Here is a 56,388-nt window from a genome sequence, read left to right as displayed (position 1 = left end):
GCTTCTCCATGCATCACCATAATCAGTATTCTTCTTGATAAGAAGGTCCTTGACCCTTGACATCTGCGCTTGATAAGCGTTATAGATAATACTTTCATCTATTTCATCAAGCAACTTTAAATTCTCAGTGACATCATCGAGCGAAGGTATTCCGACTGATGTCTCTAGTTTTATCAAGAACATAATACAATAATTTATTATGCCGACATACTCAATATCTCTACCTTCGGGTATGCATGCACGATCATCGTGTTCTTCTAATGTTCGAATCCGTTTAGCTTTTCTCCAGATTTCATCATTTAATGACTGAAATCTATACAATAGCCACGTGGGGCCATAATCAGAATTCTTACTTTTAAATAAGCGAAAGCAATAATTTAGTATTTTGTCAAAGGTATTCAACAGTTGCGGTTCCATATAGTTCCTCACAATCACATTATATCTTTTCTAGTCCAAACTGCCTTGCAGCAGTGAGAGTTTTCTTTATGTTGTCAATATAGGGATACTCTTTCCAGTCTCCGGTTCCCTTTATGCTGCAAATATCACACACTTTTTTTCTGAAGTATTGTGACGGTATATTTTCTGATATAGCCAAATAGTAACTATCATCAATATCCTTTAATAACAAATAAGGAGCTGTATCATTTTTCAAATAATATTCCTGAGCTGCCCATAGGCTTTCAAACTTCAAAAAGTCAAATTCGGAAAGTAAAGAAATAACTTGTACTGAACATGGGACAAAATGTAAATGTGCATGCACAACACTCATGCCACCAACATTTTTGATATTCGATGTTCCGTGCTCAAATATAAGAAAATTCTGATGATAATAGTTACTGTAAAAGTTTGAGAGAATGCGAGATATTGATAAAATCTCGTTGAGATGGGTTTCTGGCATAGTAAGTGCAGATAAATAGTGTTTCTTTGGGATAACTAAAATATAGCCTTCAACAAAGGAGCCGATCGATGGCACACACGAGAAATTATCTGTTTCTAAAATACATCGTTCTTCAATATCGTATTTTGCGCCAAACATTATTTCAAAATACGACAGTTCCTTCCGACCATTGAATTCGTTGCAAAAAGGGCATCCGTTATCATTTACGAGCATAACAACCTAACTTTTTAATTCCCAAAAATCATCTGGCGAAATTGCTGATACAGATATAAAAATTTGCTTTTATCAAAGTTGTACTTTTCTGCAAGATAAGAAACTACTTTAACATATTCTTCATATGGGCGAAGATCAATATCTTCTCGAATATATAATTCGTAAATAAGACTGATAATGCTTTCCGTCTCATTTGTATCTCCTAATGCAAATTGGGTAAACCAATGCAAAATCTGATTTACTGTCACTTCATCTAAATAATTTGTATACGAAGTGTAAGTTCCAGTTTTAATATCCTCTAACATGCTTATCATCTGGTGATTCATTAAAAACACTCCTTTAGATTAACTTTTCAATTTTGAAAGAAACAATATCTCCGATATCACATTTGAGCGCTAAACAAATCCTGAAAAGACTTTCTATAGAAACAAATTCATTGCGAGAAAGCTTAGCAAGAACATTATAGCTAATTCCAGAGACTTTTTTCAATTGAGTCTTATTCATTCTGCAATCAATTAGCAATTTCCATAGTTTGCTGTAATCAACATACATTATACAACCCTCCATAGTGTACCCATATATTATAGATCGTTGTTAATAAAACGTCAAGTTAATCTCACGAAATTATGAGTAAGGCATTCGGGCTTGTCCAATTTTTCATAGACTAATTGTAACACCGCCCAATTGGGCAACGGGCGGCTTTTCCATATATCTCAAACCGAAAGGAGGTTTCTAACTGCTGGCCAGTCTGCTGACTGGTCTTTTTTATGCCATGTCGAAGGAAGTTAATAGTAGCAGGCGATATAAAGAATATCACCCCCGAGATCAAGAAACCAAAGCAGCTTGAGACAAAATGTCCCAAAGGATTTTTTGTGAATTCGTATGTAAGCTACAAAGGAGTTTTACTCCGGTAATATCTCTTTGTGCGCTAAAATAAAGTCCTGCCTTATTGCTTCCATCATCTTGGGAGAAGGATAAATTGTTCTGTCCGGAAAATCCATTGTTGCATACTCTTTGGCGTAGTATTTTGGCATTCGATTATACCAGTCCAACATAAGGTAGAGTTTTTGTTTCTGTTCTTCTGTTTCAGGATTGGCGGCGTTCATAATGTGCATTACATTTCTATTAATGACTTGCAAAAGTGCTATTCCATGTTTCTTGGCGTATTCATACGCCCCACTTTGAAAGCCACAGGTGGAGATCATAATTCCTTTATGTGCACCAAGGCTTTTTACTTTATCGGCTAACACAGAAACTTTCTCACGAGAAACGGGAGAAGAGTATCTCTTGCACTCTGCTATGACTTTAAACTCAACACCCATGGCAATAAACCTTGCATAGACATCTATTTGGTATGTACCATCATCAGCCGGAATAGATACATTATGCTGGATTGAGAAGTCTGATAAATGCTCAGCTTCTGCATAGCCCTTCAGTATTTCCAAACAAAGTTCTTCAAATTCCGTTGGGGATATACTCGCAACGAATTCTCGATAAGGATTGATTGTCCCCATTATAACTCCTCCATGGATGCTCTTTTATCTTTTTCTCTATCAAAATTTACTGCAAGGCAAAGGTATATTATCAACTCCCTTGCCAACTTTAAGAGACGGAATGTATTATTTTCAATTTTTCCCTCGGTAGTATATTTTGTAAAAGATGTATTATACGATTGCGTTCCAGTGCGTAGACAATTATGCTCTATGTCGTTTCTCATCTGGAAAATTCGTTCTGCATGAGGGGTAGTAACATTAATTTCTTTTCTTTCGTAGAAATCTTTTTGGAGCCAATACATTGCTTTAACCAGAGGGTTATCCGAATAGGTACTCATAATAGGCTTCGGAATTGTAAAATACACTTGTCCATTTCCATCAATCAATTTTTCTTTCCATATATTCTTGAAGCTTACTTTTGTATCTGTAAGCCCCACTGCAAAATACTGGTTGATAAAATAACCGATCCTATCAAATAGAGAGTACGCTGCCTTAAAGGCAGTTCTTAGCATACTTTCCCTTAAAGAATGATCTGAAGAATCCCCTGTTTCAACTAAATCCAATTCCCGATCCGAATAATGCTCGTTTGTATCCTCCGTTGATGTCTTATACCATAAATATCTGGCCCAATTATATTCTTGCTTAATTTGGTTGAACAGGCCAATGAATTCTTTTTCCCTGTCACTATATGGCGCTTCAAAGGGAAGATTGATGCTATCAACTGCAAAGCAGGGATCGGATAATATTTCCAAACACGGGTCTAAGAAAAGCCGGAATAAAAGCAAATAGTTTCGATAATCGGCTTCATCTTGGTTGTCTACTAGAAATAATGGAAGTTCTAGTGGTTTGTCCAAATAGTTGTCAACATATGTAGAATCGAACAAAGAAATATTAGATTTCAAACCTTCCAAATAATCTTGATCTTCTAAGTTTATTTTGCCGCGTTCTGTTTGCTTATAATGGTAATAGCAGGCATGATGAAAATAGCTCTGCTCATAGCGTTTGATTTGCAACGGTGCATATCTAAACAGCAAAAATGATAGATTAAGACTTGCCATCGCAAAATCATCGCTAATCAACAAAGCGTCTTGAAAACAGTCTATTGCCACAATATAGCGACCTAATGCTCGATAAGCGTTTCCGAGATTTGTATATGAACGCATGGCAATATACTGAGCTACTTTTACTTTGGCACTGTTACTGTCTGCATCATAATAATTGGTTTCATACATATCTAAGGTGCAGCGCAGATGGTATAATTCTTTTTCAAGATAACGCTCGCTATAAACTCCTTCAATCATGCGGAGATCGTGATATGCATTCGCAATGTCATAATGAATCTGCATTTTGGTTGGTATATTATGCTCACCAGACAGCAAGGCTTCCGCTAACTTGATAGTGGGCGGAATTCCCTTGGCATTCTTGTCGAAGTATAAATTGTCAAAGGTTATAGACAAGTCTCTAACGGATTTATCTATGACACTAGAAAAATTGTTCTCAAATTCAGCTATTTTCTCTTTGTAGTTTGGCATACCGACAGTCCTCTATTTCTTCCGAAAACTAATCATAGAACACATTAATTATAACATCAAATTCTGGTATTTTCTACAATAATACCGTTCAACAGGACAACGGGCGGTAATTTAATATACACCTTTCTGAAAGGAGGTTTCCCGCTGCTGGCCAGTCTGCTGACTGGTCTTTTTTTATGCCATGACGAAGGAGGTTAAAGATGGCAGACGATACAAAGAACATCGGTCCGGAGGCCAAAAAGCCCGGTGAGGCTCCCCAAGAGAAAAAGGCGGAACCTGTCAAGGACACGCCCCCTACGCCGGAGCAGCCGGCTCCCGGTGCGCCGCAGGCCCCCGTGGTGGAAGCTGCACCGAAAGCGCAGCCCGCTCCCACAGTAGAAAACCAGCCCGATGAAAAGGTGGCTCCCGCTCCGAAGGTGCTGGATTTCAGCGCCACAAAGAATAAGGCTCCGGCAAAGGAGGAAACAGCCCCGTAGAAAAAGCCCGTCAAGGAACAGGCTGCGGAAAAAGCCAAGCGTGGCCGTCCGGCCAAAGCGGACAAGGCCGCTCCCGCAGAAAAGCCCAAGCAGCCCCGAGACAAAATGTCCCAAAGTAAGAAAGCTCCCGGCAAGGAGGCTCCCATTCCCCCAAAGCCGGAGGCAGCGCCCAAAGATGCCAAGGCTCCCGAACAGGAGCAGCCCGCCGCTCCCCGTGACGCTACCCGCTCTGCCGAACCGGAGCAGATCGTCTATATCAATCTGTCCGAGCTGCATCCGTTCAAAAACCATCCTTTCGGTGTCCGTGACGATTCGGAAATGAAAGGGCTGGTGGAGTCGGTCAAGGCCAGCGGTGTCAATCAGCCTGCCCTTGTCCGTCCCCGTGAGGACGGCGGCTATGAGATCATTGCGGGACACCGCCGCCAGAAAGCAAGTGAGCTGGCCGGATTTGCCAATATGCCCTGTATTGTCCGCAACATGACGGATGATGAGGCTATCCTTGCCATGACGGATGATAACCTGCGGCACAGAGAAAAAATCCTGCCTACTGAAAAGGCCAATTCTCTGAAAATGCAGGTGGAGGCTATCAAGCATCAAGGCGGCCCCGGTCTGGGAGAGGACGCTGGTAAACGCTCTACCGAGATCGTCGGTGAGCGCAACGGCATGAACTACAAACAGGTGCAACGCTATATCCGCTTGACCGAGCTTGTACCAGAATTGCAGAAAATGCTGGATGAAAAGGGGCTGGCGTTCACCCCTGCCGTGGAGATCTCGTTCATCCGGCCCAAGCATCAGCAGTATATCGCAATTTCCATTGAGGGCCAGCAGTCCACTCCCTCACTGTCACAAGCCCAACAGCTCCGCAAGCTGGATAAGGAGGGCAAGCTCAACCCGGATGTGATCGACGGTAACGATAAAAACCAAGCCGACATCCCCATGCAGCGCCGGAAGTGTCACCAGTTCGCAGATCAAATGGGCTGGGTGATCGTCCATGAGGAACAGGAGGACGGCGTGTCCGGCCACAAGGTACGGGCCGAAAACCGGGACAAGATTCAGACCATCAAGGAGCTTGCCAAGCAGGGCAAGTTTGATATTCTGTTGGTGTTCATGTTTGACCGTATCGGGCGAATCGCTGACGAAACGCCCTTTGTAGTGGAGTGGTTCGTTAAGAGCGGCATCCGGGTATGGAGTACACAAGAGGGTGAGCAGCGGTTTGACAATCATACCGATAAGCTCACCAACTATATCCGGTTCTGGCAAGCGGACGGCGAAAGTGAAAAGACTTCCATCCGTACTAAAACCGCTCTGGGCCAGCTCGTCGAGGACGGCGGCTTCAAAGGCGACCTTGCCCCTTATGGTTATGACCTTGTTAGAAGCGGGCGATACAACAAGCGCAAGCACGAGGTTTACGAGCTGGTTGTCAACGAGGCCGAGGCCGCTGTTGTGCGGATCATTTTTGATAAGTATGTGCATGAGGGCTTCGGTGCCCAGCGGATTGCCACCTATCTGAACAAGCTCGGCTACCGGGCAAGATCGGGTAAGATGTGGCACCACGCCAGCATCCGGGGGATCATTTGCAACCTCACCTATACTGGGGTGCTTCGCAGCGGTGACAGCCGCTCCCAAGTGCTGCCCCACTTGCAGATCATCACGCCGGAGCTGTTCGAGGCTGCACAGCACATCCGTACATCCCGTGCCAACTCTGCCGAACAGGAGCGCCGTGTTCCTCTCAACACTCGGGGGCAGTCTTTACTGGCCGGGAACGTGTTTTGTGGGCATTGTGGCTCCCGACTCTCGCTGACCACCAACGGCAAGGCTTATCCCTGCAAGGACGATCCTAACCGCATTGTGAAGCGAGTCCGCTATGTCTGTTACGGCAAAACCCGCAAGCAGACCGAATGTGACGGGCAAACGGGCTACACCGCCCATACCCTTGACGGTATCATTGATAAGCTGGTACGCCAGATTTTTGAACGGATGAAGGCTGTACCTAAAAGCGAGATCGTCAGTATCCGCTACAAGGAAAAGATGGACGAGCGGCGGGCGCTGCTCCGCAGCATCCGGGCCGACTACACAAAGGCAACGGGTGAGCTTGAAATGCTCCGGGCAGAGGTCATCAAATCTCTGCGTGGGGAAAGCGCCTTTTCCCAATCGCTGCTTGGCTCTCTGATTGCTGATGCTGAGACAAAATGTCTCGAAGTTCAGCAGCAGCTTGAGGCAGCACAAGCGGCCTATGACGAGGGACAGGCAGTCCTGGCATCCTTGAACGCCCAGTATGACGATATTATTTCGTGGGCTGATATGTACGATACCGCAAGTATCGAAGCCAAGAAGATGATTGTTAACTGCCTTATCAAGCGTGTGGATGTCTACCGGGACTACAAGCTGCACATCGACTTTAACATCGACTTTGAGCAGTTTAGTATGGGCCTTGACATCGTTTGGATTGCGGCATAAAAAATACTCATTTTCGGGTGAAAATGAGTAAAAAATAAAACATCGGATACCCTTTTGGTGGAGATAAGCGGGATCGAACCGCTGACCTCTTGAATGCCATTGTGCTTCTCTTGAAAACACAATGTACAATCCGATACTGCCTAGACTCAGTATCGTTAAATTTCAAATGTATTATATCATTCTGTTTCATTGGATGTCAAGACGTTTCATTCTTTTTGTGGTCAAATTGTGGTCAAACGACCCCGACAAATGACTTTTCTCCCCCGGCTAAGTTACATCGCGCAATTTCGTTTTTCATCAATCGAAGTTGCGCTTTTTGTTTGCACGAATTATCTATAAGGAGGATTTGTCAACCATGTCAATGAACAATCGTTGTTTTTTCATCCTTGACAGAATTGTATGACCCTTGACTACTTTTACGGACAGGCCGGAGAACTCTTTTCGTTCTTCCGCATTCCAAAGACTCTTTTTCAGGAGCAGCAGTTTCAAGATCTGTCAACCGATGCAAAAACTCTGTACGGCATCCTGCTTGACCGTATGAGCCTTTCTGTTAAAAATGAATGGTTTGACAAAAAAGGCCGAGTGTTCATCATCTTCACGATTGAGGATGTCAAGAGGACTTTACGTTGCGCAGACAACAAAGCGACCCGGCTGCTCCGGGAACTTGAAAAATTTGGTTTGATTGAACGAAAACGTCGAGGGCAAGGAAAGCCATGTTTGGTGTATGTGAAAAACTTTTCGGCAGAATCTTCAAAGGAGAGTGTCAAGAATCGTGATAATGACGATTCTTGTGGCTCTAGGATTCTTCCCTCATGGAAGAACCCTAGGCTATCTTTTTTGTTATAAAAGTGTTTGGAACAAACGCGCCGCCTGCATCGGCACGATGCAGAACAAATGGGGTTTGGGCATAGCCCAACAAGCATTTTTGCAAAGCAAAATAGCATTTGTATAGACGAATGCCCTGCTTGCTGGAACACTTCTTGATTTTAACACAATCGGATGTTATCCTATTCTTATAGAAATCTCCGAAGGGCAGGTGTTTTCATGTACAATCATCAGCTGGAAACCTTCATCCGTGTGGCGGATGCAGGCAGCTTCAACAAGGCGGCAGAGGAAAGCTACATCACGCCAACGGCCATCATCAAGCAGATCAACCTATTGGAAGATTCCCTTGGTGTCAAGCTGTTCGAGCGTACTCGCCGGGGACTAACACTGACCAAAGCAGGCCGTTCCATGTATCAGGACGCCAAGTACATCATTCAATACTGCCATGATTCTGTCATTCGTGCCCGGAACGCAATGCAGGAGGATTCCAACGTCATCCGCATTGGTTCCTCTCCCATGACACCTGCCCAGCTGCTCATGGAACTGTGGTCGAAAGTGCAGACCATCTGCCCGGACATCAAATTCCAGATTGTGCCTTTTGAAAACACCCCGGAAAATGCACGGGAAATTCTGGCGAACCTCGGCACGAACATTGATGTAGTAGGCGGCATCTTTGATGAAACGATGCTGCATCTGCGCAAATGTGCCGGTCTGGAACTGGTTCGCGGGCCGTTTTGCTGCGCGGTTTCCATCCATCATAAACTTGCGGCAAAAGACCGCTTGCAGATCACAGACCTGTACGGCGAAAATCTACTGCTGATGCACCGTGGATGGAGCCACTATGTAGATGAACTGCGGGATGATTTATGGCAGCACCATCCACAAGTAAATATCGTGGATTTTGAATTTTACAGCATGGACATCTTCAACCGCTGCGAAAACACCAACGATGTGCTGCTGGCAATTCCGGGCTGGGCCAATGTCCACCCATTGCTGAAAGTGATTCCAGTAGATTGGGATTACGGCATTCCCTATGGTATCCTGCACTCCCCGAATCCAACGCCTGCCGTTCAGCGTTTTCTGGATGCGGCTAAAATAGCCAGCAAGGAATTGTATAGCTGATACGCCACTGCAACGAGAAGCTGCTGCATGAGAAATCATGCAGTGGCTTTTTCTTTTTACAAAAGATGCACTTGACCTAAAGCTGACTCTAAGTGTTACAATCAGAGGGTCAAGCGGGTTGTTTGAACCTTTGAGTTCAAACAAGTGAACAAAGTGGAGATTCCGGGAAATGCAGACTTGCGCTATACTGGAACCAGAAAAAGAGAGTACCTCAAAGGAGGAACGACCGATGAAGAAAGTCTTGATTTTGTCCGGCAGTCCCCGCAAGGACGGCAACTCCGACCTGCTGTGCAGTGAGTTTATGCGTGGTGCGCAGGAGAGCGGCAACGAAGTGCAAAAGATCTTCGTGCGCAGCAAGAAAATTGTGCCCTGCAATGCCTGCTATTACTGCCGCGACCACGGCGGCAAGTGTGCCCTGAACGATGACATGAGCGAAATTCTGGACGCAATGCAGGCGGCAGATGTTATCGTGATGGCAAGCCCAGTGTACTTCTTCTCCATTGATGCACAGATGAAGATCATCATCGACCGCAGCCTTGCCCGGTGGACGAACATTCCGAACAAGGAGTTCTATTTCATCATGACCTGCGCGGACGATAACCGTGCTGCCATGGCCTGCACCTTGGAGTGTTTCCGGGGCTTTACCGCCTGCCTGAATGGTGCCAAGGAAAAGGGGGTCATCTACGGCACCGGCGTATATCGGCCTGGCGAGGTGATGTCCTCCCCGGCCATGAAGGAAGCCTACGAGATGGGCAAAAACGTCTGATTTCCCAGTTTTATATAAAGGAGTGTAACGGCTATGAACAATTTTCTGTTTGAAAACAAGACCAAGGTTTATTTCGGCAAGGGTGGTGTGAAGGAATATCTGGGCTGTCTGCTGGAGCACTACGGCGATACCGTGATGCTGGCCTACGGCGGCGGTTCTATCAAGCACAATGGTGTCTATGATGAAATCGTCGGTATTCTGAACGCCGAGGGTAAGCGCATCGTGGAGTTTCCCGGCATCATGCCCAATCCCACCTACGCCAAGGTGCAGGAGGGTGCAAAGCTGGCCCGTGAGAACCATGTGGATTTGATCCTTGCCGTGGGCGGCGGTTCCGTGTCCGACTGCTGCAAGGTGGTGTCCGCACAGGCCAAGGTGGACGAAGATTTGTGGGAGCTGGAAAACACCAAGCATACTCGTCCCACTGAGTTCATCCCGCTGGGCACCATCGTCACGGTGTTCGGTACCGGTTCCGAGATGAACAACGGCGCGGTCATCACCCATGAGGAAAAGAAGATTAAGGGGGCCCTGTGGGGTGCACAGGCCGACTTTGCTTTCCTCGACCCCACCTACACGTTGTCCGTTCCCATGAAGCAGGTCATTTCCGGTGCGTTCGACACCCTGAGCCACGCGATGGAAACTTACTTCGGCAAGCCGGACGAGAACAACCTCTCCGATGACATCAACGAAGCCGTCATGCGCAGCGTCATCCGCAACATCCGCGTCCTGTTGACCGACAAGGACAACTACGAGGCCCGCAGCGAGCTGGCATGGGCTTCGGCTATGGCCGAAAACGGCATCCTGAAAATCGGCAAGGTCACTGACTTCCAGTGTCACATGATCGAGCATCAGCTGGGTGCCTACACCAACTGCAACCACGGTGCTGGTCTGGCGGTCATTCACCCGGTACTGTACCGTCACCTGCTCCCGGCCAACACTGCACGGTTCGCCCGCTTTGCACAGAACGTCTGGGGCATCGACCCAGCGGGCAAATCCGAGCTGAAACTGGCACAGGCTGGCGTGGAGGCTCTGGCGGCCTTCATCAAGGAGATCGGGATGCCCACCACCTTTGCAGAACTGGGCCTCCCTGCCGACACCGACCTCAAGGCTGTGGCCGATTCCACCGTGCTGACCGGCGGCTGCTGCAAGAAGCTGAGCCATGACGAGATTTACGAAATTTTGAAGGAGTGCAAGTGACCATGAAGAAAATTACAGCAGACAGAGATGTGCTTGGTGAATTTGCGCCGAAGTTCGCGCAGCTCAATGATGATGTTCTTTTCGGTGAGGTTTGGAGCCGGGAAAGCGAGCTTTCTGCACGCGACCGTTCCCTCATCACTGTGACAGCACTGATGGCGCAGGGGCTGATGGATACCTCTTTCGGACATCATCTGCAAATGGCCAAGGAAAACGGAATTACCCGCAGTGAAATTGCGGAAATCCTGACGCACGCTGCGTTTTATGCGGGTTGGCCCAAGGCTTGGGCGGCATTCCGAATGGCAAAGGACATCTGGGCAGACGAGGAAAGCGCCGACGAAAAGCAGCTGCACCAGAACAGTATGGTCTTCCCCATCGGCGCGCCCAATGACGGCTTTGCACAGTATTTCAGCGGGCAGAGCTATCTTGCGCCAGTCTCCACGGAGCAGGTCAAAATCTTCAATGTGACCTTTGAACCCGGCTGCCGCAACAACTGGCATATCCACGAGGCGGACAAGGGCGGCGGGCAGATCCTCGTCTGCGTGGCAGGCCGGGGCTACTATCAGGAATGGGGCAAAGAGCCGCAGGAGCTGCACCCCGGCGATGTGATCAACATTATGCCCGGTGTAAAGCACTGGCACGGCGCTGCGCCGGACAGCTGGTTCTCCCATCTGGCTGTGGAAGTACCTGGAGAAAACCGCCGCAGTCAGTGGTGTGAACCAGTGAGTGAAGAAGAATATCAAAAGCTGAAATAAGGAGCATGGCATGACCTACGGCGGCATGGCGACCAATAAAAACGAAGCCACGAAACTTGGAAAGAACATTTAAGGAGGAATCTTTTATGGAATACGCAACTCTCAATAACGGCGTGAAAATGCCCATGGCCGGTATTGGCACATTTCTTTTGACCCCGGACGAGGCAGAGGCCTCCTGCGTCAGCGCCTTGCAGAACGGCTACCGCTTGATCGACACCGCCAACGCCTACTGCAACGAAAAAGCCGTGGGCCGCGCCATGAAGAAGTCCGGCTTGCAGCGGGAGGAAATTTTCCTCGAAACCAAGCTGTGGCCCAGCTTCTACACCGATGCCGATGCTGTGGACAAGACGCTGGCACGTCTGGACACCGACTACATCGACCTGCTGCTCATTCACCAGCCTGCCGGTGATTACGTTGCCGGTTATCGCCTGATGGAAAAGGCTTACAAGGAGGGCAAAGTCCGTGCCATCGGTCTGTCCAACTTCAACGAGGAGCAGATCAAAGAAATTCTGAGCATCTGCGAAGTCAAGCCCACCATCCTCCAGACCGAAGTTCACCCCTACGCCCAGCAGAAAGAACTGAAAGCCTTCCTCGCCGAGAATGGCATGGTGATTCAGGCATGGTATCCGCTGGGCCACGCTGACAAGGGCCTGCTGGAAGAGCCGTTGTTCACCCGCCTTGCAGCAAAGTACGGCAAGAGCAACGTGCAAATTATTCTGCGCTGGCACATTCAGGCAGGCAATGTGGTCATTCCCGGCTCCAAGAATCCGGCCCACATCCACGACAACTTCGATGTGTTCGATTTTGCGCTGACCGATGCAGAAATGCAGGAGATCACCACGCTGAACAAGGATAAACGGTATTATGAGGTCACGGAGGATAAGCTGGCGGCATTCGCCACCATGTTTCCTCCCGTGGACGATCAGAAGTAAATTTCAAGCAGTTTGTAGCTGGGTGCGGAGAGTTTTTTGCGGAAAATGAACCAGATGAAAGGGTAAATGAAGATGAATAAGATCACGCGCAAAAGTTTTCTGAAAGTTCTTGCCGCCACCATGGTGGGTGGTGCAGCCGCTTCCGCACTGACGGGTGCAGCGGCTCCTGTTTCCATTGACGAGACAAACGGCAAGGTAAGCCGCTGGGTAAAGAACAGCCTGAACCCGGACGGCCCGCTGACGATTGCCAAGCAAGGAATGTTCTCCTCCGGCGGCACGGTCACGGCACCGGTGGCAGGCACTTATGATGCCACCACCAACTGGCTGGACGCTACCCGTGCAGGCAACACCGCTCATGTGGATCACGCTAATGTTCTGTATCAAATCCCGGCAGACAGCAACGGTTGGCCGATGGTTTATCTGCACGGCTATGGACAGTCCCGCATGGGCTGGATAACCACCCCGGACGGCCGTCAGGGCTGGGCCGATCTGTTTCTGCGCAACGGCTACTCTGCGTTCTTGGTAGACCAGCCCCGCCGTGGTGAGGCTGGCAGTACCGCCCAGATGAGCATGGACGGTTTCCTCGATGCTTGGTCTGCTGACTCCAAGGACTACAAGCCCGGCGATCAGGCATGGTACACCCACTTCCGCATTGGCCGCGTTGCCCCGGAACGGTACGAAGGCTCCCAGTTCCCGGAGGGCGATGCTGCACAGAATCAGTTCTTCCGCCAGATGACCCCCAACACCGGCGACTTCGATCAGGCAGTTGCTGCCGCCGCACTGGGCGAGGTGATGAAGGACGTGCAGACCCTGACCGGCCACAAGTCCATTTTCGTCACCCACTCGCAGGGCGGTGCAGTCGGCTGGAGTGTGCCCGCCGACAACATTGCCGCCATTGTTGCCATTGAGCCGGGCGGAACCCCTGCCATCGGCTCGGAGCAGTACACGAAACTGCTGAGCGCAGGTATACCAATCGCTATCTACTTTGGCGATTACATCGACAACGGCCCGGAAGATATCATGTCCACCAGCTTCTGGCGGCAGGTACGGGACGGCGCACTGGCCTTTGCCGCCCAGTACAATGCCGATGGCGGTGACTGCACTGTGGTCGATCTGCCGAAAATCGGCATCACCGGCAACTCCCACTTCATGTTCCAAGAGCTGAACAACAAAGAGATCGCTGATCACATTTATCAGTGGCTGGAGAGCCGCGCACTGGCATGAGCGGTTCTCTGAGATTCCCGGCATTTTACATAGATAGAGATGTGTTTCGTATGAAGAATAAAATTTCCCGCCGCCAGTTTTTGCAGGTTGCTGGCGCATCTGCTGCCGCCCTGCTGCTGGCTTCCTGCTCCGGCAATTCCGCTAGCAGTGTGAGCAGTTCTTCTGTGGCTTCCAGTGAAGTCGCATCCAGTGCGGCTGCTTCTTCGGAAGCTACCAGCACGGTAACGACTACGGGCAAAACGCTGGTGGTGTATTTCTCCGCCACCGGCACGACGGAAGGTGTGGCGCAAACCATCGCCGACACCGTGGGTGCTGACCTGTTTGAAGTCGTTCCGTCTGACCCTTATACCTCCGATGATTTGAACTGGACGAACAATGACAGCCGCGTTTCCCGTGAACACAACGACGAGGGCCTTCGAGCTGTGGCTTTGGAAAGCACCGATGTGGACGGCTGGGACGATTACGACACCGTGTTCATCGGCTACCCCATCTGGTGGGGCATTGCCGCATGGCCCATGAGCAGCTTTGTTGCCGTCAATGACTTCACCGGCAAAACGGTCATTCCGTTCTGCACTTCGGTTTCCTCCGGCATCGGCCAGAGCGGTGAGCTGCTGGCAGAATTAGCGGACGCCGGCACTTGGCTGGACGGCCAGCGGTTCAGCCGCGGCAGCAGTGAAGCTGACATTGCAAGCTGGGTAAATGGCCTGAACCTGTAAGCAGAGCTTTTGTGTGATGAGAATTATCTCTTGCGGTAATTTTTGAAACAGAGGGTAAATCAAAAGGAGAATGTTTGTATGAAAGCATTACTCATCAACGGCAGTCCGCGGCCCAACGGCTGCACCTTTACGGCCCTGACCGAACTGGCAAATACGCTGGAAGCCGAGGGCATTGAAACCGAGATCGTCCATGTGGGCAACAAGGACATCCGGGGCTGCATCGCCTGCCGCCGCTGCCACAGCACCGGCTCCAACAAGTGCGTCTTTGATGATATTGTCAACGAAGTAGCCCCCAAGTTGGCTGAAGCCGATGCCTTTGTCATTGGCGCACCGGTGTACTTTGGTTCCCCGGCAGGCGGCGCGATCTCCTTTATGGACCGCCTGTTCTTCAGTACCCTGAACATCGACAAGACCATGAAAGTGGGTGCTTCGGTCGTGACCTGTCGGCGCGGCGGCAACACTGCTTCCTACGATGTGCTGAACAAATATTTTACCATGTGTGGGATGCCAGTGGCCAGCAGCCAGTATTGGAACATGGTCTACGGCGGCTCTGCCGAGGAGGTCCAGAAAGATGCCGAGGGCTTGCAGACCATGCGCACCCTTGGCCGCAACATGGCCTTTTTGATGAAGAGTATCCAGATAGGCAAGCAACAGATCGGCCTGCCCGAAAAAGAACCTGCTATCTTCACAAACTTCCATCATTGAGGAAGTGTTCCATATTCCTCCTTCTTTGTTGCAGGGAAAGCCGGGACGGAAACGTCCCGGCTTTCCTATTTCCCTGATTTTTGCGAGGTGATTTTGTGCGCAGCGTGATTTTCGCGGTTTCCACCGCTTTGACCGTTTTATTATCCGCCTGCACCGGGGCGGCATCCTCTGCGCCAGTCAATACGGTTTCTTCGATTTCGGCCAGCACATCCATCACGACCTCGTCCGAAGTGGATTCGGCTGTTTCGGAGAGTGCTTCTTCGGAAACCGGAAACATCCAGACTGGGCTTGTCCGGGAGCAGACATTGGACAGCACTGAGGGGCTCATCCATTACAGCTACTACCTGCCGGAGGATTACGACCCCACTCGGAAGTCCCCCATGATGGTGGTCATGCCCGTCTACCATGCTGCCGCAAATGTTGTCTTTGATGACGCCGATATTCTGAACTGGATCGTTTCCAAACACAAGTGATAGGAGAGAAATTTTGAACCGACGGCAATTCACAAAACTTCTGGCGGGTGCAGGGCTGCTTCTGGCAGGCTGCCGGGCAGGTGCTGCACCCAGTTCCTCCACCCCGGAAAGAAAGGATTCCATGCAAACGACCACCCAAACTTATACCCGCACCACGCCCATCGAAACCGTACGGAATGACCCGGTTTTCGGTGATTATGGGCGGCTGATCTTCCCTGTGGAACGCTCTTATTACAGCGGCGACACGCTGGAGCAGCTGCATCTTACCTACTATAACAACATCGACCCGGACGAAACAGTGGACATCTGCAACACCCTGCGCCAGCGTGCAGCGGACGGGCAGACCATCTTTTACGATATTTACACCGAGGACGAAAAAGCCGCTGACCCGGACAAAGCTGACACCGGCTTATTCTACTTCAAGGGTAATCCCGGCGCAAAATTTTCCATTTGCAACGCAGGTGGTGCGTTTGCGTATGTGGGGCCATGCAGGACAGCTTTCCTCATGCACTGGAACTTTCCCGCAAGGAGTACAACGCTTTTGCACTCATCTACCGCCCCGGCGCACAGACCGCCTGCGAAGATCTGGCACGGGCCATTGCCTTTGTCTTTACCCATGCGGAGGAACTGGAAGTAGACACCAGCGGCTACTCCCTCTGGGGCGGTTCTGCCGGGGCACGGATGGCGGCGTGGCTGGGCAGCTACGGCACGGCATCCTTCGGTGAACAGGCGTATCCGCAGCCGGGAGCCGTCATCATGCAGTACACCGGGCTGGGGGAAGTCTACGGCAACGAGCCGCCCACTTATGCCTGTGTGGGTGACCGGGACTACATCGCAGACGAACGCGTGATGCGCTGGCGCATTGAAACCATCCGCTCTCAGGGCACCCCTGCCGAGATTGAAGTCTTTCCGGGCCTTGCCCACGGTTTTGGCTTGGGCACCGGCACCTCTGCCGAAGGCTGGCTCGATCATGCCGTAGCGTTCTGGGAAGAAAACACCTGAAACCGTGAGGAAACTGTTATGACGAAAAAATGGACAGCACTGCTCTGGATGAAAGCTATGTACCCGATGCGCTGGATGCTGTTCCGGCTCACGCTTCGGCGGCGGGCATGATCTATTCGTTCTATGGGCGGCTCAGCGTGGGCAACATGGACCCGGACTGGCTGGCCGAGGGTGATCTGCCGCCAACATTCTACGTTTACGGCACGGAGGACCCCTTCTACCGCCAATTCCAGCAGCAGTATGATGTGATTCGGAATATGGGCATTTCCACCGGACGCATCGTGCTGAATGGCTGGCCCCACGGCTTTGGCTCGGATGGCGGCTGGGTGAACGATTACGCCGCATGGCTGGAAAGTGTTTTTGCAAATAAGGAGGAATCTTAACATGGAATATCGTACTTTGAGCAGTGACCTGACCGTTTCGGCTGTGGGTCTGGGCTGTATGGGCATGAGCCATGCCTACGGCGCACCTGCCAACAAGAAGGAAATGGCCGAACTGCTGGCGCAGGCCGTGGACATGGGCTATACGTTCTTTGACACCGCCGAAGTCTACGGCACACCGGATAATCCCCACGACAACGAAGAACTGGTGGGTGCTGCCCTGAAACCCTACCGAGATAAAATCGTTCTGGCGACCAAGTTCGGCATCCATTTTGACATGACCAGTACGGCAGTCAACAAGCCGCTGGTGCCGGATTCCCGCCCGGAAGTTATCCGTGCATCGGTAGATGCCTCCCTCAAGCGGCTGGGCACCGACCATATTGACCTGTATTATCAGCATCGGCTTGACCCCAAGGTACCCATTGAGGAAGTGGCCGGTGTAATGGCTGACCTGATTCGGGAGGGCAAGATCACTCACTGGGGCCTTTCGGAAGCCACCGAGGAGACCATCCGCCGAGCACACGCAGTCTGCCCGGTAACGGCCATCCAGAACCGTTACTCCATGATGGCCCGCTGGTACGAACGCCTGTTCCCGGTTCTGGAAGAACTGCACATTGGTTATGTGGCATTCTCGCCGCTTGCAAACGGTTTTCTCTCTGGCAAATACGATAAGACTTCCAAGTTTGAAGCAGGCACGGACTACCGCAGCGTCATGCCGCAGTTCCAGCCAGACAGCATTGACCAGAACCGCGCCCTGCTGGAACTGTTACACCGTCTTGCCGCCGAGAAAAATGCAACACCTGCCCAGATCTCACTGGCGTGGATGCTGTGCAAAAAGCCTTATATCGTACCAATCCCCGGCACCCGGAAACTTAACCGTTTACAGGAAAACGCCGGTGCAGCGGATATTGTGCTGTCTGCCGCAGAAGTGGCTCTGATTGACGAAGCACTGGCGCACATGGAAATGTCGCATGTGTTTGGCGGGAGCCGCATTGTGAAAGAGTAAGACAGCAGCTTTGACGATGAGCTTCAATAGATCATGCGGAGGTAATTGTTTTTGATATCTGCTTTCCTAAAGCAATCGCATCCGCATTCGGCATCATCATCACCTCAATAGTATTGTATCGTTCTTGCGGAAAGAACGGTATAACATCATCATTCCAGTGATTTTGTCCTATCGTGCCGATGTGTTATATTGCGCCAGCTTCCCGCCATGGGAGGCTGGCGTTTTTGCGCTTTTGGAGCCAAAGTGCCGCAGTCCACCGTTTCTCCTATGATACAGCAGCAAACTTTATATTTGGGAGGGAAAGTCATGCTCGATCATAAGAAGGAAGCAATTACAGAACACTGGCAGTTTTGCCCCAAGTGCAATATAAAGCTCTATCGAATGACCGCCGACTGCACTGGATTCATCCATATAAAATGCTGGCGTTGCCGGGAAATGTTATGGGTCAACCTTTCCATTCGAGCCAAGTAAGCATTGGTTTCATAAGAATCGGGTGCAACGCACTCTGAATATGGACTGTTATGATGCTGTACACCGAACTGGAAGCTGCGGTACACGCAATGATCCAGCGGCTGGAATACAGCTTCACATTCAACCCAAGTCTGCTCACCATCCCGAAGCGTAAGCAGCAGGTTGCTGAAATCCTGAAAGAAGCCGAAACGTACATCTGGAGAATCAAGGAGGAAATGCGATGCGCCTGAAAGACAACACCAATCCCTTCATCCATGTCAACCCGCCGTACCAGCTCATGGTCATCCACAGCAGCAAGCTGGTCTACCCCCGCGAACTGTATCAGCGCGGTGTGGAGCGCAAGCGTGTGGAACTGATTGCCGCCCACTTCAACGAATATGTGGCAAATGAGCCGAAGGTCAGTTTCCGCAACGGTCAGTTCATCGTAACGGATGGGCAGCACACCATCGAGGGGCGCATCCTCCGCAACGGCGGCAAGGATCTGCCGATTCTCTGCAAGGTGTACACGGGCATGACCGTGGAGCAGGAAGCCCTGCTCTTTGCCGAACAGAACGGCTTTTCCGCTCCGCTGACTGCTGGCATCAAGCTCCGCGCCAAGGTCGTAGGCGGCGATGCTATTTCCAAGGCTTTCCTCGCAGCCACCAACCGGGTGGGGTTGAGTCTCAATTATGACAGCCAGCAGCTGACCGATTACCGCATCGGCTGCGTTGGTACGGCTTTCCGACTCTACAAGCAGATGGGCGAACCGCTCTACTGTGAAACGATGCGGCTGATCGTGGCAGCATGGGAGGGCAAGCCCGATTCGTTCCGGGCATCTGTTCTGAAAGGCATGATGCACTTTGTGGAGCTGTACCACGGCGAGTTCAGTGAAGAACGGCTGCTCCGTGCACTGCGCAACATCCACCCGGTCGATATTTACCGCATCGGGCAGGACGACCCCGCAAAGCTGCGCGGATGGAAGAAATATGTTTTTCCCATTTACACCGCCTACAACGGCAAGTGCAGAAAAGACGCGCTGCCGATGAAATTCTGACATTCACAGGCATTCCTCCCATATACACAAGGGGCATCCGCAAACCGCAGATGCCCCTTGTTACATATCAAAGTGCAATATATAGTGTTCCTGTATTCATTCAACACAACATATAGAGAAAAGAGGTATTCTATGCGCTCTCAGTTCACTTCGTATGAGCAGCTTCCCATCACCCTGACAGCCGATCATGTCGCTGCTGCGCTGGGCATCTCCCGCGCCAACGCTTACATCCTGCTCCGTTCGGACGGCTTTCCCACGCTCCACATCGGTAAGCGGATGGTCGTACCCAAAGACCGTTTTCTTCAGTGGATCACGGACAGCGTAAATGGCTGATTTGACATCCTTGATTCAAGAGGTTTCTTTTTCTATACTATTCCCGAAACGACTTGACATCAGGAAGGAGGCAATATGCCAAGCAAACGTTCTCACGGCGAGGGTACGCTTCGCCACCGCAGCGATGGTCGCTGGGAATTACGTATGATTGAAGAAGATGGCTCTGTCATTCACATCCGGCAGGCAGTAAAGGTCGTAAAAGGTACCGTCAGCATTGGCAGTCCGAAATCCAAAGACAGTATCCGGGATATTCCGGTGCCGCTGAATGTCCGCCCGTGCGCCATCAAGCTGCGGGATACCACCGATCAGTTCATCTGGGAAAGCCCCAAGACCGGCTTGCCCTGCAATCCCACCCATTTCCGGGATGTGTTCCGCAAATCTCTGGAAGAAGCGGGCGATGTCCGCTTGCTCACGCCGCACAGCTGCCGCCACACCTATGTGTCGCAGATGCAGGCGTTGGGCGTGGATATTCAGACCATCCAGAGCATCGTAGGCCATGCCGATACCGAAATGACTGAGCATTATCTCCATGTTCAGGAATCCATTCGGCAGCGTGCGATCCAGTTGTTCAGTGAGGCGTTTTCGGCCTGAAAATTAGACGGAACGGCACTAATTAGACCAGATAAAATCGTTGGCATTGTGGTCAAAATTGTGGTCAAAACCAAATGAGGCCAGCTTATAAACAAAAAAATCCAGCGATTTCTAACGTGAAATCGTTGGATTTATGGTCCATCAGAGCTGGACAAATCCGAACTTTTTTCCTCCGCCGAATCAGCGGTCAAAGTGTCCTCAAAACGGACGGTTTGGGTGCCATCCTTGTAGTTGAACGTAATCAGCATCCGGTCATCGTACAGGAAAATGGCATTTACAAAAATTTCAATCAGTGCTTTCCGCTGCTTTTTCTGCGAAATATCGAACTTTCTAAATTTCATCAGCCAGAACCGGATGAAATCCTCATTGAAGCTGGGCTTCTTCAACTTTTCATCTGCGATTTTTACAGTCAGCTCATCTTTCTGGCTTTCCAGCGCTTCCAGACGCTCTTTCGTTGTCCGGGTGTACAAGCCGTCCTCGATTGCCTTCATCAAGTTGTCCAACTTTTTGTTGACCTCTCGCAGTTGCTTTTCCAGCAGCGGAATCGTGGTGTTTTCCTGATTCTGGACATCCATGACGAGCTGAACGATCTTGTCGATCACCGCATCGTCCTGAATCAACTTCATAGTCTCCCGGACGACCATATCTTCCAGCCAGTCCTTCTGCACGGTCTTTTTGTTGCAGCCCTTGCGCCGTTTGACGTTGGCGCATTTATAATAATAGTAGGTGCGTCCGGTGGCACTGGTTCCGCTTTCGCCGAACATCAGCGCACCGCACTTGCCGCAGAACAGCTTGGTGGTCAGCAGATATTCCTCGTCTGCCTTGCCACAGGCAGGGGCACGCTTGTTCTTATCCAGACGCTTCTGCACCCGGTCAAACAGGTCCTTCGGAACAATAACTGGAATCGCTTCCGGCACAACGATATCCCGGAAAGACAGTTCGCCAATGTACCGGCGGTTCTTGAGCATGGTGTTCACGCTACTGTGGGTCATTTTGCCGCCCAGCATATTGCGGACACCCTTGTCGTTGAGGAAGTTTACGATCTCCACCATTTTATCGCCGTTGTCATACCGCTGAAAGGCTTCCAGCACCAGCGGAGCGGTCAGCGGGTCAAGATGATAGAACTTATCATCGTCGATTTTATAGCCGATTGTTCCCGTACCGCCGGTACACTTCCCTTTCAGAGCATTCTCGTTCTAACCACGAATCACCTTTTCGGACAGCTCTGCGGAATAGTATTCTGCCATACCTTCCAGAAGGGTTTCCACCAGAATGCCCTGCGAGCCCTCGGCAATGGGTTCCATAACGGAAATCAGGTGGACACCGTTCTTTTTCAGGATCATCTTGTAATTTGCGCTATCAAAACGTTTTCGGGCAAAGCGGTCAAATTTTCAGACGAGAGCAACATCAAACAGCTTCTTGCCGCTGTCTTTGATCATCTGCTGGAACTCCGGGCGATTGTCCGTTTTTGCAGAGAATGCACGGTCAATGTAGTGCTTGATGACCGTAATGCCGTTCTTTTCCGCATAGGCCGTGCATTCTCGAATCTGGCCTTCGATGGATTCTTCGCGCTGGTTATCCAATGAATAGCGGGCATAGATTACGGCGGTCATAGACTCACTTCCTTTTTTTATCGAACAGATGGGTAGCTTTTTGCATACTTGTAGATCTGGCGCGCACAGTCGAGGCTCATTTTGCTGGAATCGTTATGTTTGAGCCATGCATTCACATTGCCGGGATTCAGCTTCAAGTCTGTGTAGAGACGATAATTCGTCAGTTTCTTTTTCTGCTGAAGTTCCAATACCCGGCGATGGATCAACGCTTTCGTATCATTGTCCGCAAGAGAGGTATCCCGCACCGAGCAATAGCTGCGCCAAACCTTCAAATAGCCTTCCGGCAGTTCTGATGATTGCTTTTCAAGAAGCACCAGCATTTGCTCCAGCGAATAGAGATTAGAAAGTTGCTCATATTCCGCAGCAATCGTGCTGTTTGCGGTGTAGCGGAGCAGCAGTTCTACTTTATCACAGGCCAAAGCATAGAGAAACAGCGGTTCTTTCAGGCGGGGATTCTCGCTCAGACAATCTGCCAGCTTATGAATACTAGCCGTCTGCACCCCGGAAAGCTCTGCCACATACTGCTTCAAGAAACCCTCAAATGTCAGCTTTCGCATGGTCTCCACCTCTCCACATACTCCTGATAACGGATATAAAAATCCCGATACCGCCAGTCGTTCAAGATGCTGGCTTTCAGTTCATCTTCATCCGTTGCAAGGTGTTCCAGCAAATCCCAGTCCAAAGAGTTCCGCACGGCCTCGCTCTCTACGTCTGCTTTGTCGGTGTCCCGGAAAGAGCACAGCTTTGCAATCACCAAATCTTCCAGACTGGGTGTGTAGAACTGCACCTTTGTACCACCAAAGGGTAGCGGCTGAAGCCGGTCTTGGAAGTTATACGGGAAATTGTCGATGTAGGCTTCCACATCGGTGTTGATGTCGTACTTGCCAAGCAAACTGTACAGTTCTTTCGGAACACTCAAGGCATCAATGTCATGAGTAGCGCGGGTCAGCTTGCCCAACAAAATAAACGCACTGCCACCTACAATCACCATCTGATAGCGGTCGTTATTGTCAATCATCAGGTCTGCGTCTTCGTCCAGACGTTCCAGACGCTTGCGGAGGTCATCTAAAATCATCTTTCCCATAAAACAGCCTTTCTTATTTTCAATAATAGTATTTTCTAAAGCCATTTTACAGGAAAGAAATCCGATTGTCAAGCATAAAGCAACGGTATTTCACACAATTTATACTACCATGTTATCTGTCCACATCTCACACTGGCTAATGACCGTGCTGATTGCTGTATCATAATCTTCCGGCGGATACTTATACTTTTTCAGGAGGTGTTTCACCATCTTACGCATACTCGCACGGGCAGTTTCTTTTTTCTGCAGATCTATTACGCTCGCATTACTGAATTTCTGCGTTTCCAGCCATCTCCATTGCAGCGTTCGATTGACACAGGTTAAGTTATCGGCAGATACAACAAACACAACGGGCGGCTCTGATAACAGAGCTGCCCGTTGTGTTCGTTTATGAAAAGGAGAACTTAGATCTCATACCACTTGATCTCGTTGGCATCCAGATGCAGAGCAAAGCTGCTGCCGCCGGTGGTGTAAACGGTGGTGTCCTGCGGTTCGTACGTGTTGTTCACCACACAATACTTGCCGTTCTTGACGTAGGCGTGAACTTCTACATTATAATTGGAGCTGAACCATGTATGCAGTTCCTCCTCGCTGTGGGCACTCCACAGGATAGCGCGGTACAGGGTACGACTGTTGGCAAAGCTGTACGGCACGCCGCTGATGTACACGGCGCGCCCCTTGCCGAAGTCGTGGGCGGCCATCTGTACTTCCTTGTTCCGCTGCACCAGCACCTCGGTGCCCTCAAGGGCGTAGATGTTCTTTTTGCCCTCGCCAAAGTCCACGGGTTGGTCGGCGTCCTGCAAGATAAAGTGGTCGGGGTGCTCCTCCCAGTTGTATTTGTCGTAGTTCAGGGTGAAGCCGTTTTCTTCCTCCACGCCCAGCACACTGGCAAGCTGGAGAATGTGGCCCTGATACGGGTGACCGGAAGGCTCACCCACGCCGATAAAGCCGCCGCCGTTCCAGACGAACTTGCGGATAGCGGAGGAGATCTCCGGGTCTTCCCACCAGATGCCGCCGGTGTGTGCGGTGTCGGCATCGCCGACATTGATAATGACATCCAACGAATCCAGCAGATGCGGGTCGTTCTTGATATCCTCAAAGCTGATGAACTTCACATCAAAGGGCGCACCGGACAGCATCTCAATGACACCGGCATAGCTATAGTTCTGCTTGTAATAGAGGGCGTGATGCACCATGTGACAGCCCCAAGCCCGCATTTTACCCCAACAGTTCAGCACGGCCACTCGCTTGACACAGTAGGGTGTGGTGCCCTTGATGTTCTCGTACAGTTCGCGGAACTCGTTGCAGACGCTCTCCACGTAGTCCACGAACTCCGGGAACTGCAAGGCCAGTTTCAGATAGCCGCCATAGCCGATGCGGTCGATGGGCTTGCGCAGGATAGCGCGGCGGGCTGTAACCCAGTTCTCCTTGGCTTCCCGCACCGGGTCGCCGCCCTCGTGGAAGGTGTCGGGGAAAAAGTACGGCAGGAAACGGCCCTCGGTGTACTTCACGCCCTCAATGTCAGAAATCAGGCGCAGGGTGGAGCCGTTGCCCACGCTGCCCACTACGGCATCCAGTCCGATGGTCTTGAACTCCGGCATGAAAGGTTCGGTGCCGATCCAGTGATCGCCGAGGAACATCATGGCTTCGCACCCGCACGCGTGGGTGATGTCCACCATCTCCTTGGCAAGCTTTGCCACCTCGCGGCGCTGGAAGGCCTGAAAATCCCGGAATTCCTTGCTGGGCACCCGGTACTGGTTGTTATAGTAGCCCTGATCGATGATGTACTCCGGGCGGAACTTGTAGCCCACTTCCTGCTCAAACTGATTCAGGATGTAGGGGCTGACCGAAGCAGAGTATCCATACCAGTCCACGAACTTCTCCCGCTTCAGCTCGTCGAAGATCAGGGTGAACTGGTGGAAGAAGGTGGTGTAGCGGATGACGTTAACATAGGGGTGCTCTGCAATGAACTTGCGCAGGCGCTCCATGGAATACTTGTGGGTCTTGGGCTGACGCACGTCAAAGGTGATCTGGTGCTCAAAATTCGTCCAGCCGTTGGTGGTAGCGTTGTACATATGCACCGGGTCCCAGATGAGGTAAGCCAGAAAACTGACGGTATACTCATGGAACGGTACGGCCTGTACGGTCACACTGCCGTCGGCGTAGCTCCACTGCTCCGGCGGCACGGGCTGACCGGTGGTTCGATCCATGACCTCCCACCAGCGGGTGATGTCGTCGTTGGTGTTCACCTGCATCAGCTCCGGGCTGATGCCCTTCATCAGCGGGATGGTCACGGTGTCGCCGGGGGCGGTGTAAAAGCCGGTCATGATGTAACACTGCTGTACCTCGTCCGGGTTTGCCTTTGCCCATGCGTTGTCCTTGCGGGTGGTATAGTAGGTGGAGTAGATCTTGGCGTCCGCATCCTTGAGCTGCTGCGGGAAGTCGGTGCCGTCGCAGTCGCGGATGGCATCAGCACCCCACTTTTTTAAGATCTCCAGCGTTTCGGGCACAACGTCCAGGTCTGTTGGAATGGTCACGCGCCCGGTCTTACACTTATCTTCCATAGTTTTCCTCTCTTATCCTCAATCCTGATAGGTTGCGTTGTAAATGGCCAGTACTGCCAGCAGCAGTGCCACGCCCACAAGCATGATGCCAAGCCCTGCCAGCTGTCCAGTCATTTTCCAGCCTGCCACCACCAATGCAATGGCCAGCACAAACAGCACGATCATCAGCACGATGCGCAGGGCAGGATGCGTTTTCCAGAATGTTTTCATGTTTTGTCACCTTATCCTTTCAAGCCGCCCACCGTCATGCCCTGCGTCAGCTGCTTCTGCACACAGATGTACAAAATCAGAGTAGGCAGCATCACCAGCACAAGACCTGCGTACATGGTGCCGTACTGCGCAGCACTCTGCTGGGCCTGCATCAGATTCAGCAGACCCACCGGCAGAGTACGGGGTGCGCTGGTGGAACTCATAAGGGTCATGGAGATGATGTACTCATTCCAGAAAGACAGGAAGTTGAACAGAATAATGGTGATGATAGAGGGCTTTGCCATGGGGAAGATGATGCGGGTCATGGTGGAAAAGTAGCTTGCACCGTCGATATAGGCGGCCTCCTCAAAATCGTGGGGCAGGGTGGCAAAGTAGCCCGACAGCAGGTAGATGGTAAAGGGCAGCGCGGTGGCGGCGTATACCACCGCCAGCACCACCAGATTGTTCAGCAGAAAGCCGCTGCCAAAATGGCCTTTCAGCCACACATCGCCGTCCCGCAGCATCAGGAAGATGGGCACCACGATGTAGTTCACGTTGATGAACAGGCCCGCCATGAACAGGGTGTTCAGCAGTCGGCGCGCCTTGAAGTGGAAGCGGGACAGGCAGTAGGCGGCGGGCAGGGCAACGACCAGCAGCAGCGCCAGCGCCAGCGCGGTGACGATGACCGAATTGAGCATATATTCGCCCATTTTTGCGCCGTTCCATGCGTTGACGAAGTTCTGCCAGTAGAACCCGGCGGGCAGTGCCCAGGGGTTGCCGTAGAACTCTGCATTCTGCTTGATGGAGGCCATGAACACCCATGCCACCGGCACGATGATGGTAACGGCCAGCAGAACCAGCACAAAATAGATGAAAAACTTGTACAGACCTTCCGCAGAGCGGGAAGATTTTTCGGTGGTATTCTGCATCTTCTTCCCTCCTTAAAATTCCAGCGTATCGCGGTTGGTAACCTTGTTGACACAGGCGGACAGGGCAAACGAGAACAGGAAGATTACCACGCCGATGGCCATACTGTAACCATACAGGCCAGCGTCTTTCTGGCTGTACATATAGCTCAGCGCCACATCCGATGCGCCGTTGGGCCCGCCGCTGGTCATGGCCTTGACGAAGAGGAAGGCCATGTTGATGGTGGAGATGATAAAGAAGGTGAGGGTGGTGCGGATATTCGTCCAGATGAGGGGGATGGTGATCTGGAAGAACTGGGTCAGCCGCCCGGCACCGTCCAGATTGGCGCTCTCGTACAGGCTGATGGGCACGGCAGACATGGAGGCCATGTACATGACCATGTAGTAGCCGATGGCCTGCCACACCATGGCAATGATGATGGAGGGGATGACCAGTTTTTCGCCCTTCCACAGGATGGGGTCGCTCATGTTGCGGAACAGGCCGATGATGCTGTTCAGCATGCCGTTTTCCGGCTTATAGATGGCAGAGAAGATGCCGGAGATGACGACCACCGACAGGATGTTGGGGATGTAGAAGATGATGCGAAAGAAGTTCTGCCCTTTGATCTTTTCGCGGGTCAGGATGGCTGCAAACACCAGTGCAAACGCAAAGGTGACGATGGTGACCACCACCACGAGCAGGATCATATTCTGCATGGAGCGGATGAACTGGGTATCTTTCAGCAGATGCTGGAAGTTCTTCAGCCCCACAAAGGTCTCGTTGGGAGAATAGGCACCTCGCTCATACAAACTCATGCGGAACACGTTGAGGGTGGGCAGGATCATAAAGAGGAAAAACAGGATGGTAGCCGGTGCCACACAGAGGAATACGAACCGTTTGCGGCTTTTATCCGTTCTCATAGGGGATTGACCGCTCCTTTCTTGATGGTACTGTACAGCCCAAAAAAGCGGAGGCGGTAAAAACCGCCCCCGCTGGGCAGGGCTTAATTACTCGATGATGTTGGCGCGCATCTGGTCGCTGGCGGACTTGATGCCATCGATCCACTGCTGCTCGGTCATGCTGCCGGACACCAGAGAGTTGACGGGATCGAAGAACACGGTGCGGACTTCCACGCCGGGGATGGCGCTGAAGGCTGCAAAGTTGCCCATAGCTGCCTTTGCGCCGTTGTCGTAGATGGAGTAGAACATCTTGTTGTCGCCGTCCAGATCATCGGCAATGCCAAGCACAGGCTGGATCGCACCGCTCTCGGCGAACAGCTTGCAGGCTTCGTCGCTGTACAGGTACGCCACGAACTGCTTGGCGGCATCCAGATGCTCAGCACCCGCCGGGATCCATGCCTGCTCGAACCAGGTGTAGCTGTAGCTGTCGCCGCCGGCCTTGACAGCGGGCAGAGCGGTCATGCCCCACTCAAAGCCGTCTGCACGGGGTGCTTCGGCCATCTCGCCCACGATCCAGGTGCCGTTGGGCATAAACAGGGCCTTGTTGTCCAGCACCAGCTGCTGGTTCTGGGTAAAGTCCTGATCGTTGGCCTGTGCGGGGGTGATGGGGTTGGTGTAGGAAGCCAGCTTTGCCACGATATCAAAGCAGGTCTTTGCCTCGGGGGTGTCCCAGATGCCTTCTTCGTAGTGGGTAGCCTTGTTGAAGAACTCCGGGCCGCCGGCAGCATACATCAGCGCATAGAAGAATGCGTCGAAGTAGCCGGTGGTGGGGTAGGTGAACAGGTAGGTGCCCTCAGCGGCAGCCTTGTCGCCCAGTGCCCACATCTCGTCCCAGGTCTTGGGCACGTCCCAGCCCTTTTCCTTCAGGAAACCGGCATTGTAGAACAGGCCGCAGGGGCTGTAGAACATGGGAGCCAGATAGGTTTTACCGTCGCCGTAGGGGTTGGTCAGGGAGGTGTCGGTAAAGCCGCCGGCGATCTTCTCGCTCACCTTCTTGCTCTCGCCGGGCACGGTCATGCTCAGCACATCGGTGATGTCGGCGATCAGGTTGCCCTTGATGAACTGCTCGGTCAGGGCAGCTTCACGGCCGGTGGCCAGATGGACCACGTCGGGGTAGTCACCGCCCTGCATGGAGGGGCCGATGACGTCCTCCAACTTTTTGTCGGTGGTCAGGTCCACCTTGATGCCGGTCTGGGCGGTAAAGGCCTCGGTGACCTTTTTCCACATCTCAGCGCCGTAGCCGGTCTCGATGGCAGCAACCTTGATGGTGACGTCCGCAGCCACTGCGGAAGAAGTAGCGGCAGAAGATGCCGTGCTGGACGCGGTGGAGCTGGCAGCACCACCACAGGCAGCCAGGCTCAGTGCAGCGGCACCCACGCCAGCCGCTTTCAGAAAATTGCGACGAGAAATGCGTTTCATAGTGTATCCTCCATCATAAAATTCCGTTCAAAACACAGCCGGGGCAAACAGGCTTCGTCCGAGAGGGCTGTGGTTTTTTCTGGTTCCAATATAGAGGTTTTTACGGTTCGCAACAAGGTCTTTGTTGTTTCATTTTTTAGAAATATTGCTTTTTTGAAATTCTTTCAGCAAAAGCACTAAAATTGGTCGGATTGTTTTGGAACATTTCCCCATCTGTAACCAATTTGACATATTTTTCACGCTATCAAAGGCAAAAGTATTGATCCTATCCAAAAATCAGGGCTTGCATTTTTTCTTCATTGCCTCTATAATAAGAAAAAACGTGCGAAGCAACGCATCGTTTTTAGACTCATATTTTTAGTATTTTGCTTTTATTTTTATGTTTTTTGTTCTTCGCCTCAAAAGGAGCCATTTATGAGTACCGAGCGATTTGATATCCGCCATGCTCCCGCTCCACGGGAATCCTTCCGGCTGCTGTACATCAGCAAAAGCAAATTTGGCGGCGATTGGAACAGCACTGCCCACACCCATTCCTGCACAGAGCTGTTCTACTGTCTGAGCGGAGAAGGTCAGTTTTATTTAAGCGGTCAGCTTTATCCGGTCAAACCGGATGATATGATTATCGTCAATCCGCAGGTAGAGCATACCGAGTTGAGCCTGAATGCTTCACCGCTGGAATACATTGTATTGGGCGTTGCTGGCATCGAGATCTTATTTGGAAAATCAGATTCTTCCTACGCCATCTTCAACTGCCGGGAAAATCGGGAGCGGATGGTGACGCTGCTGCACATGTTGCTGGCCGAAGCTGACCGCAGTCTGGACGGCTGCGAAACGGTCTGTCAGGATCTGCTGGAAGTGTTGCTCATCTGGCTGGTGCGGTGTACCACGCTTTCTTTGCAGGTGGAAGAAACGCCCCGCTCCGACAGCCGGGAGTGTGTGGAGATCAAGCGGTATCTGGACAGCAACTACCGCGAAGATATCTCGCTGGATATCCTTGCTGAAATCGCCCACATCAACAAATACTATCTGGCCCATACCTTCCAAAAAGAGTATGGCATCTCTCCGATCACCTATCTGAACCGCCGCCGCATTGAGGAAAGCAAATATATGCTGGGCAACACCGGTTACAGTCTGGCGCAGATCAGCGAGTTGATGGGCTTTTCCTCTCCCAGCTATTTTTCCCAATGCTTCCGCAAGGCGGAAGGCTTGACCCCCAATGAATACCGCCGTCAGGTGCGGCAGGGACAACGTCCTGCCCCATCAAAACGGCATGAAGTATAATGAAAATGAGGAATTTATGATGAAATCCGTTACCCTTTCTCTGCTCCAGTCTGCTGCAAATGCTTTTGATTTTGGCGGGCCCGTGGTCTGCGATGCCAGCCACTATGGTGAGGGGCATATCAACGACACCTTTGTGGTCTGGCGGGAAGATCATTCCAAACGCTTTATTTTGCAGCGCATCAACACAGATACCTTTACTAACCCGGTGGGCCTGATGGAGAATGTCTGCGGCGTGACCCGGCATCTGCGGGCGAAAATTCTTGCCGAGGGCGGCGACCCAGCACGGGAAACGCTGAATGTCATCCCAACTTTGTCGGGGTCGACTTGCTATCTGGATGCAGACGGCGGCGCATGGCGTGCCTACGACTTTGTAGAAGATACCATCTGTTTGCAGCAGGTCGGCAGCGAAACCGACTTCCGCACCGTGGCCGAGACACTGGGCAAATTCCAGAATCAGCTGGAGGATTACCCGGCCTCCACCCTCCACGAAACCATCGCCCGCTTCCACGACACGCCCAACCGCTATGCCAATTTTGAAAAAGCCCTCGCCGCCGATGCACTGGGCCGGGCAAAAAATATCACGTCGGAAATCGAATTTATCCATGCGCGGGAGCAGGACTGCCATGTTCTGCTGGATCAGCTGGCAGCTGGCGAAATTCCTCTGCGCGTCACCCACAATGACACCAAGATCAACAATGTCCTCATCGATGCCGCTACCGGAAAAGGCATCTGTGTCATTGACCTCGACACCGTGATGCCGGGACTTTCGGCCTACGACTTCGGCGATTCCATCCGCACCGGTGCCAACGACTGCGCTGAGGACGAACCTGACCAGAGCAAAGTCCATTTTGACCTGCATCTGTACGAAGTGTTCGCCAAAGGGTATCTCTCCACTGCCGGGGCATCCATGAGCATGGCAGAAAAAAAGAGCCTTGCATGGGGTGCAAGGCTCATGACGCTGGAATGCGGCATCCGTTTTCTGACTGACTATCTGGAGGGCGACCATTATTTCCATATTGCTCGCCCGGATCACAACCTCGACCGCGCCCGCACCCAGTTCACACTGGTGCGGCAGATGGAAGAGGTTTTCGATCAGATGCTGGAAATCGTCTGTCCGGACAATCACTGATTTCGCAATCTCCTCCATTCAGATACAGCAAGAAGCATGGACGCTCTCCTTTTCGGGGGCGTCCATGCTTCTTTTTACAGCTTATCCCTACACACCCATCAAATCGTCCTTTGAGGACGCTGGGAGCGTCGAGGACATGATGCGCTGCAGCAAATTACCGTGCCGTGACCTCACACTTTCTGTGGACGAGCCGGAAAACGCCTCTGCACAAACAGGGGCAGGAACAGAAAAAGTCCACAAACACTTCCCCTTATCCCGATGAAGTCATCGACCGTCTGGCACGGGCATTCTACCCAGCCATCCTTGCCTGCTGGAACAGCGAGGAAGGCCAGCGGTCACTTGTCGGGGCAGAGGCCCCTCCATCTTGCTAACGCAAGACCGTTCTGTCGCTTAAAAACCCCACTGGGGCTTTCATTGTTCTGCTTCGCTCCACAAACGCGAATTTATACCCGGTACTTGTCTCGATTTATAGTCATATCAACCAAATGAAATACAAGTAAGATAATAAAAAAAACGGAAACTATTATTATTCCTGCGCCCGGCTTGATAAAATCAATTATACCGCCAAGACAAAAGAGCATTGCCCATGTCTTAATCCGTTTTCCAGTAACTCTGCATATTTTCTCTGTGTTTAATCCAGTATAATCTCCTGATAAAAACAGCACACTTCTTTCTGTATTCCTTGATTTGATAAAAAATCTTCCAACAAAAAAGAGAACAGTTGCCATCAGTAAATCAATAAATATAATTATTATTTTCATTTTCAACACCTCTAATTCTAAGTTCACAACTTCCGATTTAGATGCTTCCTCGGTCTAGCCGGGTACTCGTAACCAATCCTGACCGGCAGTTGCCGTGTTGGTTCTCAAAAACTGTTTTACGAACACCCAGCATCGGGGAACGCCCTGTTGTACACATCGCTGTTGTCTGTGGCTTTTGGCAGGGTGCGTCCGCAGGGCGCACCCTGTTTTTTTACTATGCTTCATCGTTTTCAGCGCGCAGCATCCGGTATCCGACACCAACATGGGTCTGGATCAGATGCGGCGCGTCCGGGCATCGTTCCAGCTTTTTACGCAGGGATGCCATGTAAACTCGCAAGGAAGCAATGTCATTTTCCTGCGTACTGCCCCATACTTTCTGCGTGAGGGAGGTATGCGTCAGCACTTTGCCCACATTATGCGCCAGCACACACAGCAGCTTGTACTCGATGGGGGTCAAATGCAATTCATTCTCGCTCAACCAGACGCAGCCTGCCGAGAAGTCGATCTTCAAAGGACCATTGACAAAAACCGGACTATTTATGCCGTCAGAAGCCAGCAGATTCAATCGGCGCTGCGTTACACGCAGTCTTGCCAGCAGCTCATCCACGGAAAACGGCTTTGTCAGATAATCGTCTGCGCCATTGTCCAGTGCCTCGATCTTATCAGAATCTTCGCTCCGGGCACTCAGGACGATGATGGGCAGGTTCGACCATGTGCGGACGCTGCGGATGACCTCGATGCCGTCTATGTCGGGCAGCCCAAGATCCAGCAGCATGATGTCCGGATTGTGGCTGGTAGTCATCATGATCGCCGTTTCCCCATTGGAAGCAGTCAGATATTTATAGCCGTGGGTTTTCAGGGTCGTTGTGATCAGACACCGTACAGGAACATCGTCCTCTACGACCAGAATGGACGGCTTATTCATGAATGTTCACCTCGCTTTGCGGCAATGCAAAGGAAAAGACACTGCCATTGGGAATGTTGTCACGCAGGGTCAATGTTCCGCCGTGAGCCGTCAAGATTGCACGGCAGAGGGGCAAGCCCAGTCCAAGGCTGCGGTGGCTGTCTGCGATGCGGCTCTGCCCGGTATAAAACATCTCGAACACCTGTGCTTTTGCGCGATCCGGAATGCCGGGACCGTTATCTGCAACGTCCACTACGACCTGATGGTCTTTCCGGTAAGCCGAAATCTGAATGACCGAGCCCACGGGGGTGTATTTGATGGCGTTATCCACCAGATTGACAACGACCTGCATGATCAGCCGTGCATCCACATTGACCAAGAGGATCTCGTCCCCATACTGTGTTGTGATGGTGTGTTCGCAGCTTTTCCGGTTGACATGATGCAGTGCTTCTTCGATCATTTCGTCCATCAGCTGCGGCGAGATCTGCAGATTCATCCGCCCATCTTCAATGCGGGTGATGGAAAGCAGATTTTCCACCAGACCGATCAGCCATTGCGCATCGTCAAAAATATCGGTGCAGATCTTGTTCCGGGTCTCTGTATCCAGCGTTTCTCCGTTGGAAAGCAGATTGCTGGCATTGCCGGAAATGGAGGTCAGCGGGGTGCGCAGGTCATGGGAGATCGTGCGCAGCAGGTTTGCCCGCAGTTCTTCATTCCTTGCCTGCAATGCAGCTTGCTCTTTTTCCAGCGCGTTTCTGCGGTTTTCGATGGCCAGCGCACCTTCGCCCAGAATGGAAAGCAGCACACTGTTTTCAAAGGCATCCAGCGGTTTTTCGGACAGATCGATTCCGATCACTCCAAACACGCCGCCTCCGGTCCGAAGCGCAAGATAAAGCCCCTTTGCATCCGGGTAGCTATCCGTGCCTGCACCGGAACGCTTTTTGTTGGCAAACGTCCAGTTTGCTGCATCCCGTTCTTCCGGTGCAGAAAAGATGTTACATGGCACTTCCCCATCAATCTCAAAAACCTGTTCTGACCCAAGATCTCCGTTTTGTTCCGGGTAAACGATCAGGCTCCGGTTCAGCAGCTTCATCAACTGGGACGCTGTCTGAGAGAGGATTTCTTCCTCGCTTTTTGCTCTCTGTAAAAGCTGATTTGTATCAAACAGTATTTTTGTACGGAACGCTGCCTGCGCAGACATTTTTGCATGATCCTTCAGCCGTGTTGTCAGGGTGCAGGTAATGATTGCAGAGGTCAGCATCAGGGCAAATGTGACCTGATAACCGGGATCATACGCATGGAATGTCAGGCGCGGTTCCGTCAAGAAAAAATTGTATAGCGCAACACTGGCAATGGAGCCCAGCACACCGCAGGTGTAACCGCTGGTACACAATGCGGTGAACAGCACCCCCAGCATATAGAGCATAATAATATTATAGCGTGCAAAGTCCAGTTGTAAGAAAAAGAAGCCGATGAGCGTGATGCAGCTCAGGATGCCTGCGGTGATCAGCAGATCACAGACAGAGGGTAGAAGCGGACGGGTGAACAGCTTCCGTCCTGAACCGTAGCCGTTCTCTGCAGAAGCATCCGGGATGATATAAATATCCAAATTAGGCGCAGTCAGCGTCAATTTTTCAGTCAGTGACGGTCCACTCCAGAAATGGCGGCGATGTACGCTGGAGCGCCCCAGTACGATTTTTGTAATGCCGGAGATGCGAGCAAACTCTGCGATCTGCTGCGGAATGTCATCCCCGTAGATCGTAGAAATGTCGGCACCTGCCTGCTCTGCCATACGAATGTGCTGCTGCAAGCGCCGACAGTCTTCTTTTCCCATCTGATCCGAATCCGGAGTCCGGACATACAGAGCTGTAAAGGTCCCTCCAAACGCCTTTGCCATCGTTGCTGCCGTCCGCACGATCTTTGCATTGGAGGGAGAGGACGACAGACACGCCAGAATATGTTCAGTGGGTGGGTCGTTCTGATTCATAAAGATCACCTGCCTTGCCCACAGTATAGCACAATTTGATGGTTACGACCACCAGTCACGTCTTTTTCCTTCTTGTCGAATGATCTCCTTCCGCATGTGATCCAGCGCATCTGCTGCCCGGAAACCACTCAACATGACTCCAAGAACCATCAACAACAAAACGACATCCATATGATCCGTCCTATCTTTTTAGAGCCGGAAACACTTCTGGATCGATGCGTATTTTCCCAAAACCAGCATACTTTCATCCCGGCACAGCTGCGTATCCGGCGTGATGTTCATATCGAGCTTTCCGTCTTTTTTCAGCGCAAGAATATTGATGTTATACTTTTTTCGGATATTGATCTCACCGATCGTACGATCCATCCATTCCGGCGGAATGGTCACTTCCATGATGGCGTGGTCGTCCTGCAGCTCGATATAATCCAGAATGTGTTCGGAGCTATATCGGATCGCTGCCCACTTTGCCAGCTGCTTTTCCGGATAGACCACTTCATCCGCACCGTTACGCAGCAGGAACTTGGCTTGTACATCCCGCTCTGCACGCGAGACCACAAGCTTTGCGCCCAGCTCCTTGAGCAGTGATGTTGTTTCCAACGAACTCTGAAAATTGCCGCCGATGGTTACGATACACACATCAAAATTGCCAACGCCAAGGGAGCGCAGAAAGTATTCGCTGGTGCTGTCACCGATCTGTGCATTCGTCACATAGGAAAGCACGGCGTTCACACGGTCTTCGTTGCTGTCGATCGCCATGACCTGATGACCCAGCTCATTCAGTTCCTGCGCAATATGGCGGCCAAAACGGCCAAGCCCAATCAAAAGAATCGATTTCATACTTGTCTCCTTTATCCGATTGCGATTTTCTCCTGCGGCAGACGAGAGTGGGCAGGGCTGCTGCCAAATGCCGCATAGATCAACGTCAATCCGCCAACACGTCCCAAAAACATCAGTGCGATCAGCACCCCCTGCGAAAGGATGCCCAATTGCGGCGTGATGCCCAATGTCAGACCTACCGTTGCCACAGCCGAAGCAGTCTCATACAAACAGACCGACATCGGCAGCTGCTCTGCCGTAGCAATGACAAAGGCTCCGAGGAAGAACAGCGTCAAATACATCCCTGCGATCGTGGCAGCATTCTTGACCGCAGAGCCATCTATGCGTCGCCCGAAAAATTCGGCATCTTCTCTGCGGCGGAAGGTTGCCCACATATTGGCCAGCAGAACGGCAAATGTTGTGGTTTTCATGCCGCCTGCCGTGGAGCCGGGCGAACCGCCCAACAGCATCAGAACCACCATCAATGCCTGTGAAGTGCTGCCCATCGCAGCAAGATCGGCGGTGTTAAAGCCGGCAGTACGGGGTGTGACGGATTGGAACATCGACAATAAGATGCGCTGCCGGGCAGAGCCTGCCGTAAACTCGAAACAATAAAAGTACAGCGCCGGCAGTACCAGAAGAAATGCCGTTGTGACAAGGATCACCTTGCTCTGCATCCGATAACGGTGAAAATCAAGGCGATATGTACAAATGTCCTCCCATGTCAGAAAGCCAAGGCCGCCAAAGACGATCAGGGCCGCGATCACTGTGGTAAGCAATGGGTCACCTGCATACCGTGTCAGCGAAACAAATTTTGCCCCCTCTGTTCCCAGCAGGTCAAAGCCGGCATTGCAGAACGCCGAAATGGAATGAAACAGTGCATACCAGATCCCGCGCAAACCATAATCGGCGCAAAATGTCGGCAGCAGCAGTGCAGCACCGGCCAGTTCAAACAGAGCGGTGATCCGCAGAATAAAGCCTGTCAGCCGCACGATGCCGCCCATCTGCGGGGCAGCCGTAGCTTCCTGCATCGTGCTGCGCTGCTTGAGGGAGATCTTTCGCCCGGAAAGCAGCGCAAAGGCAGCACCTACTGTAATGACGCCCAGTCCTCCGATCTGGATCAGAAGAAGGATCACGCTCTGCCCAAAAACCGACCAGTAGCTGCCGGTATCCTGTACCACAAGTCCGGTCACGCAAAGGGCAGAAGTGGAGGTAAACAGTGCCTCATGGAACGGTGTGACGCACCGCTGTTGTGTAGCAATCGGAAGCATCAGAAGCAATGCGCCCACCAGACCAACTGCCGCAAAACCTGCAATAATGACCTGAAAAGAAGAAAAACGGTGCTGCCTGTAACGAGGATATTGAATCATAAAAGCTCCTTTACCTATCCGTGTGCATAAAGATTAGCATGGAATAGATAAAAGAGCCGTAAAGAAAATTGTAGAAGTATAAAGATTTCATTAAAATTGATCGGGCAACACCAAATAACAAATGCTGGACATCACCAGTTAAAAAACAGTAATATCCAGCATTCATTTAGATTTCTAACCCATGGCTCCCGGCCGCATTCTTCAAATACCCTTCCGGGTCGCCATTCAGAATCAAATCGGCATAGCCAAGCGGATCATTATAGATGAGGTAATCCAATTCTGCCCTCTGCGCTATGGTCACATCCAACGCATCCTCGACTCCGGTGCAATTGATGGGAATTTTTCTCCAATCCCGGAGCAACAGTTCTACACACCCAGTGTCCATGTTGAATTTGCAGGCTCTTGCATCATCCTTCATAATCTCGTCCTCCTGAAATCATTGTTTGGTTTGTGGCGGTCAATCTATGATTTCGGATTTCATCTTCCACGGACACCTGCATGGAACTTGTCGGGGCAAAGCCCCTCCATCTGCTAACGCAGACCGTTCCGCCGCTTAAAAGCCCCACTGGGGCTTTCATTGCTTCGCAAACGCTAATTTTCCGAAGAAAACAAATAATCCGAACCCATCTCCTATCGGAAACAAGTTCGGATTATTTTTGTTTGGTCCGAGTGGCGAGAATCGAACTCACGGCCTCTTGAACCCCATTGTGCTTCTCTCAAAAACGCAATGGACACTCCGATACCACTTGTACGCAGTATCATCAAATTTCAAAATTATTTTATCATTCTGTTTCGTTAGATGTCAAGATGTTTCGTTTCTTTTGTGGTCAAATTGTGGTCAACCGACCCTGACAAATGACCATTCTCCCCTACTAAGTTACATGGCGCAATTCCGATTTTCAAAAATCGAGATTGCGCTTTTTTGTTTGCACGAATTATTCATAAGGAGGATTTGTCAACCATGTCAATGAAACATCGTCATTTTTTCATCCTTGACAGAACTGTATGACGCTCGACTACTTCTATGGACAGGCCGGAAAACTTTTTTCGTTCTATCGCATCCCCAAAGCACTGTTTCAGGAGCAGCGGTTTCAAAATCTGTCAACCGATGCCAAAACACTCTACGGCATCCTGCTTGACCGCATGAGCCTTTCTGTTAAAAATGAATGGTTCGACAAGCAAGGCCGGGTGTTCATCATTTTCACGATCGAGGATGTCAAGAGGGCTTTGTGTTGCGCAGACAACAAAGCGACCAAGCTACTCCGGGAACTTGAAAATTTTGGTTTAATTGAACGAAAACGCCGTGGACTGGGCAAACCGAGTTTGGTGTATGTGAAAAACTTTTCGTCAGACCTTTCAAATGAGCGTGTCCAGAATCGTGAAAATCACGAATCTGGAAGTCCTAAAAACGCTTGTCAAGACTCGCCCAAATCACGATGTAATAAGAATAAAAAGAGTAAGACAGAGCGGAATAATACGAATCCTATCCTTTCCGATGAATTGGAGAAAATGAAGAATCGTAAACTGCTCGAAGAATATTTTTCACGTTCTTTGGAGATAGAACTTCTTCTCCGGCTTTACCCGGATGATGAAGATACCATCTATCAGATCGTAGATTTGCTGGTGGACACCTGTGACAGCAAGCGTAAACTCATAAGAATCGCTGGCGATGATAAGCCCGCCGAAGTTGTGCTTAGTCGGCTAAAAAAGTTGAATGCAGACCACATCCGCTTCGTACTGGACTGTCTGGCAGCGAACACTTCCCCGATACGGAATATGAAGCAGTACCTTCTGGCCGCACTATTCAATGCTCCAACCACAATACAGCTCTATTATCAAAACAAAGTCAACCATGATTTAGCAGCTCGGAGGTGATGAAAATTTCCAAAAAGGCAACAACGATAGCCGTTATCAACCAGAAAGGCGGCACGGGCAAAACCACCACCTGTGAAAATTTGGGCGTAGGGCTTGCAATGGAGGGCAAGAAAGTTCTGCTTGTGGACGCTGACCCACAGGGTTCGCTTACTGTCAGTATGGGCTGGCAAGACCCGGATGCACTGCCCACTACACTCTCCACTCTTATGCAGAAAGCCATGAACGACCAGTGTATTCCACCCGGCGAAGGGATTCTGCACCATGCGGAGGGCGTTGACCTTATCCCGGCCAACATCGAACTGGCCGGACTGGAAGTGGCTCTGGTGAATACCATGAGCCGGGAGAAAGTGATGAAACAGGTGTTGGAAAGCGCAAAACGCGAGTACGACTATATTCTGATTGACTGCACTCCCTCTCTCGGTATGCTGACGGTCAATGCGCTGGCAGCGGCAGATTCCGCACTGATTCCGGTGCAAGCACAATATCTTTCGGCAAAAGGGCTGGAGCAGTTGCTTCAAACCGTGCAGAAAGTAAGGCGGCAGATAAACCCGAAACTGAAAATTGAGGGCATCCTGCTCACCATGACGGACAGCCGCACCATCTATGGGCAGCAAATCAGCAATCTGATTCGGCAAGCCTACGGAAAGCATTTGAAAGTGTTCGACCAGACAATTCCCCGTTCTGTCCGCGCTGCCGAAACCAGCACGACCGGAAAAAGCATTTTCCAGTATGACCCGAAAGGCAAAGTGGCAGAAGCCTATCATTCCATCGCAAAGGGGGTGTTGGCCGATGCCGAAAAACGGCTTAAACGTCAGTTTGAACAGCTACGATGATATTTTTTCCACCGAAGAAACGCGGCAGGAAGAACAGCGCGAACAGGTACAGCAAATTCCCATTGATGAGTTGTATCCGTTCAAAGACCATCCCTTTAAGGTGCTTGATGATGAAGCTATGCAGCGCACAGTAGAAAGCATAAAGCAGTTGGGTGTTACAAATCCGCTGATTGCTCGTCCGCGCCCGGATGGTGGCTACGAAATCATTTCCGGCCATCGCCGCCAACACGCTGCACAGCTTGCTAGACTGAAAACCCTGCCGGTTATCGTCCGTGATATGTCGGACGATGCCGCCGTTCTGCTCATGGTTGATTCCAATCTTCAGCGCGAACAGATTTTGCCGAGTGAGCGGGCATTTGCCTATAAGATGAAACTGGATGCACTGAAAAGGCAAGGTGCTAGGTCAGATTTAACTTCATCCCAAGTTGGGATGAAGTTGCAAGCACTTGATATTGTTGGACAAGAAGCTGGTGATAGCCGCAACCAAGTACACCGTTTTATCCGCTTAACCAATCTTATCCCGGAACTGCTGGACATGGTAGACGAAAAGAAAATCTCATTTAACCCTGCGGTGGAACTCTCTTATCTTGATGAAAGCCAGCAGCGAGATTTTCTTGAAGCTATGGCTGACACGCAAAACGCCCCATCGCTTTCACAGGCGCAACGGCTCAAAAAGCTGGCGCAGGAAGGTCATTTCTCGTATGACGTTGCCTTTGCCGTGATGGGTGAACCGAAAAAGGACGAATTGGACAAAGTTGTTATCAAAAACGATACCCTGCGGAAATATTTTCCCGAAAGCTCTACTCCGAGAGAGATGGAAGAAAAAATCATTGGGCTTTTGGAAGAAAGTAAAACCGAAAAAGTTGTATTCAGGAGCGATTCTATCAAAAAATATTTTCCGAGCAACTATTCGTCAGAACAAATCGAAAATTCAATTCTCAAGATGCTCGACCAGCGCATGAAAAAGCGCAAGCATGAAGCTGAACGCTGACGATCAGATAAAACGCAAGACCCACTTTGGGTCTTTTTCTTTTGCAAACATGGAGGAAAAAGCCTATGAACAACACCGCTACTCGTATGATTCGTTCCGAGGAGATCACCATTGATATGCGCATCTGCACCATTCTGGCAGGTGGCAAGAAGCCCGGTGAAGTCTACTTTGCCGCCATTGCGCCGGATATGGAACTGACTGTTATTACTCTGGATGAAGCCCCTGACATTCTGCCCTGCTTCGATGAAAGCGATGCCAGCATCCATCTTCCCGACACTTCGCTGCTGCTCTGCTACAATCCGGCACAGGTTCTGAAGATGGCGGGCAAGCGTTACCTGACTGGCCCGGTCATTCTGGTACGCACCAACATGGACGGGAACTTCATTTCGCTTACCATTGATGACGTGTACCGTTTCCAGAAGTTTCTGGCGAGCCACAGCGTCACACTCATGGCAGACGATCAGAAGCTGCCCTGCATTTGCATCGTCTGAGGTGTGTTATGCTGAATTTTTTCATCGGTTTCGCATTTTTTGAGTTCGGCGCACTCTGCGGCTTCTTCGTGGCTGCGCTGATGCAGGCGGCAAGGGATGGTGGTGAAATTGCAGGAAGAAGTCGAACAGAAAACATTCAATATTGTAGTGTCTACTACAAAGCTGACAGCCCGAACGATTCTGAATGCCGGAAGAACTGCTATTCAGCAGTATCAGGCAAAGATGGCTGGTGGCAAGCAGAGCGTCCGAATGCTTCTGCGGCAAAATCGGGGTGTTTCCAGCGTGGAAATCGACAAAACCAATATTAAAGGCTTTGAGCGGTACGCAAAAAAGTATGGCATCGACTATGCCATCCGTAAGGACAGCTCCGAAGTGCCGCCCCGGTATCTGGTCTTTTTCAAAGCCCCGGATGTGGAAGCGTTCAATGCCGCTTTCAAAGAATATTCGGTATCCCTGCTGAGCAAAACCAAGCGTCCCTCTGTGCTGGCAAAGCTGCACAAACTGGTGCAGGCCGCAGCAGAACTTCCCGGCAAGGTGCGCCGCAAGGAACAGGAGCGTGGACTGTGACCACGAAAAAGCTGACAAAACTGCTTGCGCTGTATCTGCCGTATATCCTGCTGGGGCTGGTGGCAACGAACCTTGGTGAAGCGTGGCGGCTGGCCGAGGGCAAAGAGTTGGGCGAACACATCATGTCTATGATGGGAACTTTCCCGGTGGCATTTGCGAATCCTCTGCCCAGTCTGCATCCGCTGGATTTGCTTATTGGCTTTTCCTGCGGCACAGGGCTACGGCTTGCCGTATATTTGCGGAGCAAAAATGCAAAGAAGTACCGTCATGGCATGGAGTACGGCTCTGCCCGGTGTGGTGCATAATCTTAACTGTAAGGAAAACTATGTGGACGCAGGAGGTATGCACATGAACGAATATAATAAAATTACAGCCCTTTACTCCCGCCTTTCCGTCGGGGACGAGGACAGAGATGGCGGCGAGAGCAACAGCATTGTAAACCAAAAGGCATTTCTGGAACGGTACGCCCAACAGCAGAGATTAACCAATATCCGGCACTACATTGACGATGACGAAAGCGGCAGGTTCTTTGACCGCTCTGCCTATTCCCGCATGATGGAGGATGTGGAAAACGGAAAAATAGGCGTCTGCATTATGAAAGACCTGACGCGCTGGGGGCGTGATTATCTCCAAGTCGGCAATGCAATGGAGGTATTCAGACGGAACAATGTCCGCTTTATCGCGGTCAATAACGGCATAGACAGCGACAATCCCGATACATTGGAGTTTGCGCCCTTTATCAATATCATGTCGGAGTGGTACGCAAAGGACATCAGCAAGAAAGTAAAAACGGGTATCAGGACCAAGGGTGCAAGCGGCAAACCCATCGCCACCGAAGCCCCATACGGATATATGAAAGACCCGAACAACAAGGATTTTTGGATAATCGACGAGGAAGCCGCCGAAGTGGTACGCTTGATTTTCCGTCTGTTTATCGGCGGGAAGAACAGAAACCAAATTGCCGTATATCTCAAAAACGAGCAAATCCTCACGCCTACGTTCTACCTCAAACAGCACGACAGAGGGACAGCGAAAAGCAGACCGCTGAACGAGGAAAATCGCTATAAATGGAACAAAGCAACCTTAACCAAGATACTCACAAGGCAGGAGTATTGTGGTGATGTTGTCAATTTCAAGACCACAAAGCATTTTCGGGACAAGCGCAACCACTATGTAGATAAAAGCGAATGGCAGATAACCGAGAATGTGCATGAGCCGATTATCGACCGCGCCGACTTTGAAACCGTACAGCGGATTTTGGAAAACGCGCCTGTCAGACGCCCTAACGGGGACGGAGAAATCCACCCTTTGTCGGGCTTGATGTTCTGTAAAGACTGCGGCGCAAAAATGCACATTCGCATAGATTACAGGAACGGCGGCAAGCGTCATGTTGCCTTTTGCAGCGAGTACCACAAGGGCAAAGCCAAAAATCCCAAATGCAATTCCCCGCACATCATAGACGCTGATTTAGTCATGCAGACTATCGCGGATGTTCTGAAAAAAGTTGCAGAATACTCCATAAGCAACCGGGAGGAATTTGAAGCATTAGTCCGAAAAAACCTTGATATGCAGCAGACGGACAAGAGCAAAAAACAGCAGAAGCGTATTCCGCAAATTACAACACGCCTTGAACAGATTGACAAGGTGCTGAATAAACTCTACGAGGATAACGCCCTCGGTGCTATCCCACAAGACCGATACGAGCAAATGTCACAGAAATATTCGGAGGAATACTATACGCTGAAAGCGGAACTTGCAGAACTCAAAGAACAGTTATCCGCGTTTGAGGACGCAGGAGGATGGGCGCATAAGTTTTTGAAGCTGATAGAACGCTACGCCGCCTTTACCGACCTTACCCCCGCCATTCTCAATGAATTTATCAGCAGAATTGAAGTGCATGAGCGCGATAAGAAAAGGGCAAAACAAGCTGTTCAGCATATCGGGATATATTTCAGCTATATCGGCAAGTTTGAAAACGAACTGACACAGCTTGCAGAGCCGACAGAGGAAGAAATCCGGCAAATGCGGGAGAAAATCGAAGAAGCCCAAAAGGAAAAGAGCCGCGCTTATCATCGGAACTACTCAAAGGAATACCGGGCGAAAAACCTTGAAAAACGCCGGGAGTATGAACGCATCAAGGCGCGGGAATATCGGGCAAAGCGAAAGGCGCAAGCCGCTGCGCTGCCCGTATCGTAAAACAGAATAACCGACAGCAGAAAGGGATTTTCCAACTATGGGAAATCCTTTTTTTGCACCCAAAGGAAGGAGTGACCCAATGACAGAAAAGAAAACCACAACCACCGCGCAGAAGCAGCCGGATGGTATCATCACAACACAGCGGAACGGACAGACCATCGTTGCGGAGTTGTTTTTCAATCACAGAAGCGCAGAAACATTCCGCGACAAGCTGCTGAAAGCGATACTTGCCGACTATTCGCATTTTTCTGCGTCTGACGGTCAAGAGCCGTAAAAACGGAATATTTGACGATTGGAACACTCTGGACGAGGAATGTATCGCCAGAGCATTTTCTATTGAAAAAACGCCGTTTTTCCCAAGTCAAGAGCCGAAGAAAACACCCGAAAAATGCCCCTACTGCGTAACAGGGGCGCAGAAAGGAGAGTTTATGAAAACAGGACTGAAAAAGCAGGAAAAGACCACCGATATTTGGTTTGACGAGAAAGACCCCCTTATCCATATCCGCACCCACAACACCGACTTGAAGAACAGGCTGACCGCGTACAGCCGCCGCTTCCCCTCTGTCTGTAAGCTGACCGACAGCGACCCGGAAACGGGCTGTATGGAGTTTGAGATTGCAAAGGGACGCTTCTCTTTCCGTCTGACCGCACCATACAGCGAGGAACGCAGACAGGCGGCAAGCGACTATGCAAAGAAGCATGGTATTTCAGCCGGGAAAAGCAAGCCATGACACAAAGATACAGTAAAATTATTAGGTAAGGACGGTTGATGTCTATGTAAAACGAACAGGAGGATAAAAATTGACTGGAAGCATTTACGGCTATGTGCGTGTCAGCACAAGAGAACAAAACGAGGACAGGCAGCTTATCGCCTTACGCGAGGTAGGCGTTTCAGATAAGAATATCTTTATGGATAAGCAATCCGGCAAAGATTTTGAGCGTCCACAGTACAAAAAGCTGCTTAGAAAAATGAAAAAAGACGACCTGCTCTATATCAAGAGCATAGATCGTCTGGGACGCAACTATGAAGAAATCTTACAGCAATGGCGTATCATCACAAAGGACAAGGGCGTTGACATTGTGGTTTTGGATATGCCCCTGCTTGATACGCGCCGGGGAAAAGACCTTATGGGAACATTTCTCTCGGATATTGTGCTTCAAGTGCTGTCCTTTGTGGCAGAAAACGAGCGCACCAATATCAGACAGCGGCAAACAGAGGGTATCGCGGCAGCAAAGGCGCGGGGTGTGCGCTTTGGGCGACCACCACGCCCCTTGCCGGATAACTTTCATGCTGTTTATCAGAGGTGGCGTGCCGGGAAAATTACCGGCACAGCAGCCGCAAAAGAGTGTGGTATGCCCCTTGCGACCTTTCGCTACCGGGCAGAAATCTACGAAAAAGCCAAATTATTGTAAATAGGCGGTTTTACAGAAAGGTGTACTTTCCTGTAAACCGCCTATTGCTTATAGGTATTTAATATTATACTTCTTCAGACGGCGTTTTTCAAGTCTTGAAATGTAAATATTCGTTTATATCCCGGCTAATTTGTCGATAAAATGCGTTTACAGGAAAGTACACGTTACTAAAGGGATAAGAAGGAGGGATTCGTCATGTTGGTATTCCAAATGCGTAATGTAGATAAAACATCTACTGTTTTGAAACAGACTAAAAACAGTGATTACGCAGATAAATAAATACGTTAGATTAATTCCTACCAGTGACTAATCTTATGACTTTTTAAACAGATAACTAAAATTACAAACAAATCGTTTAACTTCTGTATTTGTTTATAGATGTAATCACTTCAGGAGAGATTACATGAACAAAAATATAAAATATTCTCAAAACTTTTTAACGAGTGAAAAAGTACTCAACCAAATAATAAAACAATTGAATTTAAAAGAAACCGATACCGTTTACGAAATTGGAACAGGTAAAGGGCATTTAACGACGAAACTGGCTAAAATAAGTAAACAGGTAACGTCTATTGAATTAGACAGTCATCTATTCAACTTATCGTCAGAAAAATTAAAACTGAATACTCGTGTCACTTTAATTCACCAAGATATTCTACAGTTTCAATTCCCTAACAAACAGAGGTATAAAATTGTTGGGAATATTCCTTACCATTTAAGCACACAAATTATTAAAAAAGTGGTTTTTGAAAGCCGTGCGTCTGACATCTATCTGATTGTTGAAGAAGGATTCTACAAGCGTACCTTGGATATTCACCGAACACTAGGGTTGCTCTTGCACACTCAAGTCTCGATTCAGCAATTGCTTAAGCTGCCAGCGGAATGCTTTCATCCTAAACCAAAAGTAAACAGTGTCTTAATAAAACTTACCCGCCATACCACAGATGTTCCAGATAAATATTGGAAGCTATATACGTACTTTGTTTCAAAATGGGTCAATCGAGAATATCGTCAACTGTTTACTAAAAATCAGTTTCATCAAGCAATGAAACACGCCAAAGTAAACAATTTAAGTACCATTACTTATGAGCAAGTATTGTCTATTTTTAATAGTTATCTATTATTTAACGGGAGGAAATAATTCTATGAGTCGCTTTTTTAAATTTGGAAAGTTACACTTTTTAATAACGGAGGGAATGGAATGAAAAAACTTGTAACCTTGCTTCTTTCGCTTGCTTTAGTGCTATCTCTTGCAGCTTGTGGCGGAGAAGCGACACCTGACGCATCTGACGATGCCCCCGCTTCTTCTCAAAATGAAGAAAGCACCGAAAACGACAACACCGAAAATCAAATCGTATTTGAGGAAGTTGTTGCCATTGACAACGCAGAGTGTGCGGTAAAAATTACCGAAATCGACCCCGATAATATGTGGGGCTACACTCTGAAAGCACAGCTTGAAAACAAGTCCACAGAGAAAACCTATATGTTCTCTGTCGAGAGTGCTTCCATCAATGGTGTTCAGTGCGATCCAATGTTTGCAAGCGAGGTAGCTGCTGGCAAAAAGGCTAACGAAGAAATCAACTTTAGCACCGATACTCTTGAGGAAAATGGTATTGTTGAATACACAGATATTGAATTGACTTTCAAGGTGTATGATAGCAATGATTGGTCTGCTGACCCTGTTGGAAAGGAAACAATCCATGTCTATCCATACGGAGAAGAAAACGCTGTTGCATTTGTGAGAGAAGCACAGGCTACTGATAATGTGATTATCGATAATGATTATGTTACTGTTATCGTAACAGGCTATGAAGATGATGAGATATGGGGCTATACTGCCAATCTGTTCTTGCTGAACAAGACAGACAAAACGGTAATGTTCAGCGTTGATGACGCATCTGTAAACGGCTTTATGGCAGACCCATTCTATGCAACTTCTGTTTCTGCCGGAAAATGTGCATTTAGTTCTATGGCATGGTCTGATACAACTTTAGAGGAAAACGGAATTACCGAAGTGGAAGAAATCGAAGTCCTGTTTAGAGCATACGATGCTGATGATTTTATGGGCGAAGATTTTGCAAATGAGGTAATTACATTAAATCCGTAACGAGATGAGGTGTGCAACATGAAAACGGCAAAATTAGTAATCGGAATTATCAGCATGGTTTTATTTGTTTTAGTAGCTTTTCAATCTTGCGCTGCCGGATTAGGAAATGCTTTAGCAGATAACGGCGAAGTAAGCGGAACATCAGGAATGTTGCTTGCTTTCTGTATGCTGATTGCAGGCATCGTTGGAGTAGCAACCCGAAAGAGCAAAGGCGGCGGAATTGTTGCCGGAGTATTCTATCTGTTGGGCGGACTGCTGGGAATTGTAAATTACGGTAGCTTCTCTGACCTTGCTATCTGGTCTGTCCTTTGTTTCATTTTCGGAGCTGTCTTTATTTTGGGCTCCTTGAAAATGAAGAAAGCAGATAAAAGTAACACAGACGCGGCAGAATAATATTATTCAAATAACAATAACATAATTCCCCAACAGGGCGACTATTTCCAAACCGAAGTAGCCGCCCTTTTCTTTTACTAAAAATCAAAAAGGAGGGCTACCATGTCGAAGAAAAAACCACCGACCACCATCGAGGAATGTAACGCCGAAATGGAACTGACACAGAAGAAAATCCGGCAGTATGAGAACAGGAACAAAATGCTTGACCGCAAACTTGCCATTGAGAAGCGCAAGGAGCGCAACCACCGTCTTTGTTCGCGGGGCGGCTACCTTGAAAGCCTTGTCCCGGCACTCATTGATATGTCAGAACAGGAAGCCCGCGACTTCCTCTACACCGCGGTTTTCAGCGACAAAGCGCAGGAGTTTTTGAGAAAACGAGCCGGAGAAGCGACACCGAAGAATTACCCTTGCACACAAGGGCGCACTTATACACCCTAACGGGCGTGTGCGCTCTGCCGAGGGCTTTATCTCCGCACCGGGCATTATTGCCTTGTGCAGAGATTGGCGGCTTGCGCCGCGACAGGGAAACCTACACTTTCCCTGCGACAGCTTGCGCTGTCTACCCTTTTGTGTACCCCACGAAAGCGAACACCTTGCTTTGCAAGCTATTCACTTTCATGGGGTTTTGTTGACCGTATCGGGAGGTGATACTATCGCAATCTACCATTGCAGCATTAAGATTGTCAGCCGGGGAAAGGGCAAATCTGCCGTAGCCGCAGCAGCCTACCGCGCCGGAGAGAAGCTGACAAACGAGTGGGACGGACTGACCCACGACTATACAAGAAAAGGCGGCGTTGTTCATTCTGAAATCATGCTGCCGCCCCATGCCCCACCCTCTTTCTCTGACCGTTCTATTCTATGGAACAGCGTGGAGCAAATCGAAAAATCGAATAACTCACAGCTTGCGAGGGAAATCGAAATCGCCCTACCTGTTGAACTTTCAAGAGAGGAACAGACCCGCCTTGTCCGGGAATACTGTTCCTCTCAATTTGTTTCCAAAGGAATGTGCGCCGACTTCAATATCCACGACACAGGCAACGGCAACCCACACGCTCATATCCTTTTGACTATGCGCCCCCTTGATGAAAAAGGCACATGGGCGGCGAAGTCAAAAAAGGAATATGTCCTTGACGAAAATGGGGAGCGCGTAAAGCTGCCAAGCGGCAGATACAAGACGCGCAAGGTTGACCTTATGGACTGGAACAGGCAGGAGAACGCCGACCTATGGCGCAAGGCGTGGGCTGACCTTGCCAACGACTATTTAGAGCGAAGCGGCAGCGCGGAGCGTATCGACCACCGCAGCCATGCAGAGCGTGGTATTGAGGAACTCCCCACCGTCCACATGGGTGTTGCAGCTTCCCAAATGGAGAAGAAAGGCATAGCCACCGACAAGGGAGAAATCAACCGCATGATACAAAAGACCAACCGACTTATGCGGGAAATCCGGGGCTATATCGACAGCTTGAAAGAATGGCTTGCGGAGGTTTTCGCCGCTAAGAAGCAACTGCAAGCTGCCCCGCACTCTCCCGATATTGCCACGCTGCTTACAAGGTATTTGAGCATTGAACGAGAGAAAAGCCGGAAGTATTCACAGGGCTGGCAGCAACAGCATACTGCCGGGGAATTGCAAAAAATCAGCAAGGCGATTGTCTATCTGCAAAGCAAGGGCATTGCTACCCTTGAAGATTTGGACGCTGCCCTTTCCTCTGTTGATGAAGAAGCAAAGCGGCTGAATACAAGCGTTGTTGCCAAGCAGAAGCGCATGAGGACATTGGAAAAGTTTATCGAGCATGGCAGCAACTACAACCGCTTGAAGCCCATTCACGATGAACTGAAAACGCTGAAAAACGGATGGGGCAAAAAGAGAGAAAAATTTGAGCAAGCCCACGAAAGCGACCTCATTATCTGGAACGCCGCCAACCGTTTCCTGCACGCAAATCTGCCGGAGGGTACAAAGTCTTTCAAGGTGTCCGAGTGGCAGAAAGAATTTGACGAACTGAAAGCCCAATCCACAGGCGAATATGAAGAACTGAAAACAAAGCGCAGCGAGGTTAAGGAGTTACAGCAAATCCGAAAGTGCATTGATATTGTAGAGCAAGCCGAGCAGCGCACACAGGAACAGACACACCAAACACCAAGACGCAAAAAGGAGGATATTTCCCTATGACCTACACCAAAGAACAGATTGACCGGGCAAATCAGACCGACCTTGTATCATTCCTGCAAGCCCAGGGCGAACAGCTTGAACGCGCCGGACAGGAGTACCGTTGGAAACGGCACGACAGCTTGACGGTCAGAGAAAACAGATGGTATCGGCACAGCCAGAGCAAAGGCGGCGGTCCGATTGATTTTGTCATGGAGTTTTACGGCAAAAGTTTTCTTGAAGCCGTTGAAATGCTGATAGGCGAACGGGGCGAAGCACCCCCACCCGTCTATCTGCAATTCAGACTACCACCCAAAAGCCCCGACAACCAAACAGCGAGGAACTACCTTACAGCCGCCCGGCGCATTGATGAAGATGTGTCGGGCTTTTTCTTTTCCTGCGGCGATCTCTACGAGGAAGCCGCCCACCATAACGCCGTATTTGTCGGCAGAGATGAAAGCGGCATACCGAGATATGCCCACCAACGGGGAACGGTGGGCAGCTTCCGGCTTGATGTGAAAGGCAGCGACAAGACTTTTAACTTCTGCTACCGGGGCGAGGGCGAAAGGCTTTTTGTCTTTGAAGCCCCCATTGACCTGTTATCTTTCCTCTGCCTGTTCAAAAAGGAATGGCAGAAACAAAGCTATCTGTCATTGGGCGGCGTGAGTGAAAAAGCCCTGCTGCGTTTTCTCTCTGACCGTCCGAATATCAAGACCGTCTATCTCTGCCTTGACAGCGACAAAGCCGGGACAGACGCTTGCAGCCGCCTTAACAGCATTATCCCCCAAGGCTACACCGTCAATCGCCTTGTACCGTTGTTCAAAGACTGGAACGAGGTTTTACAGCGTAAAGAGGAAATTACAGACGGAAAATATCTGCGCGAAGCTGTCTATGGCTTGCGTGAGCCGCAACAGGAAGAAACCGTTGAAATTATCCGCATGAGCGAGGTTGACACACAGACCGTTGAATGGCTATGGGAGCCGTATATCCCTTTTGGAAAGGTAACAATCGTACAGGGCAACCCCGGCGAGGGAAAAACCACCCTTGCCCTGCGCCTTTGCGCCGCCTGTACCAACCGCAAGCCCTTTCCGGCTATGGCAGAGCATGAGCCTTTTAATGTTATCTATCAGACCGCAGAGGACGGTTTGGGCGATACCGTCAAGCCGCGCCTTATGGAAGCGGACGCAGACCTTGACCGGGTACTTGTCATTGACGAGGGCAAACAGGAATTGTCCTTATCCGATGAACGCATAGAAAGGGCAATCCGGCAGACCGGGGCGCGTCTTATAATCCTTGACCCCATACAGGCGTATGTAGGCGAAAAAACGGATATGAACAAGGCAAACGAAATACGCCCTATCTTTCGCCGCCTTGCCGAAGTTGCAGAGCGTACCGGGTGTGCCGTTGTGCTTATCGGGCACTTGAACAAAGCTGCCGGAGGTCAGAGCGCATACCGGGGATTAGGCTCTATCGACTTCCGAGCCGCCGCTCGTAGTGTGCTGCTCATAGGGCGCGTGAAACGAGAGCCGAATGTGCGCGTTATCATTCACGACAAATCTTCCCTTGCACCGGAGGGTAAGCCTATGGCGTTTTCGTTGGGCGCGGAAAGCGGCTTTTCATGGATAGGCGAATATGACATTACCGCTGATGAACTGCTGTCCGGCACAGGCGGCAACACCGAAACCAAGACCGAGCAAGCGGAAAGGTTGATACTCGATTTACTTGCAGACGGTAAGGAAATGGCAAGCGAGGATATTGTCAAGGCGGCAGCCGAAGCCGGAATATCCGAAAGAACGGTACAAAATGCCAAGCGCAGCATGGGCGGCATATTGGGCGCAAGGCGCGTTGGAAGTCAATGGTACAACTTCATCAAGAAGAAGCAGCCGCCCGAAACTGCAAAATGAAAGTGCAAAACGCAGAGCCTTTGCACCTTGCACTTTCGCACTTTCACTTTATCAACTCGCCCCATGTTGACCGCATGGGGCTTTTCTCTTGAAAAAATCCTGTTTTGCGTCAATAAATTGCGAAAAGCACTTGACAAAACGCTTCATGGGGCAATGCGAAAGACATTGAACCATTCATGGCTCCCAAGTTTTCCGACAACATCATTTTAACCAAGACAGAGCGGTTAATGATGAGCAATCGTCCACCTGACCCCAAGAACGCCCGGAACAAAAACGTGCTGGTGGTCGGCGGCTCCGGCTCTGGCAAAACGAGATTTTGGCTGAAACCGAACCTCCTGCAATGCCATAGTTCCTATGTCGTAACCGATCCGAAAGGTACAATCGTGCTTGAATGTGGGCAGGCCATGCTGAAAAATGGTTATAAGGTAAAAGTTCTGAACACCATCAACTTCAAAAAGTCCATGCACTACAACCCGTTCAGCTACGTCCACAGCGAAAAAGACATTCTGAAATTGGTCACTACCCTTATGACCAACACCAAGGGCGAAGGCAGCGGCGGAGACCCATTCTGGGAAAAATCGGAACGTCTTTTGCTGACTGCGCTTATCGCCTATCTGCATTATGAAGCCCCGGTAGAGGAACAGAACTTTGCTACCCTGCTGGAAATGCTCAACACCATGCAGGTGATGGAGGACGATGAAGAATACCAGAACCCGGTTGATCTGCTCTTTGAGGATTTGGCAAAGACAAAACCGAACAGTTTTGCTGGGCGGCAGTACAAACTTTACAAGCTGGCTGCCGGCAAGACCGCAAAATCCATCCTCATTTCCTGCGGTGCTAGACTTGCGCCATTTGACATCCAAGAATTACGCGATTTAACGATGTACGATGAGTTGCAACTGGACACGCTGGGCGATAAGAAAACGGCTCTGTTCCTCATCATGTCGGACACGGATAGCACATTCAATTTTCTCATCAGTATGGTCTACACCCAGCTTTTTAACCTCTTGTGCGACAAAGCGGATGATGTGTACGGCGGCAAGCTGCCCATTCATGTGCGCTGTCTGATCGACGAGTGCGCCAACATCGGCCAGATTCCCAATCTGGAAAAGCTGGTGGCAACCATCCGCAGCCGTGAGATTTCGGCCTGCCTTGTTTTGCAGACGAAAAGCCAGCTAAAGGCTATATACAAGGACAATGCCGACACCATCATCGGCAACATGGACAGTCAGATTTTTCTCGGCGGTTCGGAACCCGGTACGTTGAAAGACCTGTCCGAAATGCTGGGTAAGGAAACGATTGATTCGTTCAACACTTCGGACACCCGTGGCAACAGCCCCAGTTATGGCACCTCGTTCCAGAAACTTGGTCACGAATTATTAAGTCGCGATGAGATTGCGGTGCTGGATGGCGGCAAGTGCATCTTGCAGCTACGCGGTGTGCGGCCTTTCCTCTCGGACAAGTATGATCTGACCCAGCACCCCAACTATAAGCTGACCTCGGATTACGACCCCAAAAATATCTTCGATATTGAAAAATATCTGAACCGAAAAGAAAAAATCCACCCCGGTGATGAGTTCATCGTGGTGGACGCTGATTCGCTCCCGCCTGCCTGACTCGGTAGGCGTTTTTAATTTATCCCGGTCAGAAAAGTGCACCAGAAAATCAACCTTGCTGCGGTTATGCAGTGTAAAACAATAAGATTTCGGGTGTGTACAAATGATCGAAAACGCTTTATAATAAAGGAGAAAAGACTATGGAATTCTTCAACTCTGCTATCGAAGTTCTTCAGACTCTGGTCGTGGCTCTGGGTGCCGGTCTCGGCGTTTGGGGTGCCATCAACCTGCTGGAAGGTTATGGTAACGACAACCCCGGCTCCAAGTCTCAGGGCATGAAGCAGCTCATGGCTGGCGGCGGCGTTGCGCTGGTCGGCATTACCCTGATTCCCCTGCTGAGCGGCCTGTTCGGTTAAGAACGGCGGGCGGCGGTTGCCGCCCGGTACATATTATAATAAGGAAATCCATAGTAACCATCTCACATACAGAAGGTGACGCAGATGAGCGAGATTTTATTGTATCATGGCAGTAAAGAAGAAGTTGTCTATCCCGAAATCCGTATCACACGGTATACAAAGGACTTTTCTTGGGGATTCTACTGCACGAACAACTATCAGCAAGCCTACCGCTGGGCAGACCGCCGTTCTGCCGACGGCCTTGTGAACGTCTACCGCTATGTAGAAAATCCCGACCTGAAAATCCTGCGTTTCCCTGAAATGTCGGACGAATGGCTGGATTTCATTGCAAAATGTCGTGCAGGCGAAACCCATCCCTACGATATTGTGGAGGGACCCATGGCAGACGACACCATTTGGGATTACGTCAACGGATTTACGTCCGGGCAGATCAGCCGTGAAGCATTTTGGGCCTTGGCGAAATTCAAGCATCCAACACACCAGATCAGCTTTCACACCGTAAACGCTTTGCACTGCCTGACCTTTGAGAGGAGTGAACCCATCCATGACCGAAAAGCAGAAAAATGATGTTCTCTATGTTTGCAGCCTGATTGAGACCATTGCCCGCAAGACCAAAAATCATCGGCAGGATGTGATCCGTCACTTTACAAAAGCCGACATCGAACGGCAGCTCCGGCTGGCAGAAGTAAACCATTGCCTGTCCTTTGAGCAGGTTTCGGATGAGCTGATTGAAGATCTCAACATCCCGGAGGGGGATTTTGATACCGCCGCAGAGTGCCGCTACACGGTTCCTTCTGCAACCTCCATCGGAATGCTGTACCAGGGGCTGGTGCTGTCCACCATGAAGGATGATGATGCAGCACAGGCAATTCTGGATGTTTTTTCGTCGTTTATCACGGATGAGATCTCCGATTTCAATTCCAACGTATACTACACCAATCCTGATTATCTCCGCTGCTCCTATCTGGAGGGCAAAATGCTTGCATAACTGAATTATTGTCCTATGCCGATTGCCAAAAAGCAGTCGGCATTTTTGTTTTCATCGGCTTCTGAGGCGATTATTCCATACAGCGGCTTGAGCAGCAGCGGAAAGCCCTCTGCGGTTTGCAGTTTTATTGAATGTCCGTGCCCCAAGCCGTGTTTTTTATCCACCCATCAGTGAAAGGCGGTGTCTTATGCAGTTTTTGACCCACATTATTTTTCTCCTGAACCTTCTCAAGACCCTTATCAACCACTTCAGCTAAGGACGGTGACTGCTGAATGGAAACCGTTCTTAAAGCCATTGCCGACTGGATCAAAGGCATCCTGACGGCAGGCATTATGTCCAATCTTTCCGGCCTGTTCGACGATGTAAACACGCAGGTGGGCAACATCGCACAGCAGGTGGGCACCAAGCCCTCCAGCTTTGAGCCGCGCGTTTTTGCGATGATCGAAGCTCTTTCTCGGAATGTGGTGCTGCCCATTGCAGGCATCATCCTGACCTTCATCGCCTGTTACGAGTTGATTGAAATGATCACCCAGCACAACAATATGGCACAGTTTGAGCCTGCCCTCATCATGCGCTGGATCTTCAAAACGGCGGTGTCGGTGTGGCTCATCAGCAATACTTTCGACATTGTGATGGCGGTCTTTGACCTGACACAGAAGGTGGTGTCTGATTCCAGTGGCATCATTGCCGGAAATACCCGTGTCAACGACATTGGCTTGTCGATGTTGGAAGCAAGCCTGATGCAGATGGATGTAGGCCCCCTGTTCGGGCTGTTTTTGCAGTCCTTCTTCATCGGCATCACCATGCGGATATTGAGCATCATCATTTTTGTGATCGTCTACGGGCGTATGATCGAGATCTACTGCATGGTGAGCCTTGCGCCCATCCCCATGGCGACCTTCGGCAACCACGAGCAGAGCCACATGGGGCAGAACTACC

Annotated in this window: 59 protein-coding genes and 6 pseudogenes (1 of these 65 only partly in view); 43 read left to right on the top strand and 22 right to left on the bottom strand. The window is 50.2% G+C overall.

Annotated elements, in window-relative coordinates:
• From J3350_RS08905 to J3350_RS08880, 6 genes are all read right to left on the bottom strand, one after another.
• Window positions 1-417, bottom strand: partial view of a DUF1599 domain-containing protein gene (locus J3350_RS08905; protein ID WP_207686362.1) — the 5' portion only. It extends 180 nt beyond the left edge of the window; only the first 417 of its 597 coding nucleotides appear in the window; it begins with the start codon at window positions 415-417; its stop codon lies off the left edge, out of view.
• 19 nt (window positions 418-436) lie between these two features.
• Complete coding sequence (locus J3350_RS08900) at window positions 437-1,111, bottom strand: HIT family protein (RefSeq protein WP_207686361.1); 675 nt, start codon at window positions 1,109-1,111, stop codon at window positions 437-439.
• 14 nt (window positions 1,112-1,125) lie between these two features.
• Window positions 1,126-1,437 carry a hypothetical protein gene (locus J3350_RS08895; protein WP_207686360.1) on the bottom strand — a complete coding sequence of 104 codons (312 nt, stop codon included), beginning with the start codon at window positions 1,435-1,437 and terminating at the stop codon, window positions 1,126-1,128.
• Window positions 1,438-1,450: 13 nt separating this feature from the next.
• Window positions 1,451-1,663, bottom strand: a complete 213-nt coding sequence (locus tag J3350_RS08890) for a helix-turn-helix transcriptional regulator (RefSeq protein WP_207686359.1) — start codon at window positions 1,661-1,663, stop codon at window positions 1,451-1,453.
• Window positions 1,664-2,013: 350 nt separating this feature from the next.
• On the bottom strand, window positions 2,014-2,625 hold the full coding sequence (locus J3350_RS08885) for a restriction endonuclease (protein WP_207686358.1): 612 nt from the start codon (window positions 2,623-2,625) through the stop codon (window positions 2,014-2,016).
• The gene (locus J3350_RS08880) at window positions 2,625-4,136 is read right to left on the bottom strand and encodes an LA2681 family HEPN domain-containing protein (RefSeq protein WP_207686357.1); all 1,512 of its coding nucleotides are present in this window, start codon (window positions 4,134-4,136) and stop codon (window positions 2,625-2,627) included. The genes J3350_RS08885 and J3350_RS08880 overlap by 1 nt, the downstream gene beginning before the upstream one ends.
• 200 nt (window positions 4,137-4,336) lie before the next feature.
• On the opposite strand from J3350_RS08880, the gene J3350_RS13965 reads away from it, so the two are divergent.
• The 11 genes and pseudogenes from J3350_RS13965 to J3350_RS08830 all read left to right on the top strand — a co-directional run bounded on the left by J3350_RS13965 (window position 4,337) and on the right by J3350_RS08830 (window position 15,305).
• Window positions 4,337-4,612, top strand: a complete 276-nt coding sequence (locus J3350_RS13965; RefSeq protein WP_242700214.1) for a hypothetical protein — start codon at window positions 4,337-4,339, stop codon at window positions 4,610-4,612.
• A 105-nt stretch (window positions 4,613-4,717) separates the two neighbouring features.
• Entirely contained in the window at window positions 4,718-7,069 is a 2,352-nt protein-coding gene (locus J3350_RS08875; protein WP_242700213.1) for a ParB/RepB/Spo0J family partition protein, read from the top strand.
• 399 nt (window positions 7,070-7,468) lie between these two features.
• Window positions 7,469-7,864 (top strand): annotated as a pseudogene (locus J3350_RS08870) (replication initiator protein A); the annotation flags it as partial.
• A 249-nt stretch (window positions 7,865-8,113) separates the two neighbouring features.
• Window positions 8,114-9,016, top strand: a complete 903-nt coding sequence (locus J3350_RS08865; protein ID WP_207686356.1) for a LysR family transcriptional regulator — start codon at window positions 8,114-8,116, stop codon at window positions 9,014-9,016.
• Window positions 9,017-9,245: 229 nt separating this feature from the next.
• Window positions 9,246-9,782: a flavodoxin family protein gene (locus J3350_RS08860; RefSeq protein ID WP_207686355.1), complete on the top strand. Its 537-nt coding sequence runs from the start codon at window positions 9,246-9,248 to the stop codon at window positions 9,780-9,782.
• 33 nt (window positions 9,783-9,815) lie between these two features.
• Window positions 9,816-10,976: an iron-containing alcohol dehydrogenase gene (locus tag J3350_RS08855; RefSeq protein ID WP_207686354.1), complete on the top strand. Its 1,161-nt coding sequence runs from the start codon at window positions 9,816-9,818 to the stop codon at window positions 10,974-10,976.
• 2 nt (window positions 10,977-10,978) lie between these two features.
• Window positions 10,979-11,728, top strand: coding sequence for a carboxymuconolactone decarboxylase family protein (locus tag J3350_RS08850; protein WP_207686353.1), 750 nt, complete (start codon window positions 10,979-10,981; stop codon window positions 11,726-11,728).
• Between the two features lie 86 nt (window positions 11,729-11,814).
• Window positions 11,815-12,660 carry an aldo/keto reductase gene (locus J3350_RS08845; RefSeq protein WP_207686352.1) on the top strand — a complete coding sequence of 282 codons (846 nt, stop codon included), beginning with the start codon at window positions 11,815-11,817 and terminating at the stop codon, window positions 12,658-12,660.
• 72 nt (window positions 12,661-12,732) lie between these two features.
• The gene (locus J3350_RS08840) at window positions 12,733-13,884 is read left to right on the top strand and encodes an alpha/beta fold hydrolase (protein ID WP_242700212.1); all 1,152 of its coding nucleotides are present in this window, start codon (window positions 12,733-12,735) and stop codon (window positions 13,882-13,884) included.
• A gap of 50 nt (window positions 13,885-13,934) precedes the next feature.
• Complete coding sequence (locus tag J3350_RS08835) at window positions 13,935-14,600, top strand: flavodoxin (protein WP_242700211.1); 666 nt, start codon at window positions 13,935-13,937, stop codon at window positions 14,598-14,600.
• Between the two features lie 78 nt (window positions 14,601-14,678).
• Complete coding sequence (locus tag J3350_RS08830; protein ID WP_207686349.1) at window positions 14,679-15,305, top strand: flavodoxin family protein; 627 nt, start codon at window positions 14,679-14,681, stop codon at window positions 15,303-15,305.
• Here the strand turns inward: J3350_RS08830 and J3350_RS08825 are convergent.
• Window positions 15,286-15,582 (bottom strand): hypothetical protein, encoded by a 297-nt coding sequence (locus J3350_RS08825; RefSeq protein ID WP_207686348.1) that lies wholly within the window; start codon window positions 15,580-15,582, stop codon window positions 15,286-15,288. The genes J3350_RS08830 and J3350_RS08825 overlap by 20 nt on opposite strands.
• Before the next feature lie 28 nt (window positions 15,583-15,610).
• Here J3350_RS08825 and J3350_RS08820 point away from each other — a divergent pair, with 28 nt between their 5' ends.
• The 8 genes from J3350_RS08820 to J3350_RS08785 all read left to right on the top strand — a co-directional run bounded on the left by J3350_RS08820 (window position 15,611) and on the right by J3350_RS08785 (window position 20,594).
• The gene (locus J3350_RS08820; protein ID WP_207686347.1) at window positions 15,611-15,778 is read left to right on the top strand and encodes a hypothetical protein; all 168 of its coding nucleotides are present in this window, start codon (window positions 15,611-15,613) and stop codon (window positions 15,776-15,778) included.
• Window positions 15,779-16,264: 486 nt separating this feature from the next.
• Window positions 16,265-16,780 carry an alpha/beta hydrolase gene (locus J3350_RS14155; protein WP_370569305.1) on the top strand — a complete coding sequence of 172 codons (516 nt, stop codon included), beginning with the start codon at window positions 16,265-16,267 and terminating at the stop codon, window positions 16,778-16,780.
• A 29-nt stretch (window positions 16,781-16,809) separates the two neighbouring features.
• Window positions 16,810-17,163, top strand: a complete 354-nt coding sequence (locus J3350_RS08810) for a hypothetical protein (protein ID WP_242700210.1) — start codon at window positions 16,810-16,812, stop codon at window positions 17,161-17,163.
• Between the two features lies 1 nt (window position 17,164).
• On the top strand, window positions 17,165-18,166 hold the full coding sequence (locus tag J3350_RS08805) for an aldo/keto reductase (protein WP_207686346.1): 1,002 nt from the start codon (window positions 17,165-17,167) through the stop codon (window positions 18,164-18,166).
• 521 nt (window positions 18,167-18,687) lie between these two features.
• A complete protein-coding gene (locus J3350_RS08800) occupies window positions 18,688-18,867 on the top strand; it encodes a hypothetical protein (protein ID WP_242700209.1) in 180 nt (59 codons plus the stop codon).
• Window positions 18,858-19,670, top strand: a complete 813-nt coding sequence (locus J3350_RS08795; protein ID WP_005930924.1) for a DUF6551 family protein — start codon at window positions 18,858-18,860, stop codon at window positions 19,668-19,670. The genes J3350_RS08800 and J3350_RS08795 overlap by 10 nt, the downstream gene beginning before the upstream one ends.
• 132 nt (window positions 19,671-19,802) lie before the next feature.
• The gene (locus tag J3350_RS08790; RefSeq protein ID WP_005927005.1) at window positions 19,803-20,003 is read left to right on the top strand and encodes a helix-turn-helix domain-containing protein; all 201 of its coding nucleotides are present in this window, start codon (window positions 19,803-19,805) and stop codon (window positions 20,001-20,003) included.
• Window positions 20,004-20,078: 75 nt separating this feature from the next.
• Complete coding sequence (locus tag J3350_RS08785) at window positions 20,079-20,594, top strand: site-specific integrase (protein WP_242700208.1); 516 nt, start codon at window positions 20,079-20,081, stop codon at window positions 20,592-20,594.
• A gap of 131 nt (window positions 20,595-20,725) precedes the next feature.
• Here the strand turns inward: J3350_RS08785 and J3350_RS08780 are convergent.
• The 9 genes and pseudogenes from J3350_RS08780 to J3350_RS08740 all read right to left on the bottom strand — a co-directional run bounded on the left by J3350_RS08780 (window position 20,726) and on the right by J3350_RS08740 (window position 29,328).
• Window positions 20,726-22,207 (bottom strand): annotated as a pseudogene (locus J3350_RS08780) (recombinase family protein).
• A 17-nt stretch (window positions 22,208-22,224) separates the two neighbouring features.
• Window positions 22,225-22,764, bottom strand: coding sequence for a transcriptional regulator (locus J3350_RS08775; protein ID WP_207686345.1), 540 nt, complete (start codon window positions 22,762-22,764; stop codon window positions 22,225-22,227).
• Window positions 22,752-23,291 (bottom strand): DUF6036 family nucleotidyltransferase, encoded by a 540-nt coding sequence (locus tag J3350_RS08770; protein ID WP_005927020.1) that lies wholly within the window; start codon window positions 23,289-23,291, stop codon window positions 22,752-22,754. The genes J3350_RS08775 and J3350_RS08770 overlap by 13 nt, the downstream gene beginning before the upstream one ends.
• A 99-nt stretch (window positions 23,292-23,390) precedes the next feature.
• Window positions 23,391-23,546: pseudogene (locus J3350_RS14085) on the bottom strand (type I restriction enzyme endonuclease domain-containing protein); the annotation flags it as partial.
• Window positions 23,547-23,695: 149 nt separating this feature from the next.
• Window positions 23,696-25,855 carry a 1,3-beta-galactosyl-N-acetylhexosamine phosphorylase gene (gene gnpA, locus J3350_RS08760; protein WP_207686343.1) on the bottom strand — a complete coding sequence of 720 codons (2,160 nt, stop codon included), beginning with the start codon at window positions 25,853-25,855 and terminating at the stop codon, window positions 23,696-23,698.
• Window positions 25,856-25,873: 18 nt separating this feature from the next.
• On the bottom strand, window positions 25,874-26,065 hold the full coding sequence (locus tag J3350_RS08755; RefSeq protein WP_207686342.1) for a hypothetical protein: 192 nt from the start codon (window positions 26,063-26,065) through the stop codon (window positions 25,874-25,876).
• Window positions 26,066-26,076: 11 nt separating this feature from the next.
• The gene (locus J3350_RS08750) at window positions 26,077-26,973 is read right to left on the bottom strand and encodes a carbohydrate ABC transporter permease (RefSeq protein ID WP_207686341.1); all 897 of its coding nucleotides are present in this window, start codon (window positions 26,971-26,973) and stop codon (window positions 26,077-26,079) included.
• 12 nt (window positions 26,974-26,985) lie between these two features.
• On the bottom strand, window positions 26,986-27,870 hold the full coding sequence (locus tag J3350_RS08745) for a carbohydrate ABC transporter permease (RefSeq protein WP_207686340.1): 885 nt from the start codon (window positions 27,868-27,870) through the stop codon (window positions 26,986-26,988).
• Window positions 27,871-27,957: 87 nt separating this feature from the next.
• On the bottom strand, window positions 27,958-29,328 hold the full coding sequence (locus J3350_RS08740; protein WP_207686339.1) for a carbohydrate ABC transporter substrate-binding protein: 1,371 nt from the start codon (window positions 29,326-29,328) through the stop codon (window positions 27,958-27,960).
• A gap of 414 nt (window positions 29,329-29,742) precedes the next feature.
• Between J3350_RS08740 and J3350_RS08735 the strand changes: the two genes are divergently transcribed.
• Window positions 29,743-30,609, top strand: a complete 867-nt coding sequence (locus J3350_RS08735; protein ID WP_176923278.1) for an AraC family transcriptional regulator — start codon at window positions 29,743-29,745, stop codon at window positions 30,607-30,609.
• Window positions 30,610-30,628: 19 nt separating this feature from the next.
• Window positions 30,629-31,738, top strand: a complete 1,110-nt coding sequence (locus J3350_RS08730; RefSeq protein ID WP_207686404.1) for a phosphotransferase enzyme family protein — start codon at window positions 30,629-30,631, stop codon at window positions 31,736-31,738.
• 443 nt (window positions 31,739-32,181) lie between these two features.
• Here J3350_RS08730 and J3350_RS08725 read toward each other — a convergent pair whose 3' ends face one another.
• The 6 genes from J3350_RS08725 to J3350_RS08700 form a co-directional block, all read right to left on the bottom strand.
• Window positions 32,182-32,499, bottom strand: coding sequence for a hypothetical protein (locus J3350_RS08725; protein WP_055187611.1), 318 nt, complete (start codon window positions 32,497-32,499; stop codon window positions 32,182-32,184).
• A gap of 214 nt (window positions 32,500-32,713) precedes the next feature.
• Window positions 32,714-33,424, bottom strand: a complete 711-nt coding sequence (locus J3350_RS08720) for a response regulator (protein ID WP_015538305.1) — start codon at window positions 33,422-33,424, stop codon at window positions 32,714-32,716.
• Window positions 33,417-35,390, bottom strand: coding sequence for a DUF4118 domain-containing protein (locus J3350_RS08715; protein WP_242700207.1), 1,974 nt, complete (start codon window positions 35,388-35,390; stop codon window positions 33,417-33,419). The genes J3350_RS08720 and J3350_RS08715 overlap by 8 nt, the downstream gene beginning before the upstream one ends.
• A 189-nt stretch (window positions 35,391-35,579) precedes the next feature.
• Entirely contained in the window at window positions 35,580-36,227 is a 648-nt protein-coding gene (locus tag J3350_RS08710; protein WP_015565003.1) for a TrkA family potassium uptake protein, read from the bottom strand.
• Between the two features lie 11 nt (window positions 36,228-36,238).
• Window positions 36,239-37,576, bottom strand: a complete 1,338-nt coding sequence (locus tag J3350_RS08705) for a TrkH family potassium uptake protein (RefSeq protein ID WP_207686338.1) — start codon at window positions 37,574-37,576, stop codon at window positions 36,239-36,241.
• 166 nt (window positions 37,577-37,742) lie between these two features.
• Window positions 37,743-37,994, bottom strand: coding sequence for a DUF6061 family protein (locus J3350_RS08700; RefSeq protein WP_207686337.1), 252 nt, complete (start codon window positions 37,992-37,994; stop codon window positions 37,743-37,745).
• A gap of 587 nt (window positions 37,995-38,581) precedes the next feature.
• On the opposite strand from J3350_RS08700, the gene J3350_RS08695 reads away from it, so the two are divergent.
• The 22 genes and pseudogenes from J3350_RS08695 to J3350_RS08585 all read left to right on the top strand — a co-directional run.
• Window positions 38,582-39,451 carry a DUF6017 domain-containing protein gene (locus tag J3350_RS08695; RefSeq protein ID WP_207686336.1) on the top strand — a complete coding sequence of 290 codons (870 nt, stop codon included), beginning with the start codon at window positions 38,582-38,584 and terminating at the stop codon, window positions 39,449-39,451.
• Window positions 39,451-40,284 (top strand): ParA family protein, encoded by an 834-nt coding sequence (locus J3350_RS08690; RefSeq protein WP_097773643.1) that lies wholly within the window; start codon window positions 39,451-39,453, stop codon window positions 40,282-40,284. Before J3350_RS08695 ends, J3350_RS08690 begins: the two co-directional genes overlap by 1 nt.
• Complete coding sequence (locus J3350_RS08685) at window positions 40,241-41,275, top strand: ParB/RepB/Spo0J family partition protein (RefSeq protein WP_015565005.1); 1,035 nt, start codon at window positions 40,241-40,243, stop codon at window positions 41,273-41,275. The genes J3350_RS08690 and J3350_RS08685 overlap by 44 nt, the downstream gene beginning before the upstream one ends.
• Window positions 41,276-41,340: 65 nt before the next feature.
• On the top strand, window positions 41,341-41,766 hold the full coding sequence (locus J3350_RS08680) for a hypothetical protein (protein ID WP_015565006.1): 426 nt from the start codon (window positions 41,341-41,343) through the stop codon (window positions 41,764-41,766).
• Between the two features lie 108 nt (window positions 41,767-41,874).
• Window positions 41,875-42,333, top strand: coding sequence for a PcfB family protein (locus J3350_RS08675; RefSeq protein ID WP_367397985.1), 459 nt, complete (start codon window positions 41,875-41,877; stop codon window positions 42,331-42,333).
• A pseudogene (locus tag J3350_RS08670) lies at window positions 42,330-42,632 on the top strand (conjugal transfer protein TraG); the annotation flags it as partial. The gene J3350_RS08675 and the pseudogene J3350_RS08670, both read left to right, overlap by 4 nt.
• Window positions 42,633-42,681: 49 nt before the next feature.
• Window positions 42,682-44,529, top strand: coding sequence for a recombinase family protein (locus J3350_RS08665; protein ID WP_207732025.1), 1,848 nt, complete (start codon window positions 42,682-42,684; stop codon window positions 44,527-44,529).
• 79 nt (window positions 44,530-44,608) lie between these two features.
• Complete coding sequence (locus tag J3350_RS08660) at window positions 44,609-44,803, top strand: transposon-encoded TnpW family protein (RefSeq protein ID WP_071143486.1); 195 nt, start codon at window positions 44,609-44,611, stop codon at window positions 44,801-44,803.
• A gap of 154 nt (window positions 44,804-44,957) precedes the next feature.
• Entirely contained in the window at window positions 44,958-45,260 is a 303-nt protein-coding gene (locus J3350_RS08655; RefSeq protein ID WP_071143485.1) for a hypothetical protein, read from the top strand.
• Between the two features lie 70 nt (window positions 45,261-45,330).
• A complete protein-coding gene (locus J3350_RS08650; RefSeq protein ID WP_071143484.1) occupies window positions 45,331-45,942 on the top strand; it encodes a recombinase family protein in 612 nt (203 codons plus the stop codon).
• Between the two features lie 195 nt (window positions 45,943-46,137).
• Window positions 46,138-46,221, top strand: a complete 84-nt coding sequence (locus J3350_RS08645; protein WP_001814874.1) for a 23S rRNA methyltransferase attenuation leader peptide — start codon at window positions 46,138-46,140, stop codon at window positions 46,219-46,221.
• Window positions 46,222-46,345: 124 nt separating this feature from the next.
• Entirely contained in the window at window positions 46,346-47,083 is a 738-nt protein-coding gene (gene erm(B), locus J3350_RS08640) for a 23S rRNA (adenine(2058)-N(6))-methyltransferase Erm(B) (protein WP_001038795.1), read from the top strand.
• Window positions 47,028-47,206, top strand: a pseudogene (locus J3350_RS08635) (rRNA adenine methyltransferase); the annotation flags it as partial. The gene erm(B) and the pseudogene J3350_RS08635, both read left to right, overlap by 56 nt.
• Window positions 47,207-48,067: 861 nt before the next feature.
• Window positions 48,068-48,442 carry a hypothetical protein gene (locus tag J3350_RS08625; RefSeq protein WP_072851246.1) on the top strand — a complete coding sequence of 125 codons (375 nt, stop codon included), beginning with the start codon at window positions 48,068-48,070 and terminating at the stop codon, window positions 48,440-48,442.
• Window positions 48,443-48,544: 102 nt separating this feature from the next.
• Window positions 48,545-48,880, top strand: coding sequence for a DUF3847 domain-containing protein (locus J3350_RS08620; protein ID WP_071143482.1), 336 nt, complete (start codon window positions 48,545-48,547; stop codon window positions 48,878-48,880).
• Between the two features lie 214 nt (window positions 48,881-49,094).
• Window positions 49,095-50,609 (top strand): MobQ family relaxase, encoded by a 1,515-nt coding sequence (mobQ, locus tag J3350_RS08615; protein WP_071143644.1) that lies wholly within the window; start codon window positions 49,095-49,097, stop codon window positions 50,607-50,609.
• Window positions 50,606-52,489, top strand: coding sequence for an AAA family ATPase (locus J3350_RS08610; protein ID WP_071143481.1), 1,884 nt, complete (start codon window positions 50,606-50,608; stop codon window positions 52,487-52,489). Before mobQ ends, J3350_RS08610 begins: the two co-directional genes overlap by 4 nt.
• Window positions 52,490-52,626: 137 nt before the next feature.
• Window positions 52,627-54,105: pseudogene (locus J3350_RS08605) on the top strand (VirD4-like conjugal transfer protein, CD1115 family); the annotation flags it as partial.
• A 140-nt stretch (window positions 54,106-54,245) separates the two neighbouring features.
• The gene (locus tag J3350_RS08600; protein WP_055186938.1) at window positions 54,246-54,461 is read left to right on the top strand and encodes a Maff2 family mobile element protein; all 216 of its coding nucleotides are present in this window, start codon (window positions 54,246-54,248) and stop codon (window positions 54,459-54,461) included.
• 84 nt (window positions 54,462-54,545) lie between these two features.
• Complete coding sequence (locus J3350_RS08595) at window positions 54,546-55,028, top strand: DUF3990 domain-containing protein (RefSeq protein ID WP_005943070.1); 483 nt, start codon at window positions 54,546-54,548, stop codon at window positions 55,026-55,028.
• Window positions 55,006-55,449 (top strand): hypothetical protein, encoded by a 444-nt coding sequence (locus tag J3350_RS08590; RefSeq protein ID WP_112122232.1) that lies wholly within the window; start codon window positions 55,006-55,008, stop codon window positions 55,447-55,449. The genes J3350_RS08595 and J3350_RS08590 overlap by 23 nt, the downstream gene beginning before the upstream one ends.
• A 272-nt stretch (window positions 55,450-55,721) precedes the next feature.
• Window positions 55,722-56,388, top strand: a 667-nt coding sequence (locus tag J3350_RS08585) for a VirB6/TrbL-like conjugal transfer protein, CD1112 family (protein WP_207686260.1), incomplete at its 3' end; no start/stop codon positions are given.

It is taken from the genome of Faecalibacterium sp. Marseille-Q3530 (genome assembly GCF_017377625.1).
Classification (GTDB): Bacteria; Bacillota; Clostridia; order Oscillospirales; family Ruminococcaceae; genus Faecalibacterium; species Faecalibacterium prausnitzii_E.
This window is presented reverse-complemented; position numbering and strand designations above follow the sequence as displayed.

What these genes read in the sequence shown, in the direction of transcription:
- J3350_RS08900 (WP_207686361.1), bottom strand. Translation starts at nt 1,111, where the DNA reads ATGCTCGTAAATGATAACGGATGCCCTTTTTGCAACGAATTCAATGGT.
- J3350_RS08895 (WP_207686360.1), bottom strand. Translation starts at nt 1,437, where the DNA reads ATGAATCACCAGATGATAAGCATGTTAGAGGATATTAAAACTGGAACT.
- J3350_RS08890 (WP_207686359.1), bottom strand. Translation starts at nt 1,663, where the DNA reads ATGTATGTTGATTACAGCAAACTATGGAAATTGCTAATTGATTGCAGA.
- J3350_RS08885 (WP_207686358.1), bottom strand. Translation starts at nt 2,625, where the DNA reads ATGGGGACAATCAATCCTTATCGAGAATTCGTTGCGAGTATATCCCCA.
- J3350_RS08880 (WP_207686357.1), bottom strand. Translation starts at nt 4,136, where the DNA reads ATGCCAAACTACAAAGAGAAAATAGCTGAATTTGAGAACAATTTTTCT.
- J3350_RS13965 (WP_242700214.1), top strand. Translation starts at nt 4,337, where the DNA reads ATGGCAGACGATACAAAGAACATCGGTCCGGAGGCCAAAAAGCCCGGT.
- J3350_RS08875 (WP_242700213.1), top strand. Translation starts at nt 4,718, where the DNA reads ATGTCCCAAAGTAAGAAAGCTCCCGGCAAGGAGGCTCCCATTCCCCCA.
- J3350_RS08865 (WP_207686356.1), top strand. Translation starts at nt 8,114, where the DNA reads ATGTACAATCATCAGCTGGAAACCTTCATCCGTGTGGCGGATGCAGGC.
- J3350_RS08860 (WP_207686355.1), top strand. Translation starts at nt 9,246, where the DNA reads ATGAAGAAAGTCTTGATTTTGTCCGGCAGTCCCCGCAAGGACGGCAAC.
- J3350_RS08855 (WP_207686354.1), top strand. Translation starts at nt 9,816, where the DNA reads ATGAACAATTTTCTGTTTGAAAACAAGACCAAGGTTTATTTCGGCAAG.
- J3350_RS08850 (WP_207686353.1), top strand. Translation starts at nt 10,979, where the DNA reads ATGAAGAAAATTACAGCAGACAGAGATGTGCTTGGTGAATTTGCGCCG.
- J3350_RS08845 (WP_207686352.1), top strand. Translation starts at nt 11,815, where the DNA reads ATGGAATACGCAACTCTCAATAACGGCGTGAAAATGCCCATGGCCGGT.
- J3350_RS08840 (WP_242700212.1), top strand. Translation starts at nt 12,733, where the DNA reads ATGAATAAGATCACGCGCAAAAGTTTTCTGAAAGTTCTTGCCGCCACC.
- J3350_RS08835 (WP_242700211.1), top strand. Translation starts at nt 13,935, where the DNA reads ATGAAGAATAAAATTTCCCGCCGCCAGTTTTTGCAGGTTGCTGGCGCA.
- J3350_RS08830 (WP_207686349.1), top strand. Translation starts at nt 14,679, where the DNA reads ATGAAAGCATTACTCATCAACGGCAGTCCGCGGCCCAACGGCTGCACC.
- J3350_RS08825 (WP_207686348.1), bottom strand. Translation starts at nt 15,582, where the DNA reads ATGTTTCCGGTTTCCGAAGAAGCACTCTCCGAAACAGCCGAATCCACT.
- J3350_RS14155 (WP_370569305.1), top strand. Translation starts at nt 16,265, where the DNA reads ATGCAGGACAGCTTTCCTCATGCACTGGAACTTTCCCGCAAGGAGTAC.
- J3350_RS08810 (WP_242700210.1), top strand. Translation starts at nt 16,810, where the DNA reads ATGGACAGCACTGCTCTGGATGAAAGCTATGTACCCGATGCGCTGGAT.
- J3350_RS08805 (WP_207686346.1), top strand. Translation starts at nt 17,165, where the DNA reads ATGGAATATCGTACTTTGAGCAGTGACCTGACCGTTTCGGCTGTGGGT.
- J3350_RS08800 (WP_242700209.1), top strand. Translation starts at nt 18,688, where the DNA reads ATGATGCTGTACACCGAACTGGAAGCTGCGGTACACGCAATGATCCAG.
- J3350_RS08795 (WP_005930924.1), top strand. Translation starts at nt 18,858, where the DNA reads ATGCGCCTGAAAGACAACACCAATCCCTTCATCCATGTCAACCCGCCG.
- J3350_RS08790 (WP_005927005.1), top strand. Translation starts at nt 19,803, where the DNA reads ATGCGCTCTCAGTTCACTTCGTATGAGCAGCTTCCCATCACCCTGACA.
- J3350_RS08785 (WP_242700208.1), top strand. Translation starts at nt 20,079, where the DNA reads ATGCCAAGCAAACGTTCTCACGGCGAGGGTACGCTTCGCCACCGCAGC.
- J3350_RS08775 (WP_207686345.1), bottom strand. Translation starts at nt 22,764, where the DNA reads ATGCGAAAGCTGACATTTGAGGGTTTCTTGAAGCAGTATGTGGCAGAG.
- J3350_RS08770 (WP_005927020.1), bottom strand. Translation starts at nt 23,291, where the DNA reads ATGGGAAAGATGATTTTAGATGACCTCCGCAAGCGTCTGGAACGTCTG.
- gnpA (WP_207686343.1), bottom strand. Translation starts at nt 25,855, where the DNA reads ATGGAAGATAAGTGTAAGACCGGGCGCGTGACCATTCCAACAGACCTG.
- J3350_RS08755 (WP_207686342.1), bottom strand. Translation starts at nt 26,065, where the DNA reads ATGAAAACATTCTGGAAAACGCATCCTGCCCTGCGCATCGTGCTGATG.
- J3350_RS08750 (WP_207686341.1), bottom strand. Translation starts at nt 26,973, where the DNA reads ATGCAGAATACCACCGAAAAATCTTCCCGCTCTGCGGAAGGTCTGTAC.
- J3350_RS08745 (WP_207686340.1), bottom strand. Translation starts at nt 27,870, where the DNA reads ATGAGAACGGATAAAAGCCGCAAACGGTTCGTATTCCTCTGTGTGGCA.
- J3350_RS08740 (WP_207686339.1), bottom strand. Translation starts at nt 29,328, where the DNA reads ATGAAACGCATTTCTCGTCGCAATTTTCTGAAAGCGGCTGGCGTGGGT.
- J3350_RS08735 (WP_176923278.1), top strand. Translation starts at nt 29,743, where the DNA reads ATGAGTACCGAGCGATTTGATATCCGCCATGCTCCCGCTCCACGGGAA.
- J3350_RS08730 (WP_207686404.1), top strand. Translation starts at nt 30,629, where the DNA reads ATGAAATCCGTTACCCTTTCTCTGCTCCAGTCTGCTGCAAATGCTTTT.
- J3350_RS08725 (WP_055187611.1), bottom strand. Translation starts at nt 32,499, where the DNA reads ATGAAAATAATAATTATATTTATTGATTTACTGATGGCAACTGTTCTC.
- J3350_RS08720 (WP_015538305.1), bottom strand. Translation starts at nt 33,424, where the DNA reads ATGAATAAGCCGTCCATTCTGGTCGTAGAGGACGATGTTCCTGTACGG.
- J3350_RS08715 (WP_242700207.1), bottom strand. Translation starts at nt 35,390, where the DNA reads ATGAATCAGAACGACCCACCCACTGAACATATTCTGGCGTGTCTGTCG.
- J3350_RS08710 (WP_015565003.1), bottom strand. Translation starts at nt 36,227, where the DNA reads ATGAAATCGATTCTTTTGATTGGGCTTGGCCGTTTTGGCCGCCATATT.
- J3350_RS08705 (WP_207686338.1), bottom strand. Translation starts at nt 37,576, where the DNA reads ATGATTCAATATCCTCGTTACAGGCAGCACCGTTTTTCTTCTTTTCAG.
- J3350_RS08700 (WP_207686337.1), bottom strand. Translation starts at nt 37,994, where the DNA reads ATGAAGGATGATGCAAGAGCCTGCAAATTCAACATGGACACTGGGTGT.
- J3350_RS08695 (WP_207686336.1), top strand. Translation starts at nt 38,582, where the DNA reads ATGACGCTCGACTACTTCTATGGACAGGCCGGAAAACTTTTTTCGTTC.
- J3350_RS08690 (WP_097773643.1), top strand. Translation starts at nt 39,451, where the DNA reads ATGAAAATTTCCAAAAAGGCAACAACGATAGCCGTTATCAACCAGAAA.
- J3350_RS08685 (WP_015565005.1), top strand. Translation starts at nt 40,241, where the DNA reads ATGCCGAAAAACGGCTTAAACGTCAGTTTGAACAGCTACGATGATATT.
- J3350_RS08680 (WP_015565006.1), top strand. Translation starts at nt 41,341, where the DNA reads ATGAACAACACCGCTACTCGTATGATTCGTTCCGAGGAGATCACCATT.
- J3350_RS08665 (WP_207732025.1), top strand. Translation starts at nt 42,682, where the DNA reads ATGAACGAATATAATAAAATTACAGCCCTTTACTCCCGCCTTTCCGTC.
- J3350_RS08660 (WP_071143486.1), top strand. Translation starts at nt 44,609, where the DNA reads ATGACAGAAAAGAAAACCACAACCACCGCGCAGAAGCAGCCGGATGGT.
- J3350_RS08655 (WP_071143485.1), top strand. Translation starts at nt 44,958, where the DNA reads ATGAAAACAGGACTGAAAAAGCAGGAAAAGACCACCGATATTTGGTTT.
- J3350_RS08645 (WP_001814874.1), top strand. Translation starts at nt 46,138, where the DNA reads ATGTTGGTATTCCAAATGCGTAATGTAGATAAAACATCTACTGTTTTG.
- J3350_RS08625 (WP_072851246.1), top strand. Translation starts at nt 48,068, where the DNA reads ATGAAAACGGCAAAATTAGTAATCGGAATTATCAGCATGGTTTTATTT.
- J3350_RS08620 (WP_071143482.1), top strand. Translation starts at nt 48,545, where the DNA reads ATGTCGAAGAAAAAACCACCGACCACCATCGAGGAATGTAACGCCGAA.
- J3350_RS08610 (WP_071143481.1), top strand. Translation starts at nt 50,606, where the DNA reads ATGACCTACACCAAAGAACAGATTGACCGGGCAAATCAGACCGACCTT.
- J3350_RS08600 (WP_055186938.1), top strand. Translation starts at nt 54,246, where the DNA reads ATGGAATTCTTCAACTCTGCTATCGAAGTTCTTCAGACTCTGGTCGTG.
- J3350_RS08595 (WP_005943070.1), top strand. Translation starts at nt 54,546, where the DNA reads ATGAGCGAGATTTTATTGTATCATGGCAGTAAAGAAGAAGTTGTCTAT.
- J3350_RS08590 (WP_112122232.1), top strand. Translation starts at nt 55,006, where the DNA reads ATGACCGAAAAGCAGAAAAATGATGTTCTCTATGTTTGCAGCCTGATT.